Annotated in this window: 42 protein-coding genes, 1 tRNA gene and 1 pseudogene (2 of these 44 cut by a window edge); 21 read left to right on the top strand and 23 right to left on the bottom strand. The window is 39.0% G+C overall.

The features are described from left to right. Both DV356_RS04010 and DV356_RS04005 read right to left on the bottom strand, forming a co-directional pair. A protein-coding gene (locus DV356_RS04010; protein WP_061723990.1) for a phage major capsid protein, P2 family crosses the window boundary here: on the bottom strand, positions 1-598 show its 5' portion. Its footprint begins 452 nt before the window's first position; only the first 598 of its 1,050 coding nucleotides appear in the window; the start codon lies at positions 596-598; its stop codon lies off the left edge, out of view. A 21-nt stretch (positions 599-619) separates the two neighbouring features. Continuing rightward, on the bottom strand, positions 620-1,435 hold the full coding sequence (locus tag DV356_RS04005; RefSeq protein WP_112119464.1) for a GPO family capsid scaffolding protein: 816 nt from the start codon (positions 1,433-1,435) through the stop codon (positions 620-622). Between the two features lie 164 nt (positions 1,436-1,599). On the opposite strand from DV356_RS04005, the pseudogene DV356_RS04000 reads away from it, so the two are divergent. Next, positions 1,600-3,374 (top strand): annotated as a pseudogene (locus DV356_RS04000) (terminase large subunit domain-containing protein). A 9-nt stretch (positions 3,375-3,383) separates the two neighbouring features. Next, positions 3,384-4,394, top strand: coding sequence for a phage portal protein (locus tag DV356_RS03995; protein ID WP_118806544.1), 1,011 nt, complete (start codon positions 3,384-3,386; stop codon positions 4,392-4,394). Between the two features lie 706 nt (positions 4,395-5,100). On the opposite strand, the gene siaB is transcribed toward DV356_RS03995, so the two are convergent. Next, positions 5,101-5,775 carry a 5-acetyl neuraminic acid cytidyl-transferase gene (gene siaB / locus DV356_RS03985; RefSeq protein ID WP_005666769.1) on the bottom strand — a complete coding sequence of 225 codons (675 nt, stop codon included), beginning with the start codon at positions 5,773-5,775 and terminating at the stop codon, positions 5,101-5,103. Positions 5,776-5,888: 113 nt separating this feature from the next. On the opposite strand from siaB, the gene DV356_RS03980 reads away from it, so the two are divergent. Continuing rightward, positions 5,889-6,551, top strand: coding sequence for an NAD(P)H-dependent oxidoreductase (locus DV356_RS03980; protein ID WP_005692270.1), 663 nt, complete (start codon positions 5,889-5,891; stop codon positions 6,549-6,551). Positions 6,552-6,597: 46 nt separating this feature from the next. Here the strand turns inward: DV356_RS03980 and apbC are convergent, their stop codons facing one another. After that, positions 6,598-7,710: an iron-sulfur cluster carrier protein ApbC gene (gene apbC / locus DV356_RS03975; protein WP_118806543.1), complete on the bottom strand. Its 1,113-nt coding sequence runs from the start codon at positions 7,708-7,710 to the stop codon at positions 6,598-6,600. 150 nt (positions 7,711-7,860) lie between these two features. Here apbC and metG point away from each other — a divergent pair, with 150 nt between their 5' ends. After that, the gene (gene metG / locus DV356_RS03970; protein ID WP_118806542.1) at positions 7,861-9,909 is read left to right on the top strand and encodes a methionine--tRNA ligase; all 2,049 of its coding nucleotides are present in this window, start codon (positions 7,861-7,863) and stop codon (positions 9,907-9,909) included. A 112-nt stretch (positions 9,910-10,021) separates the two neighbouring features. Next, a complete protein-coding gene (gene tehB / locus DV356_RS03965; protein WP_118806541.1) occupies positions 10,022-10,882 on the top strand; it encodes an SAM-dependent methyltransferase TehB in 861 nt (286 codons plus the stop codon). A gap of 43 nt (positions 10,883-10,925) precedes the next feature. Here tehB and gloB read toward each other — a convergent pair whose 3' ends face one another. Further along, entirely contained in the window at positions 10,926-11,627 is a 702-nt protein-coding gene (gene gloB, locus DV356_RS03960; RefSeq protein ID WP_005659609.1) for a hydroxyacylglutathione hydrolase, read from the bottom strand. A 51-nt stretch (positions 11,628-11,678) separates the two neighbouring features. Then, on the bottom strand, positions 11,679-12,485 hold the full coding sequence (locus DV356_RS03955; protein ID WP_005687296.1) for a class I SAM-dependent methyltransferase: 807 nt from the start codon (positions 12,483-12,485) through the stop codon (positions 11,679-11,681). Positions 12,486-12,720: 235 nt separating this feature from the next. Here DV356_RS03955 and DV356_RS03950 point away from each other — a divergent pair, with 235 nt between their 5' ends. The 3 genes from DV356_RS03950 (at position 12,721) to gyrA (ending at position 18,309) form a co-directional block, all read left to right on the top strand. After that, positions 12,721-13,197 carry a hypothetical protein gene (locus tag DV356_RS03950; RefSeq protein ID WP_005687298.1) on the top strand — a complete coding sequence of 159 codons (477 nt, stop codon included), beginning with the start codon at positions 12,721-12,723 and terminating at the stop codon, positions 13,195-13,197. A 136-nt stretch (positions 13,198-13,333) separates the two neighbouring features. Further along, positions 13,334-15,097, top strand: coding sequence for a 30S ribosomal protein S12 methylthiotransferase accessory factor YcaO (gene ycaO / locus DV356_RS03945; protein ID WP_118806540.1), 1,764 nt, complete (start codon positions 13,334-13,336; stop codon positions 15,095-15,097). Positions 15,098-15,666: 569 nt separating this feature from the next. Continuing rightward, on the top strand, positions 15,667-18,309 hold the full coding sequence (gyrA, locus tag DV356_RS03940) for a DNA topoisomerase (ATP-hydrolyzing) subunit A (protein ID WP_005689853.1): 2,643 nt from the start codon (positions 15,667-15,669) through the stop codon (positions 18,307-18,309). A gap of 54 nt (positions 18,310-18,363) precedes the next feature. Here the strand turns inward: gyrA and metX are convergent, their stop codons facing one another. After that, positions 18,364-19,440: a homoserine O-acetyltransferase MetX gene (gene metX / locus DV356_RS03935; protein ID WP_005689855.1), complete on the bottom strand. Its 1,077-nt coding sequence runs from the start codon at positions 19,438-19,440 to the stop codon at positions 18,364-18,366. A gap of 157 nt (positions 19,441-19,597) precedes the next feature. On the opposite strand from metX, the gene DV356_RS03930 reads away from it, so the two are divergent. After that, positions 19,598-20,278 carry a SanA/YdcF family protein gene (locus tag DV356_RS03930; RefSeq protein ID WP_005689857.1) on the top strand — a complete coding sequence of 227 codons (681 nt, stop codon included), beginning with the start codon at positions 19,598-19,600 and terminating at the stop codon, positions 20,276-20,278. Between the two features lie 287 nt (positions 20,279-20,565). Here DV356_RS03930 and folC read toward each other — a convergent pair whose 3' ends face one another. Together folC and accD are read right to left on the bottom strand one after the other, a co-directional pair. After that, the gene (folC, locus tag DV356_RS03925) at positions 20,566-21,870 is read right to left on the bottom strand and encodes a bifunctional tetrahydrofolate synthase/dihydrofolate synthase (RefSeq protein ID WP_038441072.1); all 1,305 of its coding nucleotides are present in this window, start codon (positions 21,868-21,870) and stop codon (positions 20,566-20,568) included. Position 21,871: 1 nt separating this feature from the next. After that, positions 21,872-22,762, bottom strand: coding sequence for an acetyl-CoA carboxylase, carboxyltransferase subunit beta (gene accD, locus DV356_RS03920; protein ID WP_005694317.1), 891 nt, complete (start codon positions 22,760-22,762; stop codon positions 21,872-21,874). A gap of 193 nt (positions 22,763-22,955) precedes the next feature. On the opposite strand from accD, the gene DV356_RS03915 reads away from it, so the two are divergent. Beyond that, the gene (locus DV356_RS03915) at positions 22,956-24,347 is read left to right on the top strand and encodes a DegQ family serine endoprotease (protein WP_011272698.1); all 1,392 of its coding nucleotides are present in this window, start codon (positions 22,956-22,958) and stop codon (positions 24,345-24,347) included. A gap of 52 nt (positions 24,348-24,399) precedes the next feature. Here DV356_RS03915 and mfd read toward each other — a convergent pair whose 3' ends face one another. From mfd to DV356_RS03885, 7 genes are all read right to left on the bottom strand, one after another. Further along, on the bottom strand, positions 24,400-27,840 hold the full coding sequence (mfd, locus tag DV356_RS03910) for a transcription-repair coupling factor (RefSeq protein ID WP_118806539.1): 3,441 nt from the start codon (positions 27,838-27,840) through the stop codon (positions 24,400-24,402). A gap of 101 nt (positions 27,841-27,941) precedes the next feature. After that, positions 27,942-28,115, bottom strand: a complete 174-nt coding sequence (locus DV356_RS09825) for a DUF5363 domain-containing protein (RefSeq protein WP_011272700.1) — start codon at positions 28,113-28,115, stop codon at positions 27,942-27,944. Next, positions 28,112-30,082, bottom strand: a complete 1,971-nt coding sequence (locus tag DV356_RS03905; RefSeq protein WP_011961904.1) for a tRNA(Met) cytidine acetyltransferase TmcA — start codon at positions 30,080-30,082, stop codon at positions 28,112-28,114. The genes DV356_RS09825 and DV356_RS03905 overlap by 4 nt, the downstream gene beginning before the upstream one ends. Before the next feature lie 4 nt (positions 30,083-30,086). Beyond that, complete coding sequence (locus DV356_RS03900; RefSeq protein ID WP_005652996.1) at positions 30,087-30,428, bottom strand: SirB2 family protein; 342 nt, start codon at positions 30,426-30,428, stop codon at positions 30,087-30,089. Between the two features lie 61 nt (positions 30,429-30,489). Next, on the bottom strand, positions 30,490-32,160 hold the full coding sequence (gene ettA, locus DV356_RS03895; RefSeq protein ID WP_005650218.1) for an energy-dependent translational throttle protein EttA: 1,671 nt from the start codon (positions 32,158-32,160) through the stop codon (positions 30,490-30,492). 162 nt (positions 32,161-32,322) lie between these two features. Next, positions 32,323-32,646, bottom strand: coding sequence for a HigA family addiction module antitoxin (locus DV356_RS03890; protein WP_005650217.1), 324 nt, complete (start codon positions 32,644-32,646; stop codon positions 32,323-32,325). Between the two features lie 10 nt (positions 32,647-32,656). After that, positions 32,657-32,962, bottom strand: coding sequence for a type II toxin-antitoxin system RelE/ParE family toxin (locus DV356_RS03885; RefSeq protein WP_118806538.1), 306 nt, complete (start codon positions 32,960-32,962; stop codon positions 32,657-32,659). A 324-nt stretch (positions 32,963-33,286) separates the two neighbouring features. Between DV356_RS03885 and zevA the strand changes: the two genes are divergently transcribed. Both zevA and zevB read left to right on the top strand, forming a co-directional pair. Continuing rightward, positions 33,287-33,907: a zinc transporter binding subunit ZevA gene (gene zevA / locus DV356_RS03880; protein WP_110432017.1), complete on the top strand. Its 621-nt coding sequence runs from the start codon at positions 33,287-33,289 to the stop codon at positions 33,905-33,907. A 2-nt stretch (positions 33,908-33,909) separates the two neighbouring features. Then, positions 33,910-34,878, top strand: a complete 969-nt coding sequence (gene zevB, locus DV356_RS03875; RefSeq protein WP_118806537.1) for a zinc transporter permease subunit ZevB — start codon at positions 33,910-33,912, stop codon at positions 34,876-34,878. A 102-nt stretch (positions 34,879-34,980) separates the two neighbouring features. Here zevB and DV356_RS03870 read toward each other — a convergent pair. Continuing rightward, a tRNA-Asn gene (locus DV356_RS03870) sits at positions 34,981-35,056 on the bottom strand. A 435-nt stretch (positions 35,057-35,491) separates the two neighbouring features. Between DV356_RS03870 and uvrB the strand changes: the two genes are divergently transcribed. Next, the gene (uvrB, locus tag DV356_RS03865) at positions 35,492-37,531 is read left to right on the top strand and encodes an excinuclease ABC subunit UvrB (RefSeq protein WP_118806536.1); all 2,040 of its coding nucleotides are present in this window, start codon (positions 35,492-35,494) and stop codon (positions 37,529-37,531) included. A gap of 30 nt (positions 37,532-37,561) precedes the next feature. On the opposite strand, the gene DV356_RS03860 is transcribed toward uvrB, so the two are convergent. Then, entirely contained in the window at positions 37,562-39,487 is a 1,926-nt protein-coding gene (locus DV356_RS03860) for an LTA synthase family protein (RefSeq protein ID WP_162627393.1), read from the bottom strand. A 223-nt stretch (positions 39,488-39,710) separates the two neighbouring features. Then, positions 39,711-41,981, bottom strand: coding sequence for an NADP-dependent malic enzyme (locus DV356_RS03855; protein ID WP_112119452.1), 2,271 nt, complete (start codon positions 41,979-41,981; stop codon positions 39,711-39,713). Between the two features lie 197 nt (positions 41,982-42,178). Between DV356_RS03855 and DV356_RS03850 the strand changes: the two genes are divergently transcribed. The 3 genes from DV356_RS03850 (at position 42,179) to DV356_RS03840 (ending at position 44,786) form a co-directional block, all read left to right on the top strand. Next, positions 42,179-42,799, top strand: coding sequence for a DUF1919 domain-containing protein (locus DV356_RS03850; protein ID WP_112119451.1), 621 nt, complete (start codon positions 42,179-42,181; stop codon positions 42,797-42,799). A 90-nt stretch (positions 42,800-42,889) separates the two neighbouring features. Beyond that, positions 42,890-43,588 carry a 16S rRNA pseudouridine(516) synthase RsuA gene (gene rsuA / locus DV356_RS03845; protein ID WP_005650189.1) on the top strand — a complete coding sequence of 233 codons (699 nt, stop codon included), beginning with the start codon at positions 42,890-42,892 and terminating at the stop codon, positions 43,586-43,588. A gap of 1 nt (position 43,589) precedes the next feature. Further along, positions 43,590-44,786: a Bcr/CflA family multidrug efflux MFS transporter gene (locus DV356_RS03840; protein ID WP_112119449.1), complete on the top strand. Its 1,197-nt coding sequence runs from the start codon at positions 43,590-43,592 to the stop codon at positions 44,784-44,786. A 27-nt stretch (positions 44,787-44,813) separates the two neighbouring features. Here the strand turns inward: DV356_RS03840 and DV356_RS03835 are convergent, their stop codons facing one another. After that, a complete protein-coding gene (locus DV356_RS03835) occupies positions 44,814-45,614 on the bottom strand; it encodes a hypothetical protein (protein ID WP_112119448.1) in 801 nt (266 codons plus the stop codon). Positions 45,615-45,711: 97 nt separating this feature from the next. On the opposite strand from DV356_RS03835, the gene DV356_RS03830 reads away from it, so the two are divergent. Both DV356_RS03830 and proA read left to right on the top strand, forming a co-directional pair. Then, a complete protein-coding gene (locus tag DV356_RS03830) occupies positions 45,712-46,374 on the top strand; it encodes a trimeric intracellular cation channel family protein (protein WP_005652973.1) in 663 nt (220 codons plus the stop codon). A gap of 20 nt (positions 46,375-46,394) precedes the next feature. Beyond that, entirely contained in the window at positions 46,395-47,648 is a 1,254-nt protein-coding gene (gene proA / locus DV356_RS03825) for a glutamate-5-semialdehyde dehydrogenase (protein WP_112119447.1), read from the top strand. A 78-nt stretch (positions 47,649-47,726) separates the two neighbouring features. Here proA and dnaJ read toward each other — a convergent pair whose 3' ends face one another. Then, a complete protein-coding gene (dnaJ, locus tag DV356_RS03820) occupies positions 47,727-48,875 on the bottom strand; it encodes a molecular chaperone DnaJ (RefSeq protein ID WP_192882155.1) in 1,149 nt (382 codons plus the stop codon). Between the two features lie 86 nt (positions 48,876-48,961). Beyond that, complete coding sequence (gene dnaK / locus DV356_RS03815; protein WP_118806534.1) at positions 48,962-50,869, bottom strand: molecular chaperone DnaK; 1,908 nt, start codon at positions 50,867-50,869, stop codon at positions 48,962-48,964. A 265-nt stretch (positions 50,870-51,134) separates the two neighbouring features. Here dnaK and DV356_RS03810 point away from each other — a divergent pair, with 265 nt between their 5' ends. After that, positions 51,135-52,580, top strand: coding sequence for a YdgA family protein (locus DV356_RS03810; RefSeq protein WP_118806533.1), 1,446 nt, complete (start codon positions 51,135-51,137; stop codon positions 52,578-52,580). Positions 52,581-52,724: 144 nt separating this feature from the next. Here the strand turns inward: DV356_RS03810 and mgsA are convergent, their stop codons facing one another. Then, positions 52,725-53,183: a methylglyoxal synthase gene (gene mgsA, locus DV356_RS03805; protein WP_118806532.1), complete on the bottom strand. Its 459-nt coding sequence runs from the start codon at positions 53,181-53,183 to the stop codon at positions 52,725-52,727. Between the two features lie 299 nt (positions 53,184-53,482). On the opposite strand from mgsA, the gene aceE reads away from it, so the two are divergent. Continuing rightward, the gene (gene aceE, locus DV356_RS03800; protein WP_118806531.1) at positions 53,483-56,143 is read left to right on the top strand and encodes a pyruvate dehydrogenase (acetyl-transferring), homodimeric type; all 2,661 of its coding nucleotides are present in this window, start codon (positions 53,483-53,485) and stop codon (positions 56,141-56,143) included. 62 nt (positions 56,144-56,205) lie between these two features. Beyond that, positions 56,206-57,671, top strand: the 5' portion of a protein-coding gene (aceF, locus tag DV356_RS03795) for a pyruvate dehydrogenase complex dihydrolipoyllysine-residue acetyltransferase (protein ID WP_118806530.1). Its footprint extends 139 nt past the window's final position; 1,466 of the gene's 1,605 nt are visible here — the first part of the coding sequence; its start codon is at positions 56,206-56,208; its stop codon lies beyond the right edge, outside the window.

Genomic DNA, 57,671 nt, shown 5'->3' with positions numbered 1-57,671 from the left:
CTGCGCCGATTTCGATTTTGCCACTGCTTTTTTCAATTTCTTTTAACACACGGGCTTTGGCTTTATCTTCGATTTGGACTAACCACCCCTTATTCACATCTTGCAATAATGGATGTTCAGTACGGTTTGTTGTTGCTGCTGCACTTGTGCCATTCCAACCGATCATGATACGGTCTAATGCAATGCGTTCTGCTTTGAGTTTGCCCACACGTGCGGCGAAATCAGGGAATTTCGCCCAACTGTCTAAGGTTGGATAATTTAAATGTGTGTCAAAGTTGGTTTGTTCGCAAGAATAGGTGTTTTCTTGCAAGCTGTGAATGTCAGTGGTCTCACGTGCTTTGGTGTTGGTGTCGGTGCGACTTGCCACTGGTGAAAGCACACCTAAACGCAATGCGGAACCTTTCATTTCTTGCACCATCACGACATTGATGCGTTTTAAGAAATCAGAACTTTCAAGCACGGCATTTTCTAATTTTTGTTGGATAGTTGGCTCAACGGTAAACTGACCGCCATTCGCAACGAATGCCACATCTTCACCGTTATCTTGTGCAACACCAGCAAGGTAAGCATTAAATTTTTGTTTGGTAAATTTATTCATTTGTTTTTTTCCTAAGATAAATTAAAAGAAGCGGCCGTCAGTTTCAGGTTGTTCACCGTAAACTAAAGGGCGAGGATTTTCGGGTTCAACAGGCTTTTGGAGTTCTGCGAACGTTGCTTGGATTTCTGCATTACTTGCTTTCATTTCTTCGATTTCGGCTTTTTGTTTGGCTAAATCGTCAGAAAGTGCGGTTAATTTTTCCAAGGTTTCTTTGGTTTGCTCGGCTAAAAGCTCAATGGCTTGTGTTTGATCAGAAAAGCGTTCATCGTCTGATTTTTCTTTTTTCGCAAACAAGCCTTTGATTTTTTCAAAGATGCTTTGTGTTTCTTCCACAAATTCCAATTCAGTTTCAATAGCGGCAGTGAAGAGGTTATCTGATTTTTCTTTGCGGTTGTTGAGAGGGTTTGCGCTTGCACTAGCAGAAAATACCAACATTTCTGTGCCAAGACTTGCAGGATTGTCCGTTACAGCTAAACCGACTAAATAGGCTTCACCTGTGTCGGCAAAATTTGGATCGCACTCAATAGAGGTGTAGATTTTTTGACGGTCTTTATTGAGTTTGATTAAATCATCCGTTGGGTCGATTTGAGCCAGTAATTGCAATTTACCTTCAGCATTTTCTTCCGTTTTTAAACCAACCACATCACCATAGCATTTTGAGTGCGGATCATCGTTCCACATATAACGCCATTTAATGTATTCAAGATTAACGCGTGCACCGTATTTTTTCGGGTCATAATTTGCCGCCATTTGTTCAATCCAAGTGCGATTGATTGTGCGACCGTCTGTAGTTGCCCCTTCCGTTGCGACTACAAACCATTTTGAAGTTTTTGCCATTGCTTATCCTTTGTTTGGTTTGATTCAAAGATTGCCATTATTCTGAAAGGTTTAATTTTGGTGGTCTATGAGTTGCTTTTGTTGTATGCCGATTCACAGAGCAAGCGGAAAGACTAACATTCGCCCCCTTTCTATTATGCGGTTGTAAATAGAAAGGATTAGGAATGGACGAACAAGTTATTAATCAATCTTTCCCCGAAGTGACGGCGGAAATCAAACGTAAAGCACAGCAGATGTATTTCAGTGGTTATAAAATCGCGGAAATTTCACGCCAGTTAAATATTCCTGCCTCAACGATTGCCAGTTGGAAAGACAGAGAAAAGTGGGACGATATTGCACCTGTTGGTCGGGTGGAATTAGCCCTTGAAACAAGATTGAATTTGCTCATCGCAAAAGAAGAAAAGAGCGGTTCAGATTACAAAGAAATTGATTTGCTCGGTCGCCAAATGGAAAGAATGGCGAGAGTGAAAAAGTATTCTTTTGGTGATGGTAATGAAGTAGATTTAAACCCGAAACTGGCGAACCGCAACAAGGGCGAACGGAAGAAAGCCGAACCCAATGCTATTAGCCAAGAGCAAGAAGAATTGCTAATTAATGGCTTTCTTGATGGGATGTTTAATTATCAACGCATTTGGCACAAGGCGAAAGAACACCGAATCAGAAATATTTTGAAAAGCCGACAAATCGGCGCGACTTACTATTTCGCCCATGAAGCCTTTGTTGATGCCTTGACGACGGGGCACAATCAGATTTTCTTATCAGCCAGTAAAAAACAAGCCTTACAGTTTCGCTCGTACATTGTGAATTACGCCAAGCAAACAGCAGATGTAGATTTAAAAGGCGAAACAATCAAAATGCCAAATGGGGCAGAATTGATTTTCCTTGGCACGAACTCCGCTACGGCTCAATCCTACCACGGCAATTTGTATTTCGATGAAGTGTTTTGGGTGCCTAAATTTGATGTGATGCGAAAAGTGGCATCAGGTATGGCGGCGCAAAAAATGTATCGCCAAACTTATTTTTCCACGCCGACCACAATTGCACACCCTGCTTATGCGTTCTTTTCAGGCAAGGCGTTTAATCGTAATCGTGCGAAATCAGAAAAAATCGAAATCGATATTTCTCACGAAAACTTAAAAAGCGGAAACTTTGTGCCGACCGTCAATGGAAGCAGATTGTGAGTATTTATGATGCAATGGAAGGTGGGTGCAATCTATTCAACATTGACGACCTAATCGCAGAAAACAGCAAAGAAGAATTTGAACAGTTGTTTTTGTGTCAATTTGCCGATGATAACAGTTCTGCTTTCAAGTTTTCGGACTTACAACTTTGCCAAGTGGATAGTTTGGAAGAATGGCACGATTATAAGCCATTTTATCAACGCCCATTCGGCAATCGTGAAGTGTGGTTAGGTTATGACCCTGCTTTTACTGGCGACCGTGCAGCATTAGTGATTGTTGCCCCGCCTAAAGTTGAAGGCGGTGATTATCGCGTTTTGCATTGGCAAACATTCCACGGCATGGATTATGAAGCACAAGCGAGCAGAATTAAAAGTTTCTGCGATGATTACAATGTCACCCGCATTGTGATTGATAAAACGGGGATGGGTTCTGGCGTATTTCAAGAAGTCAAAAAATTTTACCCAATGGCAATCGGTCTTGATTACAACGCCGATTTAAAAAATGAGATGGTATTAAAAACGCAAAACTTAATTCAGAAACGCCGCCTTAAATTTGATGGTAACGAAATCATCACCAGTTTTATGACAGTGAAAAAACGCATTACTGGCACAGGAAAAATTACTTATGTTTCGGATCGTTCGGAAGATGCAAGCCACGGCGATTTATCATGGGCGATTATGAACTGCATTTTAAATGTGCCTTATGGTTTAGGCGGCGATGTATCAAGCAATAAATCAACAATATTTACCTTTGAATAGGATAACCCAATGAGCAAACACACAAAAAAATCCACCGCACTTTCTACTGGAAATCAAGCACAGGCATTTAGCTTTGGTGAACCTATTCCAGTGATTGACCGTGCAGAAGTACTGAATTATTTCGAAAGCGTGTTGATGTATGAAAAATATTACAATCCGCCAATTAATTTAAGTTATTTGGCTAAAGCGTTAAATGCCTCAGCCCATCATAACAGTGCGATCACGGTGAAGAAAAACATTTTACTTTCAACGTGCAAAACAACCGCACTTTTACCTCGTACCCAATTAGAGAAACTGGTGCAAGATTACTTGGTCTTTGGCAATGCTTATGTTGAGAAAACTGTAAATTCCTTTGGAAAGGTTGTCTCGTTAAAATCTCCTCTTGCTAAATATATGCGTGTCGGTGTTGAAACAGGCGTGTTTTATCAGATTGTGAATGGTTTTGATGAATATGAATTTAAAAAAGGTGCTGTCTTTAACTTGATTAATCCCGATGTGAATCAAGAAATCTACGGCGTTCCAGAATATCTCGCGGCTTTACAATCGGCTTTTTTAAATGAAAGTGCCACATTGTTCCGCCGTAAATATTATCTGAATGGCGCACATGCGGGTTCGATTATTTACATGACTGACCCAACACAAAACAAAGACGACATTGAAGCAATCAAAACACAAATCAGACAGACCAAAGGGACTGGCAACTTTAAAAATTTATTTGTGTATATTCCAGATGGGAAGAAAGATGGGATGCAAGTTATTCCATTGTCTGATGCTATCGCCAAAGATGATTTCCTAAACATTAAGAACGCAAGCCGTGATGATGTGTTAGCTGCGCACCGTGTGCCACCGCAACTAATGGGAATTGTGCCTAATAATACAGGCGGTTTTGGTGATGTAGAAAAAGCAACGCGAGTATTCTTTATCAATGAGATTATTCCATTGCAAGAACGTTTGAAAGAGATTAATAGTTGGGTAGGGAAAGAAGTGATCACATTCTCCGATTACAAATTACTAAATTAGATCCTTTCAAAAATAAACAGCCCCGTAGAAATGCGGGTTTTTTATTGCTAAAAGAGCTGTTTTTGTCCTGTATAGTATTAGCACTGCCCCAGTGTATTATATCAAATCAATCAATATGACAAATCTTAAATCCTTATTTCAGCCCGATTTTTCGCCCAATTGTACGTATGAAAAATCGCAGTCAAACCTCGCCACGCCCGCACACTAAAGATGTCGATTTCAACGCAATTTTAGATCCTTGCCGAAGTCTTTTCAGATCTACCGCCATTCAGATCCTTATTATCAAATTCTTTAACGCAAAATTACTCAAGTAAATGCAAATTTTGATGATATAATCATTGTCCCTAAAAGGCAAAAGATCATCTGAATTGGTGTCTTGTTTTTTATGGTAGGAAGCTTGGTAGTAAGCTATTTTTAACTATTTAATATATCTTTTAAAAACAAAATGATATTTATCTAGATCAGCTTTCCCGAGCAACGCTAAGCCATTGATTCTAATATGATCAAATTGATTAATCCAATGTCACAATGTTCTGCTGGCAAGTTGAAAATGTCTGCAGGGGAATCAACAATTTTTACTATTTTGAAGATAAAACTCGATGACTTGTTGCTTGAAAAAAATTGTATTTGGTCATAAAAAATCTGCACCTTAGTTGGTTATTTAATCCAACTTTTGGAGTGCAGATCAAAAGTGCGGCCAATTTTTTTAGAATTCTTTTGAAATTAAACTTTCGGCTAATTGCAAATCAAGTGTGGAGTCAATATCAATGGAACGATAAGTTGGCATTAAATAAAAACGCATTGGCGCGATAAAAAAGCGTTTTTCATCAAAGAGACTTTGGATGTCATTAATATAAATTGCACCATTTGCACGATAAGATTTGGGTAATTTTTGGCGAGGGGCTTCAAAATCCGTTAATTCGTGAATAGGCTGAACTTCGGTACCTTCTAAAGTGAAGGATTTATAAGGATGATGCTCACATTCGCAAGCTGAAACCACTGATTTATATTTGCCGCCAAGGAAAATTTCCATTGCATTACGAATATCTAAAGCATTACGCAATGGGCTGGTTGGTTGCAAAAGTACAGCGGTGCCTTGTGAAATATTAAGTGTTTCTAAGCAATGCAAAATAGCATCAATGGTGCGTGTATCACTTTGTGCCAAACTTTCAGGGCGTGCCACTGGTTTTGCGCCATATTTTGCAGCCTCTTTTAAAATATTTTCGCCATCTGATGTCACCACAATTTGATCAAACATACCCGATTCTTGCGCTGCCAAAATCGCTCGCCCCACCAAAGAAACGCCCCCCACAAGCTGTAAATTTTTATCTTTAATTCCTTTAGAACCTGCTCTCGCAGGAATAATTGCAATTCTTGTCATTATTCTCACTCTCTGTGATAAAAGTGCTGACTATTCTAAAATCTTTCCCTTGTTTTAGCAAAAACTAATCTTTAATATGGCACCATATTTTTGTTTAACAAAGAGGAAATAAAATGACTCAACTTACTCGTGAACAAGTTCTTGAACTCTTCCATCAACGTAGCTCAACACGTTATTACGACCCAACAAAAAAAATCAGTGATGAAGATTTTGAATGTATTTTAGAGTGCGGTCGATTATCGCCGAGTTCTGTAGGCTCTGAGCCTTGGAAATTTTTAGTGATTCAAAATAAAACCTTACGCGAAAAAATGAAACCTTTTAGCTGGGGAATGATAAATCAGCTTGATAATTGCAGTCATCTTGTGGTAATTCTCGCGAAAAAAAATGCCCGTTATGATAGTCCGTTTTTTGTGGATGTGATGGCACGCAAAGGCTTGAACGCAGAGCAACAACAAGCCGCCCTCACAAAATACAAAGCCCTGCAAGAAGAAGATATGAAATTACTCGAAAACGACCGCACTTTATTTGATTGGTGCAGTAAACAAACTTATATCGCCCTTGCAAATATGCTTACTGGAGCTTCAGCCCTTGGCATCGACTCTTGCCCAATTGAAGGTTTTCATTACGACAAAATGAATGAATGCCTCGCCGAAGAAGGATTATTTGATCCTCAAGAATATGCGGTTTCTGTCGCCGCAACCTTTGGCTATCGCTCACGCGATATTGCGAAAAAATCCCGTAAAGGATTGGATGAAGTGGTGAGATGGGTGGGGTAAAAATCCCATTAAAAAAGGGCTGCAAATGCAGCCCTATCTTTTTTGATTATTTCACTTCTTTAAATAAAATCTCGCTTGGGATTACGGAACCTTGCCAGTAAAGTTCTGTAGAGACTTTTTCTGCAAGTTGTAAGAACGCTTGTGAAATTTCATTTTCAGGCACTCGCACAACGGTCGGGTTGCCTGCATCTAAATCTTCACGGATACGAATATGCAGAGGAAGTTGAGCTAATACTTTCACATTGTATTTTTCCGCCATTTTCTCTGCACCGCCTGTGCCAAAAATCGCTTCGTGATGACCGCACTTACTACAAATATGCATCGACATATTTTCCACAATGCCTAACACTGGTACGGATACTCGCTCAAACATTGAAATACCTTTCACTGCGTCAAGCAGAGCAATATCTTGCGGAGTTGTCACAACCACGGCACCAGTCACAGGGATTTGTTGTGATAAGGTAAGTTGAATATCGCCAGTGCCCGGAGGCATATCGATAACAAGATAATCTAAACTATCCCATAGGGTTTCATTTAATAATTGGCTTAATGCACTGCTCGCCATTGGGCCACGCCAAATTGTTGCGCTATCTTCATTCATTAAAAAGCCAATGGAATTTGCAGATAAACCATGTGCTTTAATTGGGGTGATGTGTTGATTATCTGGCGAAGTCGGGCGTTGATCCGCTGCGCCTAACATATGAGGAATAGAAGGGCCATAAATATCCGCATCTAAAATTCCAACACGTGCGCCTTGTGCTTGTAATGCTAAAGCTAGATTAACAGAAACCGATGATTTCCCTACGCCGCCTTTACCAGAACTCACAGCAATAATGTTTTTCACACCTTTTACTGCCGGTTGATTATTTGCACGTTTGAGTGTGGCGATTTGATAAGCCACCGCCCATTTAATTAATTTACAATCTGTTGCTTTCAACAACGCATCTGAAACCGCTTGTTTTAACTGTTCTACACCAGAATTCCATGCAAAAGGCAATTTCAATTCAATACGTAACGTATCACCGCCCTTTTCCACTTTTTTCAAAGTATTAAGCGCAATCAGATCCTTTTGCAGGGTTGGATGCTGAAATAGTTGAATAATCTGCTGAACTTGATTTTGCTGGTCGGCAGTCAAATTATCAGAAAAGTAGGTTGCCATAATAACTTCCTGTTTAGTAGAGTAAATTTGTCGGGCATATTTAATCACGGAAAGTGCGGTATGTTAAGTTAAAGTTTTTCAAACTAGAAAAAATCCCCTATTTAAAGTAAGATAAGCACAATTTTTGTATGCTAAAAAAGAGAATAATAAATGACAACTCAACCCCGTAAAATTTTAGTCACTTGCGCCTTGCCTTATGCCAATGGGGCAATTCATTTAGGCCATATGTTAGAACATATCCAAGCGGATATTTGGGTGCGTTTTCAACGTATGCGTGGCAATAAAATCCATTTTGTCTGTGCGGACGATGCGCACGGCACGCCGATTATGTTGAATGCTGATAAACTTGGCATTACACCTGAAGAATTAATTGCCAAAGCAAAAGCCGATCACATTCGTGATTTTGCAGGTTTTAATATTAGTTTTGATAACTACCATTCTACTCACAGCGAAGAAAACAAACAGCTCACTGCAGAAATTTACAATAAACTCAAAGCCAATGGCTTTATTAAGAGTAAAGTTATTTCTCAGTTATTCGATCCTGAAAAAAATATGTTCTTGCCTGATCGTTTTGTGAAAGGCACTTGCCCGAAATGCAAAGCAGAAGATCAATATGGCGATAACTGCGAAGTGTGCGCTTCTACTTATAGCCCAATGGATTTAATTAATCCTCGTTCAGCTGTTTCTGGTGCAACACCTGTAGTAAAAGAATCTGAACACTTTTTCTTTGACTTGCCTGCATTTGAAGGCATGTTAAAAGAATGGACTCGTTCTGGCTCACTTCAATCTGAAATTGCGAACAAAATGCAAGAATGGTTTGAAAGCGGTTTACAACAATGGGATATTTCACGCGATGCGCCTTATTTCGGTTTTGAAATTCCAGGTGCAAAAGATAAATTCTTCTATGTTTGGTTAGATGCGCCTATCGGCTATATGGCTTCATTCAAAAATCTATGTGAGCGTGAAGGCATTGATTTCAATGAATTTTGGGCGGAAGGCAGTGATGCGGAGCTTTATCATTTCATCGGTAAAGATATCGTTTATTTCCACAGCCTATTCTGGCCTGCAATGCTTGAAGGCAGCGGCTATCGTAAACCGACTAATGTGTTCGCTCATGGCTATGTCACGGTGGATGGGGCGAAGATGTCAAAATCTCGCGGCACATTCATTCAAGCCAGCACTTATTTGAATCATATCGATCCTGAATGTTTGCGTTATTACTATGCAGCAAAATTAAATGATCGCATTGAAGATTTAGACTTTAACCTTGACGATTTCGTACAACGTGTCAATACGGATATTGTAAACAAATTAGTGAATTTGGCTTCACGCAATGCAGGCTTTATTGCGAAACGCTTTGAAGGCAAACTTGCGGATAAACTGGAAGACGAAGCATTATTTGCAGAATTTACCGCCCAAGCCGAGCAAATCGCCGCTTATTACGAAAGCCGTGAATACAATAAAGCCATTCGTGAAATTATGGCATTAACGGATAAAGCCAATAAATATATTGATGAAAAAGCCCCTTGGGTAATTGCAAAAGAAGAAGGCAAAGAGGCAGAATTGCAAGCCGTATGTTCAATGGGTATTGAGCTTTTCCGCGTATTGATGTCTTACTTAAAACCCGTTCTTCCAAAACTAGCAGAACGTGCAGAAACCTTCTTACAAGCTGAATTACGTTGGGATAATATTCATCAACCATTACTTGGTCATACCCTTGCACCGTTTAAAGCCTTATTCTCTCGTTTAGAGAAAAAACAAATTGATGCCGTTGTGGAAGAAACCAAAGCCTTATTTGCAGCAGCCAATAAAGCCGCTGAAAAAACAGAAGCAAAACCAACCGCACTTTCTGCCGTTGAACCTATTGCTGAAACCATCACGATTGATGATTTCGCTAAACTTGATATGCGTGTAGCAAAAGTACTGAAATGCGAAGCAGTGCCAGAATCTAATAAACTTTTACGTTTTGAATTAGATCTTGGCGATCATACTCGCCAAGTCTTCTCTGGCATTAAAGCGGCTTACAATAAACCTGAAGAATTAGAAGGTCGTTTTGTGATTATGGTGGCAAACCTTGCACCACGTAAAATGAAATTCGGCGTGTCTGAAGGAATGATTCTATCCGCAGGCACGGGCGGTAGTGATTTATTCTTACTTTCTGCTGATAGCGGTGTCACCGCAGGTATGCAAGTAAAATAATCAATTCAATCTAAATGAGGGCAACATTACGTTGCCCTTTTATTTTCTTGTTGAAAATAGATGACTTATAACCTACTATAACACTCAACTATTTATCTGTTTGGAGAATACTATGAAAAACGAATTAATTTGCTATAAACAAATGCCAGTTTGGACAAAAGACAACTTGCCACAAATGTTCCAAGAAAAGCACAATACAAAAGTCGGCACTTGGGGAAAATTAACCGTATTAAAAGGTAAGCTTAAATTTTATGAGCTAACAGAAAATGGCGATGTTATTGCCGAGCATATTTTTACCCCAGAAAGCGAGATTCCTTTTGTTGAACCTCAAGCATGGCATCGTGTAGAAGCACTTTCTGATGACCTAGAATGTACCCTAGGTTTCTATTGCAAAAAAGAAGATTATTTCAGTAAAAAATACAACATGACTGCTATTCACGGCGATGTGGTGGATGCAGCAAAAATTATCTCGCCTTGTAAAGTATTAGATTTAGGTTGCGGACAAGGGCGTAATTCACTTTATTTAAGTTTATTAGGCTATGATGTGACCTCTTGGGATCACAATGAAAACAGCATTGCCTTTTTAAATGAAACCAAAGAGAAAGAAAACCTTAATATTTCTACCGCACTTTACGACATTAACGCCGCCAACATTCAAGAAAACTATGATTTTATTGTTTCAACGGTGGTGTTTATGTTCTTAAATCGTGAACGTGTGCCGTCAATCATTAAAAATATGCAAAAACATACCAATGTTGGCGGATATAACTTAATCGTTGCTGCAATGTCCACTGATGATGTGCCTTGCCCACTTCCATTCTCTTTCACTTTTGCTGAAAACGAATTGAAAGAATATTACAAAGATTGGGAATTCTTAGAATATAACGAAAATATGGGCGAATTACACAAAACCGATGAAAACGGCAATCGCATTAAAATGAAATTTGCCACCATGTTAGCGAGAAAGAAATAACCCGCTAATTTAAAAAATCACCGCACTTTGTCATCACCCAATATTAGAAAATATCTTTGGCTTTGCGAAGTGCAGTAAATTCTTCAAGTGTTTTTGCTTGTAAAAACGGATTAATTTCTCGCTCAAGTTTTAAGGTTGTTGGCAAACTCGGTTTATTTTCAGCCCGTTGTGTTTCAACAAAAATACGTTGTTTTTCTACCGCACTTTTTTCCACCAACACAGTTTCCGCAAATGCTAAATTCCCCAAGGTATATTCATGAGCTGGGCAAACAATCGTCTCGTCAGGCAATGTATTCAAACGCTGCAAACCTTCAAACATCTGCGCATAATTGCCTGTAAAAACACGTCCGCAACCTGCAGAAAATAACGCATCGCCACAAAATAAATGATTATCTACTAAAAAACTAACGTGCTGTTTAGTGTGTCCCCCCGTCGGAATGACATCAATTTGATAATTTGCGGTAAGGATCTTCCCTTCGTTCACAATTTGAGTCGCACCTTTTTTCTCACATTCTTGCGGCCCATAAATCGGCACTGTTGGATAACGTTTTTTAAATGCCGACACACCTTGTGTATGATCATCATGTTCGTGAGTAAGCAACACCGCTTCAATCGTTGCGTTTTGCTTCTCTAGCCATGCAAACAGCTTGTCCGTTTCAGGCAAATCGACAATAATAAGCGGCAGATTTTCTCGTTGATAAAGCCAAATGTAGTTATCATTCAGCGCAGGTAAAGCAAATAACATAATCGTCCTTTTAATTAGTGATAGAAAAATAAATTGATTCCACTTGAAACATTAGATGCGATCCACATTCCACCAAATCAACGCCCATTTTTTCTGTCCGTGAGAAATGGGTTCGTTATTGGCTTGTTTACGATCGTAAAAGGCTTTCAAACCTTGTTTTTCTTTTTCGGAAAGCTCGCCTAAAGAAAACTCCACCGAGGCTAATAAATCCTCGTAGCTTTCACCTTGAAAACAACCCGATTCCGTTTCAATAAAATTCAAATTTGCCTGAATGCCTTTTTGATACAACCGATTGAGTAAATAAATATAAGTGGGGAAACCAATATCTTCACGGCCAATTGCCTCAAATACGCCCTCATCTAAGAAATGGCGTTGTGTGACAGAAGTCAAAAACACACGTTTTTTCGCCTTGGCACAGAGTTTTTCGATCATATCGTCCAAATCGTCCACCAACGTTGAACGAGATGCCAACACTACATCAGCTTGTGGCACATCATCCCAATTATCCGCCCAAGATTTATGAAATGTCGTGAGATGATGCAAACCAAATTTCTGCTTGAATTGTGCCAAACAGTCTAACATTCCATTGCTATAATCTAAGGCATATACGGTTGAGCCTTGTTGTGCGAGCGGCACAGCAAAAGTACCAGGCCCACAGCCAATATCCAACACAGTTTCATCGGTTTGCACATTCATAGCTTGTAATAATTGCTGATTATATGCTGAAGGCTTGCCAACTAAATTCTCTGCCATTTTCACAGCTTTTTTATCCCATTTTATCGGAGGTAAGTTGTAATGATGACAAGCGATTAAGTGTTGTTGATACAGTTCAGCAAAATTGATGTCGTAAATAGTCATAGTGATTTTTCAATGTAATTATTCAAATGTTGATGTAAAAGTTTGGACGAAGTGCGGTTAAAATGGTAAGCGTTTTTTCATTTTAACTTTTTTAAAAACGAGACATTACAACAAATTCTACAGCATCGATATATTAATTCAAATATAACGTAGCAAAAACAGGCAAAATGTTTCTATAATATTTAACGTTATATATTTCCTTATACAGATTTATTTCGTAGAAAAGGATAATTCAATGAAATTTGAAGTAATTTATAAATTTTTCTTAGTGTGGGGACTAGCCTTAAGTTTGCTTTTCGTTGTTGCAAGTGGCATTTCAATGTGGCTAGGATTTCCTTTTAGTCAAGCCTTAGACATTCATCTTTTCTTTGCTGGATTTACCGTATTTGGTTTGTTACTGCATTTTTATAGCCGTAAGAAGAAATGGGTAAAAATCAACACTCAATTTGCCGATCTCATCACAAATAATCGCATGCCTTCTTACTGCAATTTAGATCGCTTGATGATGACTTTCGAACATTTCTCTATTCAACAAATCGCCGAGCAACTTAATCTTTCTCTCCCGATTTTATTAAATGAATTATCGCAAGCTCAAATAAACATAACTGATTCCCACCGCACTTTATGCGAAAACTTTCCTCTCAACGATGAAAAAATTTTCGCCGCAATTACAATTGCCTTAAAAGTGCGGTTCAATCCAACTTTACTTTAACGCCAATCAAATATACGTTAAAAGTGCGGTAGAAAACCCCGAAGTTTTTCGGGATTTATTTTTGCCGAAAAAATCTTGCCCCGCTATTAAAACTCCCCTATTATTCACCGCACTTTTTTCTTATTTAGGAACAAAAATGACAGAACAAACCTTTATTCTCGGCAAAGATGCTGCATTAGAAGATAGTATTGCAAAATTTCAGCAAAAATTGACCGCACTTGGTTTTAATATTGAAGAGGCATCTTGGTTGAATCCTGTGCCAAATGTGTGGTCTGTGCATATTCGCGATAAAGACTGTCCGCAGTGTTTTTCTAATGGTAAAGGGGCAAGTAAAAAAGCGGCGTTAGCCTCTGCCCTTGGCGAATATTTTGAGCGTCTTTCTACTAATTATTTCTTTGCCGATTTCTATTTAGGACAAGAAATTGCAAACGGCGATTTCGTACATTATCCCAATGAAAAATGGTTCCCAATTGAAGACGATGCTTTACTGCCTAATGGCATTTTAGATGATTATTTATTGGATTATTTTGATCCCAATGCCGAGCTTACGCCTGAATTATTAATAGATTTACAGTCTGGCAATTATGATCGTGGGATCGTGGCGATGCCTTATGTTCGTCAATCGGACGAACAAACCGTTTACATTCCACAAAGTATTATTGCCAACCTTTATGTCTCAAATGGCATGTCTGCAGGCAATACGAAATTTGAAGCACGCGTGCAAGGCTTGTCAGAGGTATTTGAGCGTTATGTGAAAAACAAAATTATCGCTGAAGCAATTAGTCTGCCAGAAATTCCAAAATCTGTGATGGATCGCTATCCATCTATTCAGGCTTCCATTGCAAAATTAGAGGAAGAAGGTTTCCTAATTTATGCATTTGATGCTTCACTTGGCGGAAAATACCCTGTTATTTGCGTTGTGCTACTCAATCCGAATAACGGTACTTGCTTTGCCTCTTTTGGTGCGCATCCAAATTTCCAAGTGGCATTAGAACGTACTGTGACGGAGCTTTTACAGGGTCGTAGCTTGAAAGATTTGGATGTTTTCTCTCCGCCCTCTTTCAATAACGATGATGTGGCTGAACACGCTAATTTAGAAACCCACTTTATTGACTCAAGCGGTTTAATTTCTTGGGATTTACTCAAAAAAACGCCTGATTATGAATTTGCTGATTGGGATTTCAGTGGTACCACGCAAGAAGAATACAATAATTTAATGGCGATTTTCCGTGCCGATGAAAAAGAAGTTTACGTAATGGATTACAACCATTTGGATGTCTATGCGTGCCGTATTATTGTGCCAGGTATGTCTGATATTTATCCTGCAGACGATTTAATTTACGCCAATAACAATATGGGAATGGATTGGCGCGAAATTTTACTGGATTTACCAAACTGGCATCACGATGCAGAAACCTATCAAGAATTATTAGATGAATTAGACGGACAAGATATTGACGATGCGACTCGCGTGCGTGAATTTATCGGCATCGTTGCACCTAAAAATAGCGGCTGGACAACTTTACGCGTCGGTGAATTAAAATCTATGCTCCACCTTGCATTAGGCGAATTAGAACAGGCATTAGATTGGGCAAACTGGACGCTGAATATGAACAGTTCCGTATTTACCACAGAACCTGTGAATTATTACTGCGCATTAATTTCCATCATTGAATTACATTTAGATCAAAATCGTGAACCAGCGCAATATCGTGCAGTGTTTGAGAAAATGTATGGTAAAGATGCAGTTGAACAAGCTTGGGCAGCTGTCTCTGAAGGTGGCAATCCGTTCTACAATCTTCCTGCAAGTGATGAAAATTTGGAAAACTTTAAGGAACATCAGGCGTTGTTGGGGGCTTATGGGAAGTTGCAGAAAGCAAAGCGAGCACATCAAAAATAAATTAGGCTTATTTCGTACTTTCAATTCTTGAAAGTACGACCTACTTTTCTTTGCTTCGCCAAAGAAAAGTAGGCAAAAGAAAAGCGCCCCTGCTTTTCCTTATTTCCTTTGTTTCATACAATTTGCTTAACGGAAATTTTCTAAACTCGCCGCAAGCGGCTCAAACAGACGAAAATTTCCTACAAATTCTGTGAAACAAAGGCGGAAAAGAAGGGAACCCATTTAATTCTACCAACAAATAAAACGACATATAAAAACCGCTCTAAAACCAACCGCACTTTTTAAATGATCCTCCGATAAACTCGGGCCCCATATAAATCGCCTTTGCGACTTTCAATTTTTAGGCAATTTTCGTCTGTCTGAGCAACGTAGTTGCGAGTTTAGAAAATTGCCGTAAAGAAAATTGAAACAAAGCAAAGATTAGCGATTTAACTGGGGGGTACTTTTCTTTGCTTACTTTCTTTTGTACAAGCAAAAGAAAGTAAGTCGCCATCAGGCGAAATCCTAATGTAAAAAACATACCTTTATGCTATAATCCGCCACAATTTTTGATCAAAAAAGGAATACCAATGACGGATTCAATCCAATCATCTATCACCCCTGTCAATATCGAAGAAGAACTTAAATCTTCCTACCTTGACTACGCGATGTCGGTTATCGTTGGGCGTGCATTACCTGACGTTCGAGATGGTTTAAAACCAGTTCACCGCCGCGTACTGTTCTCAATGGATCGCGAAGGCAATACCGCCAATAAAAAATACGTAAAATCAGCGCGTGTTGTGGGTGATGTAATCGGTAAATATCACCCGCATGGTGACTCAGCCGTGTACGATACCATCGTTCGTATGGCACAACCATTCTCACTTCGCTATATGTTGGTTGATGGGCAAGGTAACTTTGGTTCAATTGATGGTGATGCGCCAGCTGCAATGCGTTATACCGAAGTGCGTATGCAAAAAATTACGCAAGCATTGCTCACTGATTTGGATAAAGAAACCGTCAATTTCTCGCCAAACTATGATGGCGAATTAATGATCCCAGATGTATTGCCAACTCGTATTCCAGCACTTTTAGCAAATGGTTCTTCTGGTATTGCGGTGGGGATGGCAACTAACATTCCCCCTCACAACTTAAACGAAGTATTAAATGGTTGTTTGGCTTATATTGACAACAATGAAATTACCATTGATGAATTAATGCAACATATTCCGGGCCCAGACTTTCCAACAGCTGCATTAATTAATGGTCGTAAAGGGATTGAAGAAGCCTATCGCACTGGTCGTGGTAAAGTTTATGTTCGTGCTCGTGCAACCGTAGAAACCAACGAAAAAGGACGCGAGCAAATTATCGTGTCTGAATTGCCATACCAAGTAAATAAAGCAAAATTAGTCGAGAAAATTGCCGAATTAATTCGCGAGAAAAAAATCGAAGGCATCAGCAATATTACTGACCTTTCAAACAAAGAAGGGATCCGTATTGAAATTGATATTAAACGTGATGCAGTGGGGGAAGTGGTATTAAACCATCTTTACTCACTCACTCAAATGCAAGTGACCTTTGGTATCAATATGGTGGCATTGGATCACGGTCAGCCACGTTTATTTAATCTTAAAGAAATCATTGAATCCTTCGTTTTACACCGCCGTGAAGTGGTGACACGTCGTTCTATCTTTGAGCTTCGCAAAGCACGTGAACGTACGCACATTTTGGAAGGTTTAGCGGTTGCTCGTTCTAATATCGATGAAATGATTGCAATTATTCGCAACTCTAAAAACCGTGAAGAGGCCGCAACAGCAATCAGTTCACGTTCTTGGACATTACATAGCGATATTATTAATCTTCTTGATGTTTCCGCTCGTCCTGATGAGTTAGAAGAAAATCTTGGTATTCAAGGTGAACAGTATTACTTATCGCCAGCGCAAGTAAACGCAATTCTAGAACTTCGTTTACACCGTTTAACGGGCATTGCGTTTGAAGAAGTTATAAAAGAATATGAAGAATTATTAGTTAAAATTGCGGATCTTCTTCATATTTTAAGTAGCGCAGAACGTTTAATGGAAGTGATTCGTGAAGAATTAGAAGAAGTGAAAGCACAATTTGGCGATGATCGTTTAACTGAAATTACCGCTGCTTCTGGCGATATTGATTTAGAAGATTTAATCGCACAAGAAGACGTGGTTGTGACGCTTTCTCACGAAGGTTATGTGAAATACCAACCACTGACTGACTATGAAGCACAACGCCGTGGCGGTAAAGGCAAATCTGCAACGAAGATGAAAGAAGAAGATTTCATCGAAAAATTACTGGTGGCAAATACTCACGATACCATCCTCTGCTTCTCTAGCCGTGGTCGTTTATATTGGTTGAAAGTATATCAACTTCCACAAGCAAGCCGTGGTGCACGCGGTCGTCCAATTGTGAATATTCTTCCGTTACAAGAAAACGAACGTATTACTGCAATCTTGCCAGTTTCTGCTTACGAAGAAGATAAATTCGTAGTCATGGCAACTGCTGGCGGTATTGTGAAGAAAATCGCCTTAACCGAATTTAGCCGTCCACGTTCAAACGGTATCATCGCATTGAATTTACGTGACGAAGATGAATTAATCGGCGTGGATATTACTGATGGCAGCAACGAAATTATGTTGTTCTCATCGCAAGGTCGCGTGGTGCGTTTTGCTGAAAATGCCGTGCGTGCAATGGGGCGTTTAGCAACAGGTGTTCGCGGTATCAAACTGGCTTTAACAAACGATATTTCTGACGATGAAAGTGCGGTAGAAATTGAAGATATTTCTGATGACAACGCTGAAGCATCATTAGACTTAAATATCGATAAAGTGGTTTCTCTCGTTGTGCCAAAAGGTGAAGGGGAAATTTTAACAGCAACACAAAACGGCTACGGAAAACGCACACAATTAAGTGAATACCCAACTAAATCACGTAATACAAAAGGTGTGATTTCGATTAAAGTGAGTGAACGCAATGGTAAAGTCGTTGCTGCAACTCAAGTAGAAGAAACAGACCAAATTATGTTGATCACTGATGCAGGAACGCTTGTTCGCACACGCGTAAGCGAAGTGAGCATTGTAGGGCGTAACACGCAAGGTGTTCGCTTAATTCGTACTGCCGATGATGAACACGTAGTAAGTTTAGAACGTGTTTGTGATGCAGATGAAGAAGATTCTTTGGAAGAAAGCAGTTCTGAAGAATAACTGGTTATAAAAGAAGAAGTGCGGTGAAATTTCACCGCACTTTTTTATGACTAATTAATTACCTGCCAAACCATCTCGAATTCGTTTTTCAAACTGATCATAATCCACTAAAAACGCATCGTGTCCGTAATCTGATGGGAATTCATAAAAATGTAGATCGACTCCACTTTGCTCTAAAAGCTGTTTACTTTTATAAAGATCAATGGGTTTAAAAAGTTGATCCGTTGTCACAGAAACCAACGTATAGCGTGCTTTAATACGTGATAATGCCTCTTTGACATTCTCATACCCCAAACTTGGATCATACATATCCAACGCACGTAACAAATGCAAATAACTATTGGCATCAAAACGTTCTAAGAATTTTTTGCCTTGGTAAGAAAGATAGGATTCCACTTGAAAGTAATCGCCCCAAAAGCTGCCATCTGATTTTGTAGCACGCCCAAAGGCTTTGGCTAGTTGTAAATCGGTGCGGTAAGTCAGCATACCTAGCATACGCGCAATAGATAACCCTTGATCTGGCGGTGTCCCCTCATAATAATCGCCGCCGTTAAAATTGGGATCATTAATTACCGCTTGACGCATAACATGGTTAAAGCCTATGGCTTCAGCACTAAAATAAATGGATGAGCAAAGATTCACGATATTATCCATAAAATCAGGATAATCAATCGCCCATTGATTCGCTTGCATACCGCCAAAAGATCCACCAATAATGGCTTTTAAATGGCTAATACCAAGATGTTCAAGCAAGGCTTTTTGTACTTTAACAATATCTTGCACAACAATATTAGGAAATTGGCTGCCATAAGGTTTACCCGTTTGCGGATTAATTGATGAAGGCCCAGTTGTTCCCTTACACCCACCTAATACGTTCGAGCTAATAAAAAAATAACGATCCGTATCCAATGCTAAACCTGCTCCCATAAAATTCTGCCACCAGCCATCTCGACCATCATCGAAATAAGGCTCAGCATCGCCAGTCAAAGCATGGCAAATTAATACCGCATTATTTTTTTCGGCATTGAGTGTGCCATAAGTTTGATACGCGACATTAATATGGGAAAGTTTGCCGCCAAGCATCAGAGTTAAAGGCTGTGTGTCAAAAAGCACTACATTTTGCACAGACATTGAAAACCTATCGTAATAATCAGAATGGCGTTTAAACTATCAGTAAGTCGATTAGCTTGTCAAGAAATTTTAGCCGTCTAAACGGCTAAATTATCGCACATCAATGCGATTCACAAAATCCATCAAATTCTCCTTGAAGTGCGGTCGATTTTTCATTATGTTTACCGCTATGCTAGTAAAAAAATTATCTCCAAAATTCACCGTACTTTTTCGCGCACTACTCTACGCAATCTTTGCATTGATTATACTTTGCTTGCTAGTGGATCGAGGCGTCAGTTTTTATGTTCGCGATAAAATATTCACAAATATTGATGAACTCCCCTTTCGCCCCTGCGCCCTTGTGCTTGGCACATCAAAATACACCGTCAGCGGAAAACCGAACGTTTATTACGATAGTCGCTTAATGGCAGCTAAAAGCCTAATCGAACAACAAAAAGTGAATTATCTTTTATTAAGTGGTGACAACCGAACTTTGCAATATAACGAACCAAGAGCAATGTTTCGCGATTTACGCAAAATGGGCGTGCCAGAAACTTTAATGTTCCGTGATTTTGCAGGTTTTCGCACCCTAGATTCCGTTATCCGCGCCGATAAAATTTTCCAAGTGAAAACATTTACGATTGTCAGTCAAAAATTTCATTGCGAACGCGCGCTATTAATTGCCCAAGCACATAATATTGATGCCATTTGCTTTGTGGCAAAACAGCCAGAATTACATTTTTCCACACAAATAAGAGAAGTTTTTGCCCGCATAAAAGCGGTTTTTGACTTGATATTAGGTGTTGAGCCTTATTTTTTAGGGGAACCTCAGCCATTGCCAAACAGCACCACATTATAAATATTGTTCTAAATCATATTTCTTCTATTTTTCTAAAATCACACTAATCTAAACTTGTTAAATAAACACAAACTGGTTAAAATCCAACCGATAAGGAAAATACTGTTTTATGCTAAAGGGTTTACTTTAATTGTCGTTGAACTCACAATTGATATAAAAGATAAAACAGAGAAAAAAATAGTCACAAAGGTTACCAAGGCACCGTGGGTGTGAAATATTCTTGGAAATAATATTCCAAAAAATAAGGGCTGATTTTAAATATCAGCCCTTTGCTTTGATGGTACATTTTATTCCACCACAGCCCAAAATTCAGCAACGGTGTGGAAAGATCCAAAGACTAAAACCACATCATTTTTTACCGCACTTTTGAGTGCTGTACACACACCATCCATAACAGAATTATCTGATGTAGCTTGAATATTTGGGAAATGACTTTTCAATTTCTCTGCTAATTCATCGCCTGACTGCCCGCGATAGCCGCCTAAAGTTACACAATGCCATTCATCAATAATAGGTGTTAAATGCTCAAATACCCCATTTGCATCTTTGTCTTTGAGCATCCCACACACGGCAATCATTTTACCCTCGATGCTACGTTTAAGTGCGGTCAATTTTTCAGATAAATATTTTGCAGCGTGAGGATTATGCCCTACATCAACGATAATTGTTGGCAAGGTTTCAACTGGTACGCCAAGATAATCCGCTAATTTTTCACGTTTATCTGTTTTTATAGCTTGAAAACGACCAACCAGTTCTACCTCTTGCAAAGATTTTCGCAAAGTCTGTTCTGAAATATCAAAAGGTAAATATTGAACGGCAGCCAGAGCCGTTGCGGCATTCGCCAATGGAATCTGACAAAACGGCAAATTTTCTAACCGCACTTTTTTATTTTGCCATTGCCAATTTTCAGCATTTTGCTCAAATAACCAATCCACATCACGACGAGCAACTTGGCAATGTAATTTTTCGGCCTGATCTAACATTGTTTGCGGCACATTAGGTTCACCAATCACGACAGGGCAATTTTCGCGGAAAATTCCTGCTTTTTCAAAAGCAATGGCCTCTCTGGTATCCCCAAGAAAATCGGTGTGATCAATATCGATGCTAGTAATCACAGCAAGATGGCTATCCACAATATTGGTCGCATCTAAACGGCCGCCCAAACCCACTTCTAAAATCACCACATCTAATTTTGCTTGCTTAAATAAATGCAATGCAGAAAGGGTGCTAAATTCAAAATAAGTCAGCGATTCTGTTTTGTTTTCATCAATAAAAGCAAAAGAGGCGGTATGTGCTTCATCGGGTAAATCTTGATTTTGAATGCGTACTCGCTCGTTATAACGCAATAAATGGGGCGAAGAATACACGCCTACACGTAATCCGTGATTAAGCAGAATCGTTTCTAACAAGCGACAAGTCGTGCCTTTACCATTCGTCCCCCCCACAGTTATCACATAAGGGGCGGGATGAAGTAAATCCAATTTTTCTGCCACGGATTGAATACGATCTAAACCGAGATCAATAGGTTTAAAATGGCTTTTTTCTAAATAAGAAAGCCACTCAGCGAGTGGCGAAGTGGCTTTAAGTTGCATATTATTCATCTTCTGAAATGAGTTCAGGTTCTACAAAAGGAGAAGGTTGATTCGTTAATTTACTCAGTACACTTGCTAAAGTTTGACGCATTTCTGAACGTTTCACGATCATATCAATTGCCCCTTTCTCAAGTAGAAACTCACTACGTTGGAAACCTTCTGGCAATTTTTCACGCACAGTTTGTTCAATAACGCGTGGCCCTGCAAAACCAATTAAGGCTTTTGGCTCGGCAATATTTAAATCCCCTAACATCGCAAAACTGGCTGATACGCCGCCTAAAGTCGGATCCGTTAATACTGAAATAAATGGCACACCCTTTTCACGCATTTGAGCAAGTACGGCACTGGTTTTTGCCATTTGCATTAAAGAGAATAATGCTTCCTGCATACGAGCACCACCACTCGCAGAGAAACATACAAACGGACAATTCATTTCCATCGCTTTTTCAGCCGCTTTAACAAATTTTGCACCAACTACAGAACCCATTGAACCGCCCATAAAAGCAAAGTTCGATGCAGCCACAACGATTGGCATATTATAAAGTGTACCTGTCATAGTAATTAGCGCATCTTTCTCGCCCGTTTCTTTTTGCGCCGCATTGATACGATCTTTATATTTCTTTAAATCTTTGAATTTTAAAATATCTTTTGGTTCTAAATCTGCCGCAATTTCTTGGCTTGAATCTTCGTCCAATAAATTTAATAAACGCTCACGAGCATCAATACGCATATGATGACCACATTTCGGGCAAACATACAGATTACGTTTGAGTTCTTCACTATAAAGTACTTGTTCACAAGCAGTACATTTTGTCCACACGCCTTCTGGCACATTGGCTTTTCGAGTGGAAGAAGAAGGACTTTTACTAAAAATTCGGTTAATCCAGCTCATTTTTTGACCTTTTTATTGACTAGAAAATTGCGCGTATTAGAACATAAATTTATAGAATTTGCTACTTGTAAGACCGTTTTTGTACTGCTCCGATTTCCTTTTAAACAAGATAATTTGCTCTCCTCTTATTGAACATTTTTTTTATTTTTTTGTCTTACAGACCACGTTATCTGAAATTTATTTTGGAGTATTTATGAAAAAAACACGTTTTGTATTAAATAGTATTGCACTTGGATTAAGTGTATTAAGCACATCATTTGTTGCTCAAGCCACTTTGCCAAGTTTTGTTTCGGAACAAAACAGTCTTGCACCGATGTTAGAAAAAGTACAACCTGCCGTTGTCACTCTTTCCGTTGAAGGAAAAGCTAAAGTAGATTCTCGTTCTCCTTTCCTAGACGATATTCCTGAAGAATTTAAATTCTTCTTTGGCGATCGTTTTGCCGAACAATTTGGTGGACGTGGAGAGTCAAAGCGTAACTTCCGTGGTTTAGGTTCTGGTGTCATTATTAATGCAAGCAAAGGCTATGTTTTAACCAATAATCATGTTATTGATGGAGCTGATAAAATTACCGTGCAATTACAAGATGGGCGTGAATTTAAAGCAAAATTAGTGGGTAAAGATGAACAATCAGATATTGCATTAGTACAGCTTGAAAAACCAAGTAATTTAACAGAAATCAAATTTGCTGATTCCGACAAATTACGCGTAGGCGATTTCACTGTTGCAATCGGTAATCCATTTGGTTTAGGTCAAACTGTGACATCAGGTATTGTTTCTGCATTGGGTCGTTCAACAGGTTCTGACAGTGGCACTTATGAAAACTATATTCAAACCGATGCAGCAGTAAACCGCGGTAATTCGGGTGGTGCATTAGTCAATCTAAATGGCGAACTTATTGGAATTAATACCGCAATTATTTCTCCAAGCGGTGGCAATGCAGGAATTGCCTTTGCGATTCCAAGTAATCAAGCAAGCAATTTAGTGCAACAAATTTTAGAATTTGGTCAAGTGCGTCGCGGATTGCTTGGTATTAAAGGGGGCGAACTCAATGCTGATTTAGCCAAAGCCTTTAATGTAAGCGCGCAACAAGGCGCATTTGTAAGTGAAGTTTTACCGAAATCTGCTGCTGAAAAAGCAGGACTTAAAGCGGGCGATATTATCACGGCGATGAACGGTCAAAAAATCTCAAGTTTCGCTGAAATTCGTGCAAAAATCGCAACCACTGGTGCAGGCAAAGAGATTAGCTTGACTTACTTACGTGATGGCAAATCCCACGACGTTAAAATGAAATTACAAGCGGATGATGGTAGCCAACTTTCCTCAAAAACTGAGTTGCCTGCATTAGATGGTGCAACATTGAAAGACTACGATGCTAAAGGCGTTAAAGGAATTAAAATCACAAAAATTCAACCTAATTCGCTGGCTGCACAACGTGGTTTAAAATCGGGCGATATTATTATTGGTATTAATCGTCAAATGATCGAAAACATTCGTGAATTAAATAAAGTGCTTGAAACTGAACCGTCAGCAGTTGCACTTAATATTTTACGAGGTGACAGTAATTTCTATTTATTAGTGCAATAATCTGCTTGATATATTTAAGAAAAAAGTCCGATCACAATGATCGGGCTTCTTTTTATGCAGCAATCGTTCTTAACAAATCCACCACAAATTCTAACCGCACTTTGTTATCGGATAGATCTTTCATAAACTTAAATTTTAATGGGCCATCAAATCGATACACAATAGGTTCTTTTTGAATTAATTGAATAAATTTATCTGGATTCACTTGTGCTTTTGCTGAAAACTCAATAAAACCGCCTTGTGTTCCAGCATCAATTCGCACAACGTTCAACGGCTCAACCAATAAACGCAACTCTGTAATTTGTAATAAATTTTTCGTTGCATCAGGCAATAATCCAAATCTGTCAATCAACTCAACTTTTAATTCATCTAATTCTGCTTTACTCTCTGCTGCAGCAATGCGTTTATAAAAGGATAAACGCATATTCACGTCTCCTAGATAATCATCAGGCAGTAAAGCAGGCACACGCAATTCAATATCCGCTTGTTGTTGCGTCAATTCTTCTAATGATGGTTCACGCCCTTCTTTTAACGCTTTAACCGCTGCATCCAATAATTCCATATAAAGCGAAAAACCGATGCTTTCAATTTGTCCACTTTGTTCGTTTCCAAGTAATTCGCCAGCACCACGAATCTCTAAATCGTGGGTTGCCAAGATAAAACCAGCCCCAAGATTATCAAGATTTTCCAACGCATCTAGACGGCGTTCAGCATCTTTTGTCATCATTTTAGGTGGGGGCGTAAGCAAATAAGCATAAGCCTGATGATGTGAACGCCCGACTCGTCCACGTAATTGATGCAACTGAGCCAAACCAAAATGATCCGCTCGTTCAATAATAATGGTATTTGCCGTTGGTACATCAATACCCGTTTCGATAATGGTTGAACAAACTAAGACGTTATAACGCTGATGATAAAAATCACTCATCACACGTTCTAACTCACGTTCTCTCATTTGTCCGTGCCCCACAATTACTCGCGCCTCTGGCACAAGCGTGGTCAGTTTTTCTGCTGTATTTTCAATGCTTGCGACATCATTGTGGAGATAATAAACCTGCCCACCTCGGAGAATTTCACGCAAAATCGCTTCTCGTACAACAAGATCGTCATTCTGACGGACGAAGGTTTTAATACTTAATCGGCGAGCAGGAGGTGTGGAAATAATGGAAAGATCACGAATGCCATTCATCGCCATATTAAGCGTTCGAGGAATTGGCGTTGCCGTTAGCGTAAGAATATCGATATTCGCACGAAGCTGTTTGATTTTCTCTTTTTGCCCTACACCAAAACGATGTTCTTCATCAATAATCAACAATCCAAGATCGTTAAATTTTACATCTGATTGAATTAATTTATGGGTACCAATTAATATATCGACTTTTCCTTCTGCAAGGTTTTCCAGAATTTGTTTTTGTTCTTTTGCAGTTTTGAAACGCGATAACACTTCGACATTCACAGGCAAATTCGCAAAACGATCTTTAAAATTCTCATAATGCTGTTGGGCTAACAGTGTGGTTGGCACTAGCACTGCTACTTGCTTATGATTCATCACAGCCAAAAAGGCAGCGCGCATTGCCACTTCAGTTTTACCAAAACCCACATCACCACAAACAAGGCGATCCATTGCCTTAGGCTGACACATATCCGAAATTACCGCATTAATTGCCATTTCCTGATCGTAGGTTTCTTCAAAAGGAAAGGTTGCGGAAAATTGTTGAAATTCTTCACGATCATATTTAAAGGCAAAGCCTTTCTTCGCTTCACGTTGTGCGTAAACATCTAATAACTCTGCCGCCACATCACGAATTTTCTCCGCAGCTTTTTGGCGTGATTTCGCCCAAGCCTCGTTCCCTAATTTATGTAATGGCGCACTTTCATCAGAGCCACCAACATAACGGCTAATCAAATGTAATGAAGTCACTGGCACATAAAGTTTCGATTCATTTGCATAATTTAGTAGCAAATATTCGGCTTTAATGCCGCCTGTATCTAAGGTGACCAAACCGCCATAACGTCCCACACCGTGATCAAGATGCACAACTGGTTGCCCTATTTTCAGTTCGGCAAGATTTCGTACAAGCGTATCAGGATTAATTGTTTTACGTTTGTCTCTAGAACGTTGTTGAATGCGCTCGCCAAGTAAATTAGCTTCGCCAATAATCGCAACAGGAAGCGATTGTTCAATTATAAAACCTTGTTCAAGAGAGCTGACTAACAAGCTAAATTTTTCATTTTCAATCTGTTCTAAAGATTGAATTTGTTTTGGCTTGAGTTTTAACGGTGAAAGCAAATCAAGCAAAGTCTCTCGGCGACCTTCCGTCTCCACAGAAAACAGTACATTTCCTTTAAAATGCTCAATAAATTGACGTAATTGTCCCAATGGTTCTTTTTGCTGGGATTGAATAGTCACTTCTGGTAGAGCGGCAACAGGTAAATTTTTCTGGCGTACCGATGACCGCACTTTTTCCGCTTTAAATGTAATACGTGGATAAGATTTCAATCGGCGATTGACTTCATCTACATTAAGCCATAATTTTTCAGGCGATAAAAGCGGACGCATCGGATCCACTTTACGTTGTTCATAACGCTGTTTGGCATCTTGATAAAAACGCTCGCCTTGCGTTTGATTATTTTCCATATCTACAAACAGCGTTTGCTCCGGCAAATAATCAAATAAAGTTGCCATTTCAGCAAAGAAAAGTGGCTGCCAATATTCAATGCCAGAAATCAAGGTACCTTTACTGATTTGCTGATAAATATGTTCGGGATCTCGGCGAATCTCCCCAAAAGTTTCACGAAATTGCGCACGGAAAAATTCAATCCCTTTGTCGTCCGTTGGAAATTCGTGAGCTGGCAAAAGATTAATTGAGTTAATTTCATCAAGAGTGCGTTGCGTATCCACATCAAAAGTGCGAATAGAATCAATTTCATCATCAAAAAAATCAAGGCGAAAAGGCACCGCACTTCCCATTGGGAAAAGATCCAACAAGGAACCACGAACTGCGTACTCGCCGTGTTCTAATACTTGCTCCACAGCTCGATAGCCCGCTGCTTCTAATTGTAAGCACATTTTATCGATGACCAAACGATCGCCTTTTTTAATCAGAAGCACATTGTGTTGTAAATATTGTGGCTGGCAAAGGCGTTGCATTAATGTCGAAATCGGCAATAAGAAAATGCCTTTTTTCGCATTTTGTAAATGGAAAAGCGCACTTAAACGAGAGGAAATAATTTCTTGATGGGGAGAAAAAGTATCGTAAGGTAAGGTTTCCCAATCAGGGAAAAGGCATACATTTTGACTGCTTAATTCCGATAAAACACGTGATAAACGCACCGCACTTCGTGTATCTGGAGTCACCACTACGGTTAAATTTTGGTTTTGCTCTGCAATTTCACTAATCGCCAATGCATCAGCGCCTGGTAATACATTGCCTAAAATTTTGTGATCATTGGGTTGGGTTGGAATATCAGGTTGGAAAAAAGCCGTTTTCATAAATATAAATAATGCGTCAATCTTGTGTAAAATTGAGGCATAGTGTACTGGAATTTGCTCTATCTTTCAATAAGTTCACTGTTTAAAAAAACAGTTAATATTTATTTCTTTAAAGAAGATTCTTTTGTCTTCAAATTACCATTTTCATCTTCTGTTGCTGACATAGGCACGCAGCTACAATTCGGTTGATCTAAACCCCATTCTTTAATGAAGTTGTCATATTTTTCAAGTGCGCGTTTAAACCAGCCTTTTGGTTTTGCGGTTTGTTCTGTCATAAAGTTCCTCGCTCTAAATATTGTTTAATTTCTAAACGCAAACATTCTACGCCTTTTTTCTTGTTAATAGGAAGTTGTTTTTTTGTTAAATAAGCGGAAATTAATGGGAAATTTTCTTTGCCCGCTAATTTTAATAAACGCCTCATCGCAGGAACGCTCGAAAATAAAGTGCGGTGAAAATTAGCGAAGTTTTTTAAGCTCATCCAATCAAAATCATCAAGCTGCCAATCAAGCTGATTTTGCTCAAAATTTATGGCAAACGGATGAAAAGATAAAGGGAGATTACGCTGAAATTGTTTGTACGCAGTATCAACTAAAGCCAAGCCTTCTTTGGAAAGTCCTTTAAGGGCAATCGCTGAATAACAACCACTACTCGCTTCTTGATGCTCGCCTAAATGCACCAAAACAAAACCGCACTTTTGCCAAAATTTTGCCAGTTCGTCGGTGTAGCCAAAACTCACTGAAAGAAAATCCACATCGGCATTTTCCATGGCTTGCATCAAATTTTGCCCAATGCCCTTTTGCTGCCAATTTGGCTGAACCGCTATACGAGAAATACGTAAAGATCGTAATTTACAGGCTTGAGGCAAGTTTTCATAGAAACATAACGCCTGTGGAACAAGATTCCCTTTCGGGCGGCGTTTGCCTTGTTGAATTTGAATAATCAACTCATCATCAGCCATATTTCCTTCTTCTAATGCCCAAATTGCACCGAGCAAATTCTGTTGATATTCGGCAAAATAAAAACGTTGATTTTCTCCATCAAGTAAACGGCGAAGATCGAGTGGCGATGTTCGATAATGCGCCAATGTCATTAAGCCATAAAAATCTCGAAATAAAAATTGACGATTATATTTTCCTTTACTACCCTTACTTGTGAGGGGAGCTTCCAAAGCTTGAGGGAGGCTGGCTATATCTAAATCCCCCTTCCGCCCTTCGGGCACCTTCCCCCGCAAGCAGGGGAAGGAAAGATTTTTAGCGTTTTCCTCTATGTTATAAGTAATATTGTTATAGTCAAAGTGCTGAAAATCATCTTCGGCATTTAGCAACAAAAGATCATCAATAAAATGTTCTAACGGGTCATTTTCTTGCCAACGTAGGGGCTGTTTAAGCTCAAAATGCTGAAAAGTGCGGTGAATTTTCCGTTTAAATTTTAATTCGAAACCACGCCCCGTACCTTCATAGCTATGAATTGTTGTGCTGAAGACAATATGTTGAAAATATTGAGAATATTCTTGCAATAACGGCAATGGGATTACCGCCGCTTCATCTACCAGCAACCAAGCTGATTGACTGAATTCTGGTTCATGTTGTAACCGAATAGCCAGTTCATCAGGCGCGATAAATTCTATCTCTCGTTCTGAAAATTCAATAACGGAATGCACCGCACTTTTATTCGGTGCGGTGAGATAAACTGGTGCTTGAATTTGGTTAGCAAGCATACCCAATAATGCGGATTTTCCTCTTCCCCGCTTGGAGGTTAGAAAATAAATATCCTGCTCGGCTTGTAAAATAGTCTCGATAATTTGTTGTTGCGCTAACGTAGCATTTTTGTGATGTTCGTTAGAATAAAAAACCGTAGGAAATTCAACCGCACTTTCCTCTCTTAAAATGGGGAAATGATAACGTTCAATGCACTGTTTGAAATGATCAATAAAATTAGGCGTGGCGATTGCTGACTGATTTCCATTCCAACGTAAACTATCTTGATCAGGCTGCTGAGATAAATTTTCCCAATCAGATAACACTAAACAAAGTGTGCCGCCCATTTTCAGTGTTCCAGCTGCAATAGCCAGCGCTTCAAGATGAATGCCATTTCGCGCATCAAATAAGATATGTTCAAATTCTTGTCCAAGCAAATTCGTTGCTTTAGAAAAAGCAATGCCACTTTCGCCGATAATTAATACGTTATCAGGCACAAGCGGCAAAGTTTTGCAGATTAAAATTTGAAGCTGGCGAGATGACATCGTTTTATTTTAAATAGGCAATTAACATCGCACCAATAAAACTTACGCAAGCAAGCCAAAAGAAAATGCTTTTGGGTTGAGAAACTTTTTTACTGAAAAATTTTGCAGCAAACACAATATACAAAATCAGTAATGCGAATTTAGCCACTAACCACCATTCAATACCAAAAGCAAAGAGGTATAAAATGACGACGCCAGACACAATCAGCAAGGTATCTGATAAGTGCGGTAAAATTTTTAATAATTTTATCGAACGCCAATTTTTACCATTAAGCTGCATTGCACCACGAATTACTAACAATGCCAAACTTAAAAAGGCGAAAAAAATATGTAAATCAACTAACATAATCACTCCCAAAAAAGTAAGAAAAGTGCGGTCAAAATCCACCGCACTTTCTCAATCTAAATTACTTCGCAATACGTTTATATTTAATACGATGTGGCTGAGTGGCTGCATCGCCTAAGGTTTTCTTTTTCCACTCTTCGTAGTCTGAGAAGTTACCTTCATAGAACGTGACTTTACCTTCATCGCCGTAGTCTAAAATATGCGTTGCGATACGGTCTAAGAACCAACGGTCGTGCGAAATAACCATTGCACAGCCTGGGAATTCTAAGATCGCATTTTCTAAGGCACGCAAGGTTTCAACATCTAAGTCATTGGTTGGTTCGTCCAGTAATAGCACGTTACCACCACGTTGTAGAAGTTTCGCTAAGTGTAAACGACCACGTTCACCGCCCGATAATTCCCCCACACGTTTTTGTTGATCTACACCTTTGAAGTTGAAACGACCTACATAAGCACGGCTTGGAATTTCAAAGTTACCAATAGTGAGAATATCTTGTCCGTTAGACACTTCTTCCCACACGGTTTTCTTATCATCCATTGAATCACGGAACTGATCTACCGAAGCAAGTACAACGGTTTCGCCCATTGTCACAGAACCTGAATCTGGTTGTTCTTGACCTGACAACATACGGAATAAAGTAGATTTACCCGCACCATTTGCCCCGATAATCCCAACGATTGCACCTTTTGGAATACTGAATGATAAATCATCAATTAAAGTACGGTCGCCATAAGACTTGGTTAAGTTTTGCACTTCAATCACTTTATCGCCTAAGCGTGGGCCAGGTGGAATAAAGAGTTCGTTCGTCTCGTTTCGTTTTTGATATTCGCCAGAGTTCAACTCATCAAAGCGCGCCATACGTGCTTTGCTTTTCGCTTGGCGACCTTTTGGATTTTGACGAACCCATTCTAACTCTTTCGCAATGGATTTTTGACGTGCGTTTTCAGTTGCTTGTTCTTGTTCTAAACGTTTCTCTTTTTGCTCTAACCAAGAAGAATAGTTGCCTTCCCAAGGAATGCCCTCGCCACGGTCAAGCTCTAAGATCCAACCAGCCACATTATCTAAGAAATAACGGTCGTGAGTGATTGCTACCACTGTACCCTCGTAGTCGTGTAAGAATCGCTCTAACCATGCCACAGATTCCGCATCTAAGTGGTTAGTTGGCTCATCTAATAAGAGCATGTCTGGTTTTTCGAGTAATAAGCGGCAAAGTGCCACACGGCGACGCTCACCACCAGATAAATGTTCAATTTTAGCATCCCAATCAGGTAAACGTAACGCATCTGCAGCACGCTCTAATTGGTTATCTAAATTATGTCCATCATGCGCTTGAATAATGGCTTCAAGATTGGCTTGTTCTGCCGCTAATTTATCAAAATCTGCATCAGGATCCGCATAAAGCGCATACACTTCATCTAAACGAGTCAGTGCATTTTTCACTTCAGAAACCGCTTCTTCCACTGCTTCACGCACGGTTTGTTGTGGCTCGAGTTTTGGCTCTTGCGGAAGATACCCAATTTTAATACCCGGTTGTGGACGAGCTTCCCCTTCAAACTCTTTATCTACGCCTGCCATAATGCGTAAAAGAGTCGATTTACCCGCACCATTTAAACCTAAAACCCCGATCTTAGCACCAGGGAAAAAGCTTAAAGAAATATCTTTCAAAATATGACGCTTCGGCGGCACTACTTTGCCGACACGATGCATCGTATACACAAATTGAGATGACATTAATAATTCCTCACAAAAAAATTCGCCCTATTCTACTGGAAAATAGGGCGAAAATATAGGAAACAAGTGGACAGATTTTGCAAAAGTTTGGCGAAACCTAACCACTTGTAAATATTTAGAGTGAAGTATTCCCTAAATTAAATAGACACTTTAGGGCTCAAATTACATTGCAAATGTAGAAGTATCATGCCGATGTAGAGCGGGCTTAACATTTGCAAGACTTTGTTGAAAACGTTTATTGTGTTCAAGGTCCCATAAATCAATACGTGTTTGCAGATTAAGCCAAAACTCAGGCGTAGTATCAAATACTTTAGCAAGTTTAACTGCCATTTCTAGCGTAATTCGTGAACTATTATTAACAATATTGCTTGCCGTATTACGATGTACATCTAAAATTTGAGCTAAATCACTAATTTTAAGACTTAAAGGTTCTAAAAACTCTTCTTGTAGAATTTCACCAACAGAGGTGGGTTTTCTCGTCATCATATTATCCTCCTTACAAATTATAAGAATGTGGATCTAAATATAAATTATTTACTTCGTTATTTTCATATTTAAAAATTAAACGATATTGTTTATTCACTCGAATGGAATAAATTTTATTTTCTTTTGGCTCAAGTAACTCCAAATGGTTAGCTGGTGGAGAACGTAAATCGTTGATATTTTCTGAGGCACTTATCATATCTAATTTTCTTGCCAATACTTTATACAAATTAGAAGGAATCTTACTATGAGCATCACCATATTGATAAAACCTATAAAGATAATCATCTCTAAAATGCTCACGCTTTAAATTAAACATCTATTATTCTCTTAGTTATACTCGAGCTGATCATAATAAGAATAAATGCACAATGCAAGAGTGCATCTTTCGACTTAGATAAAAAAAACCACCCGAAACGGGTGGCAGGAAAGTAGTTTAGCTATATTTATCATTATTTTATTTAGGAACTTTATGAATATCAAGCAATCACTTGACGGGAGCTATGTTACTGAATATTGAAAGGCAAGGGAAATGCTATTGAGAGTTTTTTTGATTTACATCAACATTTTTGACAGAAAAATTCGTTTTTGCGTGTAGAATAAACAACTTCAAATTCTAGCGTTCAAAATAATAGGATTTTTTGTGAAAACGTATTCATTATTACTCGGTTTATTCGTTAGTTTTGGTGTTTTAGCCCATCCTCACGCATTTATTGATATACAAACCACGCCCATTATAGAAAATAATCAACTCACAGGTTTTTCAATGAAATGGACGTTGGATGAACCAAGTTCGTCTGCAGTTATTTATGATATGAAACAAGCTAGAACTAAAGCGGAAAAACAAAAACTTCTTGATGATGTAATGGGAAATATCGTCAGTGAGCATTATTTCAGCTATCTATATGATACTCAGAATAATAAAATCAAATATTCCCCTCGCCCAAAAAATTACGGCATTAATGTTCAAGACTTACAACTGCAATATTATTTTGATGTGCCACTCGCCCATCCGCAAAAGTTAGAAAAAAACACATTTAGCTTACAAACTTACGATCCCACTTATTATGTGGCGATGACTTACGCGTCAAAAAGTGCGGTAGATTTTTCCGCACTTTCGAAAAATTGCCAAGGAAAATTAATTGAACCTAATGTGGATGAAAAAATCCAAGCCTACGCATCTTCACTTGATAAATCCCAAAAGAACGAAGATGATTCCTTAGGCGTAATGTTCGCACAAAAAATAATAATTCAATGTGAGTAGAAATGAAAAAATATAAAACTGGGCTCGTGTTATTAGTGATTACACTCGCCTTACTTGTCTATTTTTCCCCTTGGTTTTTCTTACATATTGCCAGTTGGCAAAAAGAGTTTAATCAGCTTATTTCGGAAAATTTACATCAAATTCAAAATAATAGCATCAAGGCAGGCATCACACTTATTTTCGCCAGCTTTGTTTACGGCGTACTCCATGCCCTCGGGCCAGGACACGGCAAATTTATTATTGCCAGCTATCTTTCCACGCATGAAAGCCAATTAAAACAAAGCACTATCTTGAGTTTACTTTCTTCCTTAATGCAAGGCATTGTCGCCATTACAGCAACAACATTGCTTGTTGTAGTGCTAAATCTTTCATCACGTTATTTCAAATTAAGTCAGCTTTGGTTAGAACGAACTGCCTTGCTATTATTGGTATTTCTCGGCTGTTATTGGATTTGGCAAGGTCTACGTGCCTATCGTAAAAAAGCTAAATTAACCATTAAATCCCTCAATTCCCTCCCCCTACACGAAAAAAGTGCGGTGAAAAATAACCGCACTTTTCAGCCAAACACCTGTAGTTGTGGACACCAACATTTGCCAAGCCCGACGCAAACTGCACAAGCAACTAATTTAAAATCACAATTTCTCGTGATTCTAACAATTGGCATGCGACCATGTAGCGGTGCAATTTTCGTTTTATTTTTAGCTTATATGCTTGATCTTTATAGCTGGGGAATTTTAGCTGTATTAGCCATGTCTTTCGGCACGGGGCTTATGCTGTCAGCCTTCGCAGGAATTGTACGTTATGCGAGAAATACCGCAATCCACTTAGGGCATTGGTATAGTTCAAAAAATACGAAAGGAAAAAGCGAAAGTATCGTGAAACTAATCGCAGGTGGAATAATGCTATTTTTTGCCTTGAGTTTGTTGTATGGCACAACTATCTCAACTGGCGGAAGCAAAATCCTATTTTGAAGTTAAAAATAAAGCCCATCAACTGGATGGGCTCAAAATCTTTTGGTTGCTAATTTAGAATTTGTAAAAGGAGACAAACAAACTCTAAACCAAAAGAAAAATTGGCTCCTCCTGCTGGACTTGAACCAGCGACATATGGATTAACAGTCCACCGTTCTACCGACTGAACTAAGGAGGAATAAACTTTGTATCACGAGAAACAGGGCGCGAATTTTAATGATCGATAGTTAGCTTGTCAATGCAAAATTTAAAAAAATTTCATAAAAAACAAAAAATTTCCTCATCTTTTATATACCCCCTAATATTTATTTTTCTATCCACAGAGCCTGTGGATAACTTTGTGGATTAACTTTTTAAAATTTTGCAGATCCCTTGTTCTTACAAGGATTATTCGATCTTGATTATAGATTAGCCTAAAATTAAATTTTAATTTAAAATCAATAAGTTAAGTTTTGTCTAGTAAAAATTTAAAGTTTTTTTAATGAATTTGTGACATCTTCCTCTTGACATCGCTAAGTCTGTGTAAAACTTAGATTTTTGCCTGATCAATTTTACACATTAAATATGCTAAAATAGGCATTATTCAAAACTATCAAAAAACCAACCGCACTTTATGTCTGAAAAAATCAACACAAAACCATTCATTCTGCATTCCGACTTTCGTCCCTCTGGCGATCAGCCACAAGCTATCGAAAAATTGGCTGAAAATTTAACGGATGGTTTGGCACATCAAACTTTACTCGGGGTAACTGGCTCGGGGAAAACCTTTACTATCGCCAATGTAATCGCTCAATTAAATCGCCCTGCAATGTTACTTGCACCGAATAAAACCCTTGCTGCTCAGCTTTATGCAGAAATGAAAGGTTTTTTTCCAGAAAATGCGGTGGAATATTTTGTGTCTTACTATGATTATTATCAGCCAGAAGCCTATGTGCCGAGCAGTGATACATTTATTGAAAAAGATGCGTCTATTAATGATCAAATTGAACAAATGCGACTTTCTGCGACGAAATCTTTTCTAGAACGTCGAGATACCATCGTGGTAGCTTCTGTTTCTGCAATTTATGGTTTGGGCGATCCTGATAGCTATTTACAAATGATGTTGCATTTACAACAAGGTGCCATTATCGATCAACGCCAAATTTTAGCGAAGTTAGCGGAATTGCAATATACCCGAAATGATCAAGCATTTCAGCGTGGAACTTTCCGTGTTCGCGGAGAAATTATTGATATTTTCCCTGCGGAATCTGATGATCGTGCAGTGCGTATTGAATTATTTGATGATGAAATCGAGCGTTTAAGTTTATTTGATCCGCTCACTGGTAGTAGTTTTGGTGCTGTCCCACGTTTTACGATCTATCCTAAAACTCACTATGTAACGCCAAGAGAACGTATTTTAGATGCGATAGAAAACATCAAAAAAGAACTGGTATCACGCCGTGAATACTTCATTAAAGAACATAAACTTTTAGAAGAACAGCGTATCAGCCAACGAACCCAATTTGATATTGAAATGATGAATGAATTGGGCTATTGCTCGGGAATTGAAAACTACTCTCGCTATTTATCGGGAAGAAATGAGGGCGAACCACCACCAACATTATTTGATTATATGCCCTCTGATGCGATTTTAATTATTGATGAATCTCATGTAACTGTGCCTCAAATTGGCGGGATGTATCGTGGCGACCGTTCACGTAAAGAAACCTTAGTCGAATATGGTTTCCGTTTGCCGTCCGCATTGGATAATCGTCCGTTACGCTTTGAGGAATTTGAACGCTTAGCTCCGCAAACCATTTATGTTTCAGCAACACCAGGGCCTTATGAATTAGAAAAATCAGGCAGTGAAATCATCGATCAAGTGGTTCGCCCCACTGGTTTGCTTGATCCGCTTATTGAAATTCGTCCAGTGTCTATTCAAGTGGATGATTTACTTTCCGAAGCTCGCCAAAGAGCGGATAAAAATGAGCGAGTTTTAGTCACAACACTCACCAAGAAAATGGCGGAAGATTTAACGGATTATTTAGATGAACACAGGATTCGTGTGCGTTATCTACATTCTGATATTGATACCGTGGAACGCGTCGAAATTATCCGTGATTTGCGTTTAGGCGAATTTGATGTATTAGTGGGAATTAACTTATTGCGTGAAGGTTTAGATATTCCAGAAGTGTCTCTTGTGGCGATTTTAGATGCGGACAAAGAAGGTTTTTTGCGTTCTGAACGTTCTTTAATTCAAACCATCGGTCGTGCTGCACGAAACTTAAATGGTAAAGCGATTTTGTATGCAGATAGCATCACAAAATCCATGGAAAAAGCCATCACCGAAACCAATCGTCGTCGTGAAAAACAAACAAAATACAATGAAGAACACGGCATTGTGCCACAAGCATTAAATAAGAAAGTCGGCGAATTGTTAGATATTGGGCAAGGTGCAAACCAAAAAGCGAAAGCCAATAAACAACGTGGAAAAATGGCGGCAGAACCAACCGCACTTTATAATGCACCAAAAAATGCCAAAGAATATCAACAACAAATCAAAAAACTGGAACAACAAATGTATAAATTTGCGCAAGATTTGGAATTTGAAAAAGCCGCGGCTATTCGCGATCAATTACATCAATTGCGTGAACAGTTTGTTTTTGATAACTAAAAGAAACGCCAGCTTAAGCTGGCGTTCTGTCTATTTATTTTCACCTGAAGAATACAAGCGATTTTTATACAAATAACTACCTAATAAAGCGTGAGCCAATGCCTCTTTTTTCATTGCATCAGGCACCTCTTTTGGCGTTAAAGTTTCTGTTGATTTATCATAATGATAACCTTGTGCTGCTTTATTTGGCATTTGAATTACCACATCATTATTGCCTTTCATCATTGCTTGAGTTTGATCGTATTGCATAAAAGCACGATCTGGGTTTACATCTTGCGTTAAATCAAAACCAATCATTGGATAATTGCCACTTACGCCAGCTAAAGAAAGCAATGTAGTTGGCATATCAATTTGGCTCACAAGACGGCTATCACGGCGTGGCGCAATTCCATCACCAAGAATCAAGGCTGGAATATGGAAATGCTTAATCGGCACAAGACTTGCTCCGCCTACACGAGAATCGTGATCCGCAACAATTAAGAAAATCGTATCTTTCCAATAATTAGACTGTTTTGCCATTTTAAAGAAATGACCTAACGCATAATCCGCATATTTTGCTGCGTTATTACGAGTGGCTTTTGGTTGCTCATAAAGCTCAATTTTGCCATCTGGATATTCAAATGGATCGTGATTGCTGGAACTAAACACTAAACTAAAAAACGGTTTACCTTCATTTTGTAATTTCGTGAAAGTTTCATTGGCTTTATCAAATAAATCCTCATCACTCACGCCCCAAGTGCCAGTAAATGTTGGATTCTGATAGTCTTGTTGATCCCAAATATCTTTAAAACCATTGCCATAGAAAAAGCTCGCCATATTGTCGAAGTGCTTTTCGCCACCATAAATAAAGGAAGTGTTATAGCCTTGTTTATGTAATAAATCCGCAATAGTAAAGAAACCACTTTGGGCATTATTAAGTTTCACCACTGCACGAGCTGGTGTTGGCGTAAAACCTGCGGTTGTTGCTTCAATACCACGTACTGAACGTGTGCCTGTTGCATAAAGATTTTCAAATAACCACCCTTCTTTTGCGAGCTGATCCACATTTGGAGAAAGTGGTTTGCCACCGAGTGTTCCAATAAACTGAGCACCGAGACTTTCTTGTAGCAAAATCACGATATTTTTAGGTTTACCCTGATAAGTCGCGACATTTTTCGTTAAAGTTGGGTATTTATCTGAAATGTAATCACTTTCTGGACGGCCACGGCTAGCTTTAACAATACGAAACATTTCATCTGCATCCATTTTTCCGTACATTTCTGAAGATTTTTCTTCATCTTTAAATTGCTGTGCCGCATAAATGACGGAATAGCCCGAATTAAGCACCAGAGAATTCACTAACGCATCAGAAGAAAATGCCACCATAGCGGGATTTATACCACGGTGTTGAAAACTTGAACGTGCCCCAAGGAAGCTCAAGACAATCACAAGCAAAGCAATCACAGGGCGAAGTTTCCAACTGATTGAACCTAAATTTTTGACTGCCCAACCAGAAATTTTCCAATAAATCACGGCAGCTAAAATCGTGAAAACAAGGCTAAAAATTACCGCACTTAAATGTCCTTCCGCAAGCATTGAAAAAACTTCTTTCGGATAAATCAAGTATTCGATAAATAAACGATTTGGGCGGTAATCGTAGGTTTCAATAAAGGCAGGTGTGGCAATTTCCATAAAGATAATGAACACGCTACCAAAGGTTAGCCAAAGGCGTAAAATTTTTACCCAAACTTTACTGCTATGGAACAAGGTTGTGAGCAATGCTGGTACGCCAAATAAATAACAAAGTGCCACAACATCCATTCGTACGCCTTGCAAAAATAATTGCAACCAGCCATCTACGGCGGATACACGCTCTGATTGCCACACAGCAAGTCCCAAACGGGATAAGGAAAGGATAATGAGATTAATTAACACGAATGTGAAGATGGGGAATAAAGGGGAATGAGCTTTTTTCATTGTAAAAACCACTAACACAACGGCATCCAAGCCGTATTAAATTAAAGAAAGATAGGCAACTGTCTATCAGCTCCTTTTCGACAAAATAAAAGCCTTAAAGTGCGGTAAATTTTCGCATAGTTTTACTTAATCTCAAATGTAAACACATTCACTAGAAAATAAAGCCTCGAGAAAAATCGAGGCTTCATTAAATAAACGACAGAAATTCACCGCACTTTTTTAATTACTCTTGTTGTGCTTTCACTGCTGCATAGGCAATCATATTGATAATACGACGAACAGATGCACCTGGATTAAGAATATGCGCAGATTTATTCATTCCCATTAAGATCGGGCCAACGGTAATTGCCGTAGTAGTGCCGCGTAATAAGCTATAACTAATACGTGATGCACTCAAATCAGGGAACACTAATAAATTTGCGCTTCCTTTCAATGGGCTATCAGGCATTAATTCTTTTCTGTGTGCTTCATTCATCGCTAAATCTCCACGCATTTCACCATCGATCATTAAGTGCGGATTACGTTCTTTGACGATTTGTAATACTTCGCGCATTTTTGGTGCGCCTAATGAATCAGATGAACCAAAATTAGAATGAGAAAGCAATGCAACTGCAGGTTCAATACCAAAACGATGAATTTCTTCTGCTGCCATTAAGGTAATTTCAGCTAATTCTTCTGCTGTAGGATTACTGTTTACGTGAGTATCTGTTAAGAATACGTTACCAGTCGGTAATACAAGACTATTTAAAGCAGCGGCAGTTTTCACGCCGTCTTTTAAGCCAATAATATCTCGAATAGAGGCAAGGTGTTTTCCGTATGAACCAAATAAACCACATACTAAAGCGTCTGCATAACCTAAGCTAAGCAATGTAGAAGCTAATACGGTAGTGTTAGAACGCACGACACGTTTTGCGATTGCAGGTGTAATGCCTTTACGTTTAGTAAGTTCGTAATAGTGTTTCCAACATTCTTCATAGCGAGGATTATCTTCGTTATCCACAATTTCAAAATCTACACCTGCAGTTAAACGTAAACCAAGTTTTTTAATTTTTTCTTCAATCACGCTGCGGCGACCAATTAAAATTGGATTTGCCAAGCCCATTGAAATCACTTCTTGGGTGGCATGTAATGCTTTATTTTCTTCCCCTTCCGCTAAAATAATGCGTTGTTTTGCCGATTTTGCTTGGCTGAAAATAGGACGCATAAACAAGCTCGTTTTGTAAACAAACTGAGTGAGTTTTTCAACATAAGCATCCCAATTTTGAATTGGACGAGTTGCCACACCAGATTCCATTGCAGCTTTTGCTACCGCTGGTGCGATACGCACAATTAAGCGAGGATCAAATGGACGAGGAATCACATAATCCGCACCAAATGTCGCCCCTTCGCCACCGTAAGCCGAAGTTACCACTTCATTTTGTTCTTCTAATGCAAGGTCAGCAATGGCATAAACTGCCGCTCGTTTCATTTCTTCATTAATAGTGGTTGCGCCCACATCTAATGCACCACGGAAAATAAATGGGAAACAAAGCACGTTATTTACTTGGTTTGGATAATCAGAACGGCCTGTACATACAATCGCATCAGGACGAACTGCTTTTGCTTCTGGCGGGGTAATTTCAGGATTTGGATTAGCCAAAGCAAGAATAATTGGATGCGCAGCCATACTTTTAACCATATCTTGTGTAAGCGCACCAGCCGCAGAACAACCTAAGAAAATATCTGCATTTGGAATCGCATCACCAAGTTTACGCCAGCCATTATCTTCAATTGCATACTCTTTTTTGGTTTGATCCATTTTGTCATCACGGCCTTTATATACCACGCCTTTCGAGTCACAAACCGTGATGTTTTCACGTTTCATACCTAAAGAAAGCAATAAGTTCAAACACGCAATAGATGCAGCACCCGCACCAGAAGCCACTAAGCGTACATCTTCAATTTTTTTACCTACAATACGAAGAGAATTGATGATCGCGGCAGCACTGATGATCGCTGTTCCATGCTGGTCATCGTGGAATACCGGAATATTCACACGCTCACGTAATTTTTGTTCAATATAAAAACATTCTGGTGCTTTAATATCTTCAAGATTTACTCCACCGAAAGTTGGCTCTAACGAGGCGATAATATCTACAAGTTTATCGGGATCATGCTCATTCACTTCAATATCAAATACGTTGATGCCCGCAAATTTTTTGAACAATACGCCCTTCCCTTCCATTACGGGTTTGCCGGCAAGCGCGCCAATATTGCCAAGTCCAAGCACCGCTGTACCATTGGAAATCACCGCCACTAAATTGCCACGTGCTGTATATTTGTAAGAGGCTGCAGGATCTTTTTCAATTTCTAAACAAGGCTCTGCCACACCCGGTGAATAAGCTAAGGCAAGATCACGTTGGGTTGCTAATGATTTTGTTGGGGTAACTTCGATTTTTCCAGGAATTGGAAATTCGTGGAAATCTAAGGCTGCTTGACGTAATTGTTCGGTCATAATAAGTGCTCCATTTTCTTGAAACAGGATTGAAATATTGCGTCGATTATATCTGTTTTTTATTCAAAAAATTGTGACGAACTGCAAACTTTTACAACTTTATAACAAAATTTTTTTGATGCGAAGCATTAGCTAGACTTTTCATTTTTCAGCAAAAAAGGTAGGATTTTCGCAACAAAAGCATAAAGGATGAGAAAATGAATCCATTTCAAAAAATTAAAAGTGCGGTGAATAAATGCCAAAGATTTTTCATTAATCGCACTCTGCAACGTAAACTAACAAATCAAGGTATGACTGTCATTTCTGCCAATTGCGTGGGGGCTTTTATCTTACATGATTTGCACCAGCCGTTTAATTCCCCTTTTGTGAATCTCTGTCTCTCGCCACAGGATTTTTTGCGTTATTTACAAAATATAGATTTTTACCTCACTCAACCTCTCACATTCGTACAAACAGAAAAAAGTTATCCAGTGGGAAAACTTGCCGATCTTGAAATTCATTTTATGCATTATCACAGTGAGCAAGAAGCCAATGAAAAATGGCAACTTCGCACGTCACGAATGAAGTTAGACAATCTTTTTATTATGATGACAGATCGAGACGGCGTGACCGAAAAAGACATTCAACTTTTTGATCAACTCCCTTTCAAAAATAAAGTGATTTTTACTCACAAGCCCTATCCAGCTTTTAAATCGGCTTGTTATATAAAAGGCTTCGAGAAGCAAAATCAGGTGGGCGATATTTTTGAATTTTCTGGCTGGAATGGGAAAAAATATTACGATCAATTCGATTACGTGAAGTGGTTTAACCAAGCTTAATAGATAAAGGCTGTATTGCAGCCTTTTTTGTTTCGTTCTAAAAGCAAAAACCTGTAAAATGCCTAGCGAATTTTAATAAGAGAAAACATAATGAGATTAGATAAATTTATTGCTGAAAATGTGGGATTAACTCGTTCTCAAGCAACAAAAGCGATCCGCCAAAGTGCGGTAAAAATCAACGGTGAAATTGTCAAAAGTGGTTCGGTTCAAATTTCACAAGAAGACGAAATTTATTTTGAAGATGAATTATTAACTTGGATCGAAGAAGGCCAGTATTTTATGTTGCATAAACCACAAGGCTGTGTTTGTTCTAATGATGACGGCGACTATCCAACTATTTATCAATTTTTTGATTACCCTTTAGCTGGAAAATTACATAGCGCAGGTCGCTTAGATGTGGATACGACAGGTCTCGTATTGCTTACTGATGATGGACAATGGTCACATCGTATTACTTCGCCAAAACATCATTGTGAAAAAACCTATTTGGTGACATTAGCTGATCCTGTAGAAGAAAATTATGCAGCGGCTTGTTCGGAAGGTATTTTATTACGCGGAGAAAAAGAGCCCACTAAACCAGCAAAATTAGAAATCTTAGATGATTACAATGTGAATCTGACCATTTCTGAAGGTCGTTATCATCAAGTAAAACGTATGTTTGCCGCACTTGGGAATAAAGTCGTTGGATTACATCGCTGGAAAATTGGTGATGTAGTGTTGGATGAATCCTTAGAAGAAGGGGAATACCGCCCATTAACTCAAAGTGAAATTGAAAAGTTAGTAAAATAATATGAATCAACAAAAATCGACTTTCATCTTTATTCTTACCCTCGGTATTCTCTCTATGCTGCCGCCCTTTGGCGTGGATATGTATTTGCCGTCTTTTTTAGAAATTGCGAAAGATCTCGGCGTGAGTCCAGAACAAGTACAACACACGCTCACCTCTTTTGCTTATGGCATGGCGTTTGGTCAGCTTTTTTGGGGGCCTTTTGGTGATAGTTTCGGACGAAAACCGATCATTTTACTCGGTGTTATTGTGGGCGCATTAACAGCTTTAGTGCTTACCGAAATAAATTCAGTCGGAAATTTTACCGCACTTCGTTTTGTGCAAGGTTTCTTTGGTGCCGCACCTGTTGTACTTTCTGGCGCATTATTGCGTGATTTATTTAGTAAAGATCAGCTATCTAAAGTGATGTCCACCATCACGTTAGTATTTATGCTTGCGCCTTTAGTTGCGCCAATTATTGGGGGTTACATCGTCAAGTTTTTTCACTGGCACGCGATTTTTTACGTTATTTCGCTCGTGGGATTATTAGCCGCTGCATTGGTCTTTTTCATCATTCCAGAAACCCATAAAAAAGAAAATCGCATTCCGCTGCGCTTAAATATTATCGCTCGCAATTTCCTTCTGCTTTGGAAGCAAAAAGAAGTGCTTGGCTATATGTTTGCCGCCTCTTTTAGCTTTGGCGGGTTGTTTGCTTTTGTGACTGCAGGATCAATTGTCTATATCGGCATTTATGGCGTTCCAGTCGATCAGTTCGGTTATTTCTTTATGATGAATATCGTTACGATGATCTTTGCCTCCTTTTTGAATAGCCGATTTGTTACTAAAGTGGGCGCAGAAACAATGTTACGGATAGCCCTCGCAATTCAATTCCTTTCTGGAATGTGGCTAATTTTGACCGCACTTTTAGATCTCGGTTTTTGGCCTATGGCAATTGGCGTCGCCTTTTTCGTCGGTCCAAACCCCGTGATTTCATCAAATGCAATGGCATCAGCTTTAGAAAGATGTCCTCAAATGGCGGGAACAACAAATTCTTTGATTGGTAGCGTACGTTTTGCAGTGGGTGCAATTATGGGAAGTTTAGTCGCGTCAATGAAAATGGATACTGCCGCACCAATGCTCTTTACTATGGGGGCATGTGTCGTGATTTCCGTGTTGGCGTATTACTTTCTAACCAGCCGAAATCTTAAAAGCCGTGGGTAAATTCCCCACGGCGCAATGATTGTTTTATTAAACAAAAACCATCCATAACGGCAAGCAAACAGCAATAAATAATAGGATAAATAAACTATTGGTAGATAATTTCCACTTTTGGAAACTATGCAGAATCAGAATAGCCGCAATCACAAAATGGCAAACAAAATAAATGATGTAGGCAAAAACACTCTCAGAATTAACCGCACTTTCCATACCATTTAAAAGTAAAAATAAAAACATTGCCAAAGCATTTAGAGCAAGCAATATAATCATTGCTAAGGGCAACAATGCTATAAAACCTTGTAAACGATTTCGTGCAATAACAAGCGCAAGATTTGCTAAAATCACGCCAGATAAAATTGGTGCAAAAGGGTTATATTCAGCAAAATCCCTCGCAGGAAGCACGGTAAAAATCATTAAATAACTCAAGCAACCTAAACCCGCAATTAATGCAGCCATCAATAAAAAGCTGTTACGAATTTTTTCAGTTTTTGGTTGTTTCCAAATAAAATACACGACAGAAAGACCACATACGCTCATCACGTTAGTAAGCGTGTGATTATTTTGTAATAGGCTTATCAGCAACCACAGTGCCCAATAAATAGCAAAAGTCATATTCACTTTGATTAAACGACCACGCTGCCCTGGGCAAATTTCGCCACGATAAAACACCAACAACGAAATTAACTGTGCAACCAACACGCCTACACCTAAATGAGGCATTGTTTGCTTTTCAGATTGCAAAGAAAAAATAAATAGATCGATGCCAAGCACCATTGAAATCGATAATACCGCAAGCAATGCTGCGATATATTTAGAAGATTGTTCTGACATAATTTTGACGTCTGAAAAAATAATGCGCCATTATGCTAAAAATTCATTAAATTTTAAAGTAGAATGAAACCAATTTTAACCGCACTTAGGTACATGAATGTTACTTAGTATTTTATATATCATCGGTATCACAGCTGAAGGAATGACAGGCGCACTTGCGGCAGGTCGTGAAAAAATGGATATTTTTGGCGTGATCATTATCGCATCTGTCACTGCCATTGGTGGCGGCTCTGTGCGTGATGTACTGCTTGGGCATTATCCTCTCGGCTGGGTTAAGCACCCAGAATATTTTTTAATGGTGGCAAGTGCGGCGGTAATTACCGTATATGTTGCACCATTCATCAATCATTTTATGCGCTACTTTCGCACTATTTTCTTGGTGCTTGATGCGATGGGTTTAGTGGTGTATTCCATTATTGGTGCACAAATTGCAATGGATATGGGACATAGCCTTACCATTGTTTGTATTGCAGGTTGTATTACGGGTGCCTTTGGCGGAGTTCTACGCGATATGCTATGCAATCGAATTCCTCTCGTATTCCAAAAAGAACTCTATGCCAGCATTGCGCTATTTGCCACGCTGACTTATTACGCATTAAGCACACTTCAAGTAGAACATACGCTTGCCGTGTTACTCACACTTATTAGCAGCTTTACTTTACGCCTTTTAGCTATTCATTTCGAATGGGGGTTGCCGGTGTTTAATTACCAAGAACTCACATCGGAAGAACAAGATAAGCTGCCAAATAAAAAGAAATAAATACAATAAAGGGAATAACTATGTTAGAACAAATGGGTAAACAAGCCAAAGATGCTGCATTTATCTTGGCTCAACTCACCACTGCTGAAAAAAATTGTGCATTATCCATTATTGCAGAACAACTCGAACAACAAGCACCGCTTATCTTAGCCGAAAACGCAAAAGATATTGAACTTGCCAAACAAAATGGATTATCGGATGCCTTGATTGATCGCCTACTGCTCACACAAGAACGTTTACAAGGCATTGCTAATGATGTACGCCACGTTATTTCTCTAGCAGATCCCGTGGGGAAAATCATAGACGGCGGTACATTGGATAGCGGACTTAAAATCGAACGCGTACGCACTCCGCTAGGCGTCATTGGTACAATTTATGAAGCTCGCCCAAATGTAACCATTGATGTGGCAAGTCTTTGCCTTAAAACGGGTAATGCAGTGATTTTACGCGGCGGTAAAGAAACACAGTTTTCTAACAAGATTTTAATCGAAGTTGTGCAAAATGCTTTAGAGCAAGCAGGCTTACCAAAATTTGCGGTGCAAGCCATTACCGATCCAAACCGTGAACTCGTTATGCAATTATTAAAACTGGATCGCTATGTGGATATGATTATTCCTCGTGGTGGTTCGGGTTTACATGAATTGTGTAAACAACATTCGACTATTCCTGTTATTGTAGGTGGCGTGGGTGTTTGCCATATTTTCGTTGAAAAAAGTGCGGATCAAAATAAAGCGGTTTTTGTTATTGATAACGCCAAAACCCAACGTCCAAGCACTTGTAACACATTGGAAACATTGTTAGTTCAACATTCTATTGCTGAAGAATTTTTACCTAAACTTGTCTCTCACCTTTCCGCTAAAAACGTAAAATATCATGCAAAATCCACCGCACTTAATATATTGAAACAAGCGGGTGCGAATGTCTGCGAAGTGACAGAAAAAGAATTGCGAAAAGAATGGGGATCATTGGATTTGAATGTGGTTGTTGTGGAAGATATTCATGCCGCTATTGAGCATATTCGCCAATATGGTACGCAACATTCTGAAAGTATTTTAACGTCCTCACAAAACCTAGCACGTCAATTTATTAATCAAGTCGATGCAGCTGCCGTTTATGTGAATGCAAGCACACGCTTTACTGATGGCGGAGAATTTGGATTAGGTGCAGAAGTTGCCGTGAGTACCCAAAAACTTCACGCTCGTGGCCCAATGGGATTAGAAGCATTAACGAGTTATAAATGGGTGTGTGAGGGAGAATATACGGTTCGCAAATAAAACCCAAAGTGCGGTAATTTTTAGAAGAGATTATTTGCATATAAAAAAGTCCGCGAAATGCGGACTTTTTCACTATCTTTATTTGTCAGATTTACCCAAATTATCAAAGAATTTTTTCATACCGTCTAAAAATCCTGAAGATTTTGGTGCATGTTTACTTAAATCTTTACCTTGTAAACTTTCCTCAAGTTTGTGGAGTAATTCTTTTTGTTCGCTGGTTAAATTAACTGGCGTTTCTACCACGATACGGCAAATTAAATCGCCCGCATAACCACTACGTGTAGAAGCGACACCTTTGCCTCGCATGCGGAATAATTTTCCTGTTTGCGTTTCAGCAGGGATTTTAAGTTTCACTCTGCCATCTAAAGTTGGCACTTCAATTTCACCGCCAAGCGCTGCAGTAGCAAAGCTAATCGGTACTTCACAGTAAAGATTAGAGCCATCACGTTCAAAAATATTATGTTCTCTCACGTGAATCACAACATATAAATCTCCAGCTGGTGCGCCATTTTCACCTGCTGCACCTTTTCCAGCTAAGCGAAGCTGGTTGCCCGTATCTACGCCTGCAGGAATTTTTACTGAAAGATTTTCTTTCTTATGAACTCGTCCTTCTCCATGACAACTGCGACAAGGTTTTTCAATTTTCTTACCGCTACCGTGACAAGTTGGACAAATACTTTCAGATACGAAGAAACCTTGCTGACGGCGAATTCGACCAGAACCGTGACAATGCGGACAAGTTTCCACTTTAGAACCTTTTTCAGCCCCAGAGCCACCACAGCTATCACAATGTGCAAGAGTATTGATTTGAATATCTTTGGTTGTACCTTTTACGGCTTCTTCTAGGCTAATTTCTAAGTCATAACGTAAGTCTTCGCCACGAACAACGCGCTGACGACCACGTCCACCACCACCGAAAATATCGCCAAAAATATCACCGAACATATCACCAAAATCAGCACCGCCAAAGCCGCCACCGAAGCCACCAGCGCCACCACCTTGTTCAAAGGCTGCGTGGCCATATTGATCGTAGGCTGCGCGTTTTTGATCGTCGCCTAATACTTCATAAGCTTCATTAATTTCTTTGAATTTTTCTTCTGCTTCTTTACTGCCTTGGTTTTTATCGGGGTGATGTTTAGACGCTAAACGTTTATACGCACGTTTGATGTCGTCCTCACTCGCCCCTTTTTGTAGGCCAAGGACTTCGTAGTAATCTTTTTTTGCCATAGTAATTTTGTAATTTGTTGCTGAAAATAAATACACCAAAAGGGCGTGTTTCCACGCCCTTTGTTTATGCTAAGAAGAGCGGTGAATTATTTATTATCTTTCACTTCTTCAAATTCAGCATCTACCACGCCATCATCTTTTGCTGATGATTGTTGTGGTTGCTCGCCACCAGCTTGTTGAGCTTTTGCTTGCACTGCTTGCATTAATGGTTCAGAGGCTTTAATTACCGCTTCAATTTTTGCTTCAATTTCTGCTTTATCTTCGCCTTTTGCTGCTGTTTCAAGCTCAGCGACTGCAGCTTCAATTTTCTCTTTGTCTGCGACACTCAATGCATCGCCAGCTTCTGCAATTTGTTTACGTGTTGCGTGAGCAATACCATCTGCTTGGTTACGAGCTTGAACAACTTCTTCAAATTTACGGTCTGCATCAGCATTTGCTTCTGCATCACGCACCATTTGTTGAATTTCTTCATCAGATAAACCAGATGATGCTTGAATACGAATTTGTTGCTCTTTACCCGTATTTTTATCTTTTGCTGATACGTTGATTACGCCGTTTGCATCGATATCAAATGTTACTTCAATTTGTGGCATACCGCGCGGTGCAGGATTAATACCTTCTAGATTGAATTGACCTAAAGATTTATTGTCTGCCGCACGTTTACGTTCACCTTGAAGAACGTGAATAGTTACCGCACTTTGGTTATCTTCTGCTGTTGAGAATACTTGCGATTTTTTAGTTGGAATCGTGGTATTTTTCTCAATTAAAGTGGTCATCACACCGCCCATGGTTTCGATACCTAAAGATAATGGAGTTACGTCTAATAAAAGAACATCTTTCACATCACCTTTTAATACACCACCTTGAACTGCCGCACCGATTGCCACCGCTTCATCAGGGTTCACATCTTTACGTGCTTCTTTACCAAAGAACTCAGCAACTTTTTGTTGTACAAGTGGCATACGAGTTTGGCCACCCACAAGAATAATATCGTGGATTTCGCTTACACCTTTATCTGCATCTTTTAATACCGCTTTCAAAGACTCAATTGAATTTGCCACTAAATCTTCTACTAATGCTTCTAATTTTGCACGAGTGATATTTAATGCTAAGTGTTTAGGGCCTGTCGCATCTGCAGTGATGTACGGAAGGTTCACTTCAGTAGATTGAGCTGATGAAAGTTCAATTTTTGCTTTCTCTGCAGCTTCTTTCACACGTTGTAATGCCATCGCATCATTACGTAAATCGATATTTTGTTCTTTTTTGAACTCATCAATAATGTAATCAATTACACGGTTATCAAAGTCTTCACCACCTAAGTGAGTGTTACCACCGGTTGCCAATACTTCGAAAGTTTGTTCGCCATCAAAGTTATCAATTTCGATGATTGAAATATCGAATGTACCACCACCTAAGTCGTAAACAGCGATCACTTGGTTCTCTTTGCTTGAACCTAAACCGAATGCCAACGCAGCCGCTGTTGGTTCATTAATGATACGTTTAACATCTAAACCTGCGATTTTACCTGCATCAATCGTTGCTTGACGTTGTGCGTCGTTGAAGTATGCAGGCACAGTAATTACTGCTTCAGTTACAGATTCACCCAAGAAATCTTCTGCAGTTTTTTTCATTTTTTTCAACACTTCTGCTGAAATTTGCGGTGGGGCTAATTTGTCGCCTTTCACGTTTACCCAAGCATCGCCATTGTCGGCACGAGTAATTTCAAAAGGCATAATTTTAATATCGCGTTGAACTTCTTCACTTTCAAAACGACGACCAATTAAACGTTTAATCGCAAACAAAGTATTTTTCGGGTTAGTGATTGCTTGACGTTTTGCTGGCTGACCGACTAAGGTTTCATTATCTGTATATGCAATGATTGACGGAGTAGTACGTGCCCCTTCTGCATTTTCAATAACGCGAGCTTTATCGCCGTCCATTACAGCTACACAAGAGTTTGTTGTACCTAAGTCAATACCAATAATTTTTCCCATTTTGTACTCCTAGTAAAAATTTTAAAATTCGGGGTAGGGCTTTTAGACCTATTTATTACGAATTGTAAGATGTGGATATTCTTTCGCATTTCAAGAGAAAATTTTAAAAATTTTTTATTTCTTAAAGTGCGGTAATTTCCGTTCTTGTTTTTCAAAATAAGTCTCAAATGATGAACTTCAAGGGGAAAACAAAATTTTCAGGCAAGAAAAAGGGATTTGTGATAAATTTGGCGAAAATTTTTACTTTAAAATAGGAAAGAAATAAATGAAAAAATCAAAAATTGCTGCAGGCGTAGTGGTTGCTCTTGCTGCCGTTTGGTGCACAAGTGCATGGTTTACAGGGAAAAAAGCTGAAGAAGAATATTTACATCAACTAAAACAGTTAAATCAACTATTTGCCAAAACTGAGGCATTAGAAGAAAGTAAAATTTTTTATAAAAATATAAAATTTGAAAGAGGATTATTTGCCTCTCACATTCAAGATCAAATAGAAATTCACAAGGCAAATGAAACGATCATTATTCCTTTATCATCAACACTTTATCACGGGCCTTTGCCGCTTGATCGTGTGGCAAAACTGAATTTCGTTCCAGCCATTTTTTCAAGCCAAACATTGTTAGAAAAAAATGCAACAACTCAGGCATTCTTTGATATCACAGAATCAGAGAAACCGTTACAACTGAATTTCACAATGAATTATTCATTAAGCGGTAATGCGGAATTAAAACTTGTTGCATCGGGGCAATATCACAATGAGCAATCTAAGACAGATTTTGATTGGTCAAATGTCGTATTAAACGTTGATTTAGATAAAAATGAACCAAGCAATTATACGCTATTTGTAGATTCATTTAATTCAAATGACTCAAATCATGCAGTTTCAACCGCTTCATCAATTAAAATAAAAGATCTTGTCGTACAAGGCTCGTTGCAAAGCACAAAATGGCCATTTATTTATAGTGGGAATATCAATAGTAAAATAGGCTATTTTGAGCAAAATACCGAATCTGCAGAGAGTGGCGAAAAATTCTCTCTTATTCAGAAAAACAGCCAAGCAAATTTAACTACACAAGTTGAGGGTGATACAGTAAATATCATCAATAAAACAAATCTGGATGAATTACATATTAACGGTAACAACTTAGGTAAAGTGACCAACAATGTAGAATTCAACCATATTGATGGCAACGCATTACAAGAACTTTTAAATATTTTAGTTGCAATAGGCAAAGCCGACTCAGATACGCCTTTATCTAAACCATTGGTGCAAAAATTACAACAAGCAGGCATGGCCATTGCGAATAATCAGCCTCAAATTAAGTTTGCCCCTCTTTCTATTTCTGATGAAAAAGGCAAAGTGGCATTGGATCTAAATATTGCTTTAGTGCCAAATCCTAAATTTGATTTAATGCACAGTGGCTTATACAAACAATTCAAAGATTTTTCGATCAATTTTGATGTGAACAAAGAAACTGCGATTTCATTGTTATCTAAATTTGTACCAGAAAACCAAAAGCAAGATTTCGTTCACCGATTGAATGAATTAGTTACCGAAGGTGAAGTGAATGACATTATCGTAAACACGGACAACACCGTAACATTAACGCTTGCTCTAGAAAATAACGACTTGAAACTAAACGGCAAGCCAATCCCAGAAGAACAGTTGAAAGTGGTACTCTTTATACTTGTAATGGGGGGATTTGGGAGATAACTGAAACAGTGCGGTAAATTTTGTTCGCGTTTTTCAGTATCGTAGGGTGGGCTTCAGCCCACCGTTTTTATTCATTTTTTATGGTTAATTGGTGGGCTAAAGCCCACCCTACAACTATAAAGTGCGGTAAATTTTCGTTGCAGTTTAATCTAACCGCTCTTTTAAATACCCCTCATAATCCGGCACTTCAATTTCCACATCTTGTTCAAATAAAACTGAAGTTAAAAGAAAATCTGCAGAGCTTTGATTAATCGCAACAGGGATATTCCACACTGTTGCAATACGCATAAGGGCTTTCACATCAGGATCATGTGGTGCAGCATTCATTGGATCCCAAAAGAAGATCATCATGTCGATTTTCTTTTCTGCGATTAATCCACCAAGTTGTTGGTCACCTCCCATCGGACCACTTAATAAAGATTGAATGCTTAAACCTGTTTCTCGTTCTAAAATATGCCCTGTTGTACCTGTTGCATAAAGTATATGAGGAGCTAGAGCATCTTTGTGTTTTTGCGTCCAATTCAGTAAATTTTTTTTACAACTATCGTGAGCCACAAGTGCAATACGTTTGTGTTGAGTGAGGGTTCGAGTTGTTGTCTGCATTGCTGAGTCCTTTTTGAAAAAAATCTGAAAAAACTTTAAAACAAAGCCCGATGGAATGCAATATTTTACTAGTTATTTTAGCGAACAAAAAAACACAAAAAAATTACCGCACTTTCAAATAATTATTTATGGCAAAGCTGATTTGATATGATGATTTGATGAAAATTCACTATCTTTATCTCAAAAAATCTTCTAAAATTTACAAGATTTGTTAAATGTTTGTGAAAAGCAAATATTGCCGTATTCGTGTTTAGCCTTGTCTAAACTAATATTCACTCAAAACAGATTAAGGAAAACCTATGTCTGAGATTTTAAAAAATGACATTGATCCAATCGAAACACAAGATTGGTTGCAATCATTAGATTCATTAATTCGTGAAGAGGGCGTTGAGCGTGCTCAATATATTGTTGAGCAAGTTATTGGTCAAGCACGTACAAGTGGTGTTTCATTGCCAACAGGAGTTACCACTGATTACGTGAATACTATTCCTGTGGCTGAGCAACCTGCTTATCCAGGTGATCACGCCATCGAACGTCGTATTCGTTCAGCAGTACGTTGGAATGCGATTGCGATGGTTTTACGCAGTCAGAAGAAAGATCTTGATTTAGGTGGGCATATTTCCACTTTCCAATCTGCAGCAACGATGTATGAAGTTTGCTACAACCACTTTTTTAAAGCAGCAACCGAGAAAAACGGTGGCGATTTAATTTTCTTCCAAGGCCATGCAGCACCAGGTATGTATGCGCGTGCATTCTTAGAAGGTCGTTTAACTGAAGAACAAATGGATAACTTCCGTCAAGAAGCCTTTACCGACGGTTTATCTTCATATCCACACCCTAAATTAATGCCTGAATTTTGGCAATTTTCTACGGTTTCTATGGGTTTAGGCCCTGTGAATGCCATCTACCAAGCGCGTTTCTTAAAATATCTCGATAACCGTGGTTTAAAAGATACCAAAGATCAAAAAGTTTATGCGTTCTTAGGCGATGGCGAGATGGATGAAATTGAGTCTAAAGGTGCATTAACTTTTGCGGCTCGTGAGAAGTTAGATAACTTAATCTTCACTATCAGCTGTAACTTACAACGTTTAGATGGCCCTGTGAATGGTAACGGTAAAATCGTTCAAGAGCTAGAAGGGCTATTTACTGGTGCTGGCTGGGAAGTGATTAAAGTTTTATGGGGCAGCGATTGGGATAAATTATTCGCGAAAGATACTTCAGGTAAATTAACTCAGTTAATGATGGAAGTGGTTGATGGAGACTATTTAACCTTTAAATCTAAAGATGGTGCATATATTCGTGAACACTTCTTCGGTCGTTATCCAGAAACTGCTGCATTAGTTGCTGATATGACCGATGATGAAATCTGGGCATTACGCCGTGGTGCACACGATAGCGAAAAATTATATGCAGCCTATGCAAAAGCACAAAATGCAACGAAACCAGTTGTGATTTTAGCGCATCAAGTTAAAGGTTATAAAATTCCTGAAGCGGAAAGTAAAAATACCGCTCACCAATCTAAAAAAATGTCTTACGAAAGTCTTAAAGGTTTCCGTGACTTCTTTGAATTACCATTAACCGATGAACAAGTAGAAAAATTAGAATACATTAAATTTGCTGAAGGCACACCTGAGTATGAATACTTACATGGTCACCGTAAAGCATTAAACGGTTATGTTCCTGCTCGTCGTACTAAATTTGATGTTGAATATAAAGTTCCTGCATTAGAAGAGTTTAAAGCATTATTAGAAGAACAACCTCGTGGTATTTCAACCACTATGGCGTTTACTCGTGCATTAAACATCTTATTAAAAGATAAAAACATCGGTAAAACTATCGTTCCAATGATTGCGGATGAAGCACGTACTTTCGGTATGGAAGGTTTATTCCGTCAAGTTGGTATTTATAACCCACATGGTCAAAACTATGTACCTTCAGACCGTGATTTAGTGGCTTACTATCGTGAAGCAAAAGATGGTCAAGTGCTACAAGAAGGTATCAATGAATTAGGTGCAACCGCATCTTGGTTAGCTGCAGCAAATTCATATTCTGTCAATAACCAACCGATGATTCCATTCTTCATCTATTACTCAATGTTTGGTTTCCAACGTGTGGGCGATATGATGTGGGCTGCAGGCGACCAATTAGCTCGTGGCTTTATGGTAGGGGGTACTTCTGGTCGTACAACCTTAAATGGCGAAGGTTTACAACACGAAGATGGCCACAGCCATATCCAAGCGGGTATCATTCCTAACTGTATCACTTACGATCCATCATTCGCTTTTGAAGTTGCTGTTATTATGCAAGACGGTATCAACCGTATGTACGGCGAAAAACAAGAAGATGTATTCTATTATATGACTACATTAAATGAAGTGATGGATCAACCTGCGATGCCTGCTGGTGCGGAAGAAGGTATCCGTAAAGGTTTATATAAATTTGAAACAGTGGAAGGTAAAAAAGGCAAAGGTCACGTTCAGTTATTAGGTTCTGGTGCGATTATGCGTCACGTTCGTGAAGCGGCACAAATTCTTGCAAATGACTACGGTGTGACTTCAGATGTATTTTCTGCGCCTTCATTCAATGAATTAGCACGCGAAGGTCATGATGCAGCACGTTGGAACTTATTACACCCAACAGAGACACAACGCGTACCATACGTTGCTCAAGTATTAGCTGATTTACCAACCGTTGCTTCAACTGACTATGTGAAAGGTTATGCTGATCAAATCCGTGCATTTGTACCAAGTAAGCACTATCATGTATTAGGTACAGACGGTTTCGGTCGTTCAGATAGCCGTGCAAACTTACGTGAACACTTCGAAGTTGATGCACGTTATGTTGTGGTTGCTGCACTTTCTCAATTAGCGAAAGAAGGTACAGTATCTAACCAAGTGGTTGCAGATGCGATTGCGAAATTCGGTTTGAATGTAGATCGTATCAATCCGCTTTATGCGTAATTGATGAAAACTGCGGTCAAAAAACATTGTGTTTTATGACCGCACTTTAAAAGGAACAAAAAATGTCAAAACAAATTCAAATTCCTGATATTGGTAGTGATGAAGTTACCGTAACAGAAGTGATGGTAAACGTAGGCGATACCATTTCTGTTGATCAATCTATCATTAACGTTGAAGGCGATAAAGCTTCAATGGAAGTGCCTGCACCAGAAGCGGGTGTTGTAAAAGAAATTTTAGTGAAAGTGGGCGATAAAGTTTCAACTGGTACTCCAATGCTTGTATTAGAAGCGGCAGGTGCTGCTCCAGCAGCTGATGAGCCTACTGCACCAGTGGTTGCTACCGCACCAACGGCTTCAGCTATTGTAGAAGTAAATGTGCCAGATATTGGTGGCGATGAAGTCAATGTAACCGAAATTGTGGTTGCAGTTGGCGATACAATCACTGAAGAACAATCTTTAATTACCGTTGAAGGCGATAAAGCCTCAATGGAAGTTCCTGCTCCATTCGGCGGTGTGGTAAAAGAAATTCTAGTGAAATCAGGCGATAAAGTTTCAACTGGTTCATTAATTATGCGTTTTGAAGTAGCAGGTACAGCTCCAGCAGCAACATCAGCATCAGCTTCAACATCAGCACCACAGGCAGCAGCCTCTGCTCCTACTACACAAGCACCTCAATCAAATAACAACGTATCTGGATTAAGCCAAGAACAAGTAGAAGCAAGTACAGGCTATGCACACGCAACACCTGTAATTCGTCGTTTAGCACGTGAATTTGGCGTAAACTTAGATAAAGTAAAAGGTACAGGTCGTAAAGGTCGTATCGTTAAAGAAGATATCGAAGCTTATGTGAAGACCGCAGTTAAAGCCTATGAAAGCGGTGCAACAGCCCAAGCATCAGGCAATGGCGTAGCAAACGGTGCTGGCTTAGGCTTATTGCCGTGGCCAAAAGTTGATTTCAGTAAATTTGGTGAAATTGAAGAAGTTGAATTAAGTCGTATCAACAAAATTTCAGGTGCTAACTTACATCGTAACTGGGTAATAATTCCACACGTTACTCACTTCGATAAAGCAGATATCACTGATTTAGAAGCCTTCCGTAAAGAACAAAATGTATTAGCAGAAAAACAAAAACTTGGTGTAAAAATCACGCCAGTTGTGTTTATTATGAAAGCAGCGGCAAAAGCATTAGAAGCCTACCCTCGTTTCAACAGCTCAATTACCGAAGATGCACAACGTTTAATCTTGAAAAAATACATTAACATCGGTGTGGCTGTAGATACACCAAATGGCTTAGTCGTTCCAGTGTTCAAAGATGTAAACAAGAAAGGCATCATTGAACTTTCACGTGAATTAATGGAAGTGTCGAAAAAAGCACGTGAAGGCAAATTGACTGCATCAGATATGCAAGGCGGCTGTTTTACCATTTCAAGTCTTGGTGGTATTGGTACAACGCACTTTGCGCCAATCGTAAATGCGCCAGAAGTAGCTATCCTCGGTGTGTCTAAATCATCAATGGAGCCAGTATGGAA

Origin of the sequence: Haemophilus influenzae, from assembly GCF_003494325.1 — a bacterium.
Taxonomy (GTDB): Bacteria; Pseudomonadota; Gammaproteobacteria; order Enterobacterales; family Pasteurellaceae; genus Haemophilus; species Haemophilus influenzae_I.
This window is presented reverse-complemented; position numbering and strand designations above follow the sequence as displayed.

Bases quoted from the DNA above. Each gene is read 5' to 3' on its own strand.
- DV356_RS04005 (WP_112119464.1), bottom strand. From the start codon at position 1,435: ATGGCAAAAACTTCAAAATGGTTTGTAGTCGCAACGGAAGGGGCAACT.
- DV356_RS03995 (WP_118806544.1), top strand. From the start codon at position 3,384: ATGAGCAAACACACAAAAAAATCCACCGCACTTTCTACTGGAAATCAA.
- siaB (WP_005666769.1), bottom strand. From the start codon at position 5,775: ATGACAAGAATTGCAATTATTCCTGCGAGAGCAGGTTCTAAAGGAATT.
- DV356_RS03980 (WP_005692270.1), top strand. From the start codon at position 5,889: ATGACTCAACTTACTCGTGAACAAGTTCTTGAACTCTTCCATCAACGT.
- apbC (WP_118806543.1), bottom strand. From the start codon at position 7,710: ATGGCAACCTACTTTTCTGATAATTTGACTGCCGACCAGCAAAATCAA.
- metG (WP_118806542.1), top strand. From the start codon at position 7,861: ATGACAACTCAACCCCGTAAAATTTTAGTCACTTGCGCCTTGCCTTAT.
- tehB (WP_118806541.1), top strand. From the start codon at position 10,022: ATGAAAAACGAATTAATTTGCTATAAACAAATGCCAGTTTGGACAAAA.
- gloB (WP_005659609.1), bottom strand. From the start codon at position 11,627: ATGTTATTTGCTTTACCTGCGCTGAATGATAACTACATTTGGCTTTAT.
- DV356_RS03955 (WP_005687296.1), bottom strand. From the start codon at position 12,485: ATGACTATTTACGACATCAATTTTGCTGAACTGTATCAACAACACTTA.
- DV356_RS03950 (WP_005687298.1), top strand. From the start codon at position 12,721: ATGAAATTTGAAGTAATTTATAAATTTTTCTTAGTGTGGGGACTAGCC.
- ycaO (WP_118806540.1), top strand. From the start codon at position 13,334: ATGACAGAACAAACCTTTATTCTCGGCAAAGATGCTGCATTAGAAGAT.
- gyrA (WP_005689853.1), top strand. From the start codon at position 15,667: ATGACGGATTCAATCCAATCATCTATCACCCCTGTCAATATCGAAGAA.
- metX (WP_005689855.1), bottom strand. From the start codon at position 19,440: ATGTCTGTGCAAAATGTAGTGCTTTTTGACACACAGCCTTTAACTCTG.
- DV356_RS03930 (WP_005689857.1), top strand. From the start codon at position 19,598: ATGTTTACCGCTATGCTAGTAAAAAAATTATCTCCAAAATTCACCGTA.
- folC (WP_038441072.1), bottom strand. From the start codon at position 21,870: ATGCAACTTAAAGCCACTTCGCCACTCGCTGAGTGGCTTTCTTATTTA.
- accD (WP_005694317.1), bottom strand. From the start codon at position 22,762: ATGAGCTGGATTAACCGAATTTTTAGTAAAAGTCCTTCTTCTTCCACT.
- DV356_RS03915 (WP_011272698.1), top strand. From the start codon at position 22,956: ATGAAAAAAACACGTTTTGTATTAAATAGTATTGCACTTGGATTAAGT.
- mfd (WP_118806539.1), bottom strand. From the start codon at position 27,840: ATGAAAACGGCTTTTTTCCAACCTGATATTCCAACCCAACCCAATGAT.
- DV356_RS09825 (WP_011272700.1), bottom strand. From the start codon at position 28,115: ATGACAGAACAAACCGCAAAACCAAAAGGCTGGTTTAAACGCGCACTT.
- DV356_RS03905 (WP_011961904.1), bottom strand. From the start codon at position 30,082: ATGTCATCTCGCCAGCTTCAAATTTTAATCTGCAAAACTTTGCCGCTT.
- DV356_RS03900 (WP_005652996.1), bottom strand. From the start codon at position 30,428: ATGTTAGTTGATTTACATATTTTTTTCGCCTTTTTAAGTTTGGCATTG.
- ettA (WP_005650218.1), bottom strand. From the start codon at position 32,160: ATGTCATCTCAATTTGTGTATACGATGCATCGTGTCGGCAAAGTAGTG.
- DV356_RS03890 (WP_005650217.1), bottom strand. From the start codon at position 32,646: ATGATGACGAGAAAACCCACCTCTGTTGGTGAAATTCTACAAGAAGAG.
- DV356_RS03885 (WP_118806538.1), bottom strand. From the start codon at position 32,962: ATGTTTAATTTAAAGCGTGAGCATTTTAGAGATGATTATCTTTATAGG.
- zevB (WP_118806537.1), top strand. From the start codon at position 33,910: ATGAAAAAATATAAAACTGGGCTCGTGTTATTAGTGATTACACTCGCC.
- uvrB (WP_118806536.1), top strand. From the start codon at position 35,492: ATGTCTGAAAAAATCAACACAAAACCATTCATTCTGCATTCCGACTTT.
- DV356_RS03860 (WP_162627393.1), bottom strand. From the start codon at position 39,487: ATGAAAAAAGCTCATTCCCCTTTATTCCCCATCTTCACATTCGTGTTA.
- DV356_RS03855 (WP_112119452.1), bottom strand. From the start codon at position 41,981: ATGACCGAACAATTACGTCAAGCAGCCTTAGATTTCCACGAATTTCCA.
- DV356_RS03850 (WP_112119451.1), top strand. From the start codon at position 42,179: ATGAATCCATTTCAAAAAATTAAAAGTGCGGTGAATAAATGCCAAAGA.
- rsuA (WP_005650189.1), top strand. From the start codon at position 42,890: ATGAGATTAGATAAATTTATTGCTGAAAATGTGGGATTAACTCGTTCT.
- DV356_RS03840 (WP_112119449.1), top strand. From the start codon at position 43,590: ATGAATCAACAAAAATCGACTTTCATCTTTATTCTTACCCTCGGTATT.
- DV356_RS03835 (WP_112119448.1), bottom strand. From the start codon at position 45,614: ATGTCAGAACAATCTTCTAAATATATCGCAGCATTGCTTGCGGTATTA.
- DV356_RS03830 (WP_005652973.1), top strand. From the start codon at position 45,712: ATGTTACTTAGTATTTTATATATCATCGGTATCACAGCTGAAGGAATG.
- proA (WP_112119447.1), top strand. From the start codon at position 46,395: ATGTTAGAACAAATGGGTAAACAAGCCAAAGATGCTGCATTTATCTTG.
- dnaJ (WP_192882155.1), bottom strand. From the start codon at position 48,875: ATGGCAAAAAAAGATTACTACGAAGTCCTTGGCCTACAAAAAGGGGCG.
- dnaK (WP_118806534.1), bottom strand. From the start codon at position 50,869: ATGGGAAAAATTATTGGTATTGACTTAGGTACAACAAACTCTTGTGTA.
- DV356_RS03810 (WP_118806533.1), top strand. From the start codon at position 51,135: ATGAAAAAATCAAAAATTGCTGCAGGCGTAGTGGTTGCTCTTGCTGCC.
- mgsA (WP_118806532.1), bottom strand. From the start codon at position 53,183: ATGCAGACAACAACTCGAACCCTCACTCAACACAAACGTATTGCACTT.
- aceE (WP_118806531.1), top strand. From the start codon at position 53,483: ATGTCTGAGATTTTAAAAAATGACATTGATCCAATCGAAACACAAGAT.